A 56713-nucleotide genomic window follows, 5' to 3' on the forward strand; every position below is an offset into this window, starting at 1 on the left:
TGTTGTCAGACAGCGACCAGCCAATCAGTATCAGAACAATGGCCGTCAGAGCCAGAATAACCCAAAGTCTTGTTTTACTCATATCGACAGCCCTTTGGCGTCCTCCAGCTTACCCTGCGCCAGCAGAATCAAATCACACAATTCACGCACTGCGCCGCGTCCACCCGCAATTCGGGTCACATAATCTGCTTTCGGCAACAGGATAGGATGCGCATCCTGAACCGCGACAGAAAGGCCCACTTCGGCCATCACCGGCCAGTCAATCAGGTCATCACCGATGTAAGCCACTTCGCTGGCCTGTAAAGACAGTGTATCTAACAGTTCGCGGAAGGCCAAAAGCTTATCCGATTGCCCCTGATACAAGTGGCGTATGCCGAGGGTTTTGGCGCGATCTTCCAGCAATTTTGCATTGCGGCCTGTAATAATCGCGACCTCAATGTCAGATGTCAGCAGGCAGCGGATACCGTAACCGTCGCGAACGTTAAAACTTTTCAGCTCTTCTCCCTGATTTCCCATATAGATCAGGCCATCAGACATGACGCCGTCCACATCGCAAATCAGCAGGCGGACCGCTTTCGCCCGCTCCAGCACGTCTGTGCTGACCGGGCCGTAGCAGGTGTCCACCAGGGCTGCGCTATTACTCATTCAGGGCATTCCTCAATTAAACTACGCCAGCGCGCAGCATATCGTGCATATGTAACACACCCAGCAACTGGTCACCATCAGCGACCATGACGCAGGTAATGTGTTTTTCCTGCATTAAATTCAGTGCATCCACCGCCAGAAGAGAAGGGCGGACGCGGATACCGCCGGTGGTCATCACATCGGCAATCGATGCCGTGTTGATGTTAACGCCCATATCAAAGATGCGGCGTAAATCCCCGTCGGTAAAGATGCCTTCGATTTTCATCAAATCATTGCAAATCACCGTCATACCAAGGTTTTTGCGGGTGATTTCCAGAAGGGCATCCCGCAGGGAGGCGTCGCGGGTGACATGCGGGATGTCATCGCCGGTGTGCATAATATCGCTGACACGCAGCAACAGCTTGCGACCCAGTGCTCCGCCCGGATGCGACAGCGCGAAATCTTCCGGCGTAAAGCCACGGGCTTCCAGCAGCGCAACCGCCAGTGCATCGCCCATCACCAGTACCGCCGTCGTGCTGCTGGTCGGTGCCAGACCCAGCGGACAGGCTTCTTTCGGCACTTTCACGCAAAGGTGGACATCAGCGGCTTTGCCCATCGTGCTTTCCGGATTGGACGTCATGCAGATGAGCGTGATGTTCAGGCGCTTCAGGACCGGGATCAGCCCCAGAATTTCATGGGCCTCGCCGGAGTTGGAGATCAAAATCACCACATCCTGCTTCGACACCATGCCCAGATCGCCGTGGCTGGCTTCGCCCGGATGGACAAAGAATGCCGGTGTGCCGGTGCTGGCAAAGGTGGCGGCCATTTTGCGGCCGATATGCCCGGATTTGCCCATCCCCATCACCACGACTTTGCCTGTGCAGGCAAAGATTTTTTCGCAGGCGCGGGTGAAATCACCGTTAATGTATTGATCTAACTGCTCAAGTCCTTCACGTTCTGTTTTCAGCACATCGCGACCGACGGCCTGGAAATCAAAGTCGGCGGCGAAGGTAAAGTTAGCCATAGTCAGTTCCTGACAGAGTTCAGAAGGCAATGCTGTCCGGTTGCAGGAACAGCAGCGCCATATAGGCGATAAATCCACACAGCAACAATGCACCGGCTAAATGACCGATACGGTGTTTACGCATCAGACACAGGCCGGAAAGCACCACACTGACCGCCAGCATCACCCAGTAATCGCGATGGAATGCGTCCGGGTTGAACGAACCGGGTGCCACCAGCGCGGGTAATCCCAGCACCAGGCAGGTGTTAAAAATATTGGCACCGATGATATTGCCCAGCGCGATATCATCCTCACCCTTAATCGCCCCGGCGATAAATGTCGCCAGTTCCGGCAAACTGGTGCCGATAGCAATGACTGTCAGACCAATGACCAGTTCACTGACGCCGAAATAGCGGGCAATCACTGTACTGTTGTCGACAATCATCCCGGACGCCAGCGGCATGATGATAAAGCCCAGCGCCAGCCACAGAAACGCCACGGTGTTGCTGCTGTCCTGCGGAAGTTCGGACATCTGCTCGTAGGTCAGCGTATCCAGTCCTTCTTTCTCGGCGGCGCGGGCGATTTTTATCACCAGCATCATAAACACGGCGGCACTGGCCAGCAGCAACACACCATCAATGCGGCTGAGTTCGCCGTCGCTGAGCAGAAAACCGCACAGCGCAGTGACCAGTAACAATAGAGGGAGTTCGCGGCGTAATATATCAGAACGAACGGAAAGTGGATGAATCAGGGCGGCACCGCCCAAAATCAGAAGAATATTAATGATATTCGAACCAATTGCGTTTCCGACGGCCAAATCCATCTGATCGTTGATGGCGGCCGTGGTGGACACCACCAGCTCCGGCAGGGAGATCCCGACGCCGACGACGGTCATGCCAATCACCAGCGGAGGAATGCCCATTGAGCGTGCCAACACTGCGGCTCCGTACACCAGACGATCGGCGGCGTAAACTAACAGTAACAAGCCGACAATCATCAGTACGATAGCGAGAAGCATGAAACATCCTTTATTGGGTATAATGCGAGGTTCGTTGCCTTTGCAGGCAGGCGATTCCTTCGTCAACATGAGCTGAAGCAACATTTTCTCTGAAAACGACGCCGTCAGCAGGTTCCTGTATGTTAGACGATGAAGGCTTTTAATTTAACATGGTAATTCGTCGATTTTGACCGTCTGTGGTGGAAAAGTAAATCGATGGCAAGTTTGGTAACGAAACCGGGGTAAGTTTTTGTAAAAATACCAAAGTTATACGACTCCCGGTGCGGGTCAGACGTATTCTTAGCGAAAGCATTCCGAAGGGATAAACTGAATGAGTCAAAGCGAATCGAATCTGGTAGAGATCAAAGGCATGAGTTTCGTGCGCGGCGATCGTCCCATTTTCGAAGAGATAAACATGACAGTGCCACGGGGCAAGGTTACCGCCATTATGGGGCCTTCGGGGATCGGCAAAACCACCTTGCTGCGCCTGATCGGCGGGCAACTTGCGCCGGACAGCGGCGAAATCTGGTTTGACGGCGATAACATTCCGACGCTGTCGCGCCGCAAACTGTACGAATCGCGCAAAAAAATGAGCATGCTGTTTCAGTCCGGTGCCTTGTTTACCGACCTGACTGTGTTCGAAAATGTGGCATTTCCGCTGCGTGAGCACAGTAAATTGCCAGAAGCGTTATTGCGCAGCACCGTGACCATGAAGCTGGAAGCGGTCGGTCTGCGCGGTGCCGGTGATCTGATGCCTGCCGAATTATCAGGCGGGATGGCGCGTCGTGTGGCGCTGGCGCGGGCTATCGCGCTGGATCCGGAGCTGATCATGTTCGATGAACCTTTCGTCGGACAGGATCCCATCACCATGGGCGTGCTGGTCAAACTTATCGACGAACTGAACCATGCGCTGGGCGTGACCTGTATTGTGGTGTCTCATGATGTGCCTGAAGTGCTGAGCATCGCGGATTACGCCTATATTGTGGCGGCGCAGCGGGTGATTGCAGAAGGAACGCCGGAGGCATTGCAAAACAATCCTGATCCGCGGGTTCGCCAGTTCCTCGACGGTATTGCCGACGGACCGGTGCCTTTCCGATTCCCGGCCGGTGATTACAAAACCGAGTTGCTCGGATGATGGAGTTATCTGCTTATGTTAACTAAGGCACTCGCCTCAGTCGGACGTCGCGGGATAAATACCTGTGCGTCTTTTGGCCGTGCCGGTCTGATGCTCTTCCGGGCATTGATCGGTAAGCCGCAATTTGCCAAACAATGGCCGCTGCTGGTTAAGCAGCTCTACAGTGTTGGCGTGCTTTCCCTGTTAATCATCCTGGTGTCCGGTTTGTTTATCGGCATGGTGCTTGGCTTGCAGGGCTATCTGATTTTAACCACCTACAGTGCGGAAGCCAGTCTGGGCATGATGGTGGCGCTCTCTTTACTGCGCGAACTCGGTCCGGTGGTCACAGCACTGTTGTTTGCCGGTCGCGCGGGATCTGCGCTGACCGCTGAACTGGGGCTGATGAAAGCCACCGAGCAAATCTCAAGTCTGGAAATGATGGCAATCGATCCGCTGCGCCGCGTTGTGGCACCGCGTTTCTGGGCCGGTCTGATTTCCATGCCTCTGCTGACGGCGATTTTTGTCGCCGTCGGGATCTGGGGCGGTTCGCTGGTTGGCGTGGACTGGAAAGGGATCGACAGCGGTTTCTTCTGGTCTGCGATGCAAACTGCCGTAGACTGGCGGACTGACCTGCTTAACTGTCTGATAAAAAGCCTTGTTTTCGCTATCACTGTGACCTGGATTGCGTTGTTCAATGGCTATGATGCGATACCGACGTCCGAAGGGATCAGCCGGGCAACGACACGTACTGTGGTGCATTCGTCACTGGCGGTGCTGGGATTGGATTTTGTGCTGACAGCACTGATGTTTGGAAATTAAACCATGCAAACGAAAAAGAGTGAGATCTGGGTAGGCGCGTTTTTAATCATCGCATTGATCGCGGTGTTATTCCTGTGTCTGAAAGTGGCGGATATCCGTTCCATTGGTTCTGATCCGACTTACCGTATTTCTGCCGACTTCGATAATATCGGCGGCCTGAAAAGTGGTTCTCCGGTGAAAGTCGGCGGCGTAGTGATCGGCCGCGTCAGCAGCATCACGCTGGATAAAAACTATTCCCCACGCGTAGAAATGGACATCGACCAGAAGTATAACCAGATCCCGAGCACCAGTACGCTGGCGATCCGTACCTCGGGTTTATTGGGCGAACAGTTCCTGGCCCTGAACATTGGATTTGAAGACCCTGACATGGGAACGACTATCCTTAAAGAGGGTGGCGTCATTCAGGACACCAAATCAGCGCTGGTTCTTGAAGACCTGATTGGTCAGTTCCTTTACAAGAGTGGCGACGGCAAAGCTGACCCGGATGCGACTGCGGCGCCTGCTGCGCCGGAAGGGAATACCGCGCCTGACGCGAATACGGCACCCCAACCGGCTGCCCATTAAGAATTTGCTATCACGGATTCTCCAAAAAAGAGGAAATGAGTATGTTTAAACGTTTAATGATCGCTGCCCTGCTGGTGGTTATGGCTCCGCTGGCGAATGCCGCGGTGGATAAAACCAATCCTTACAGCGTGATGAATGAAGCGGCGAACAAAACCTTCACCCGCCTCAAAACCGAACAGCCGAAGATTAAGCAGGATCCTAATTATCTGCGTCAGATCGTCCGCGAAGAACTGCTGCCGTACGTGCAAATCAAATACGCCGGTGCGCTGGTGTTAGGTCGCTATTACCAGCAGGCAACGCCGGCACAGCGCGACGCCTATTTCGCCGCGTTCTCTGACTATCTGCAACAGGCTTACGGTCAGGCGCTGGCGATGTACAACGGCCAGAGCTATACCGTACAACCGGAGCAGTCTTATGCCGGTAAAGACATCATTGCGATCCGTGTGACCATTACCGATCCGAATGGCCGTCCGCCGGTTCGTCTGGATTTCCAGTGGCGTAAAAACAGCCGCACCGGTGAGTGGCAGGCGTATGACATGATTGCCGAAGGCGTCAGCATGATTTCCACCAAGCAGAACGAATGGGCGGATATCCTGCGTCAGAAAGGCATTGATGGTCTGACTGCCCGTCTGAAACAAGCGGCGGCTCAGCCGATCACGCTGGATAAACAACAATGAGTGAAGCCCTGCGCTGGGAATCGCAGCCGCCGCGACTGAGGTTGCACGGTGAACTTGATCGCGAAACGCTGGTGGCATTCTGGGATGTGCGTAAAACGCTGATGGCCGGCGTGACCTGTCTGGATGTGTCCGGGCTGGCGCGTGTGGATTCTTCCGGGCTGGCGCTGCTGGTGCATTTGCGCGAAGAAGCCAGCCAGCAGGGAACGTCGCTGACCATCGCGGGGATCACCGACCGTCTGCGTACACTGATTGCATTGTATAACCTTCAGGACATCATTCCGTCTGACACCACGGCCTGCGCTGTTGAGTAAATATGTCAGCAGTTCCCGTGAGTTAGGCCGCGGGAGACGGATCACCGCCTGAATGTCCCCAAAGCCCCTGTGCGAAACTCTTCGTCAGGGGCTTTTTCGTGGTTTAAGAATTGCGCCGATCCCTATAAGATATCGGGCTGTTATGATTCTCAGAAGAATAGATCCCTATGGAAACAAGTGAAATTAAAGACGTGCTGATGAATGCATTGGCACTGGACGAAGCCCACATTACTGGCGATGGCAGTCATTTTCAGGCCATAGTCGTTGGTGCGATGTTTGATGGCATGAGCCGCGTGAAAAAACAGCAGACCGTTTACGCCCCGCTGATGGAATACATCGCCGACAATCGAATCCACGCCCTGTCTATCAAGGCTTATACCCCGGAAGAATGGGCGCGTGACCGTAAACTGAGCGGTTTATAAGACTGCCGGCGTCCCGGCAGCTTCCTCGTATCTGACCTGTCGTTTTAATGAATAGAGAGCAGTCATAATGGATAAATTTCGTGTACAGGGTGGGACTCGCCTGAGCGGTGAAGTCACTATCTCTGGTGCAAAAAATGCAGCACTTCCTATTTTGTTTGCCGCACTGCTTGCTGAAGAACCGGTTGAACTCCAGAACGTTCCTCACCTGAAAGATATCGATACCACCATCAAACTCCTGAGCCAGCTGGGCACCAAAATCGAACGCAACGGTTCTGTGTTCGTGGACGCCAGCGCAGTTAACGAGTTTTGTGCGCCGTATGATCTGGTGAAAACCATGCGTGCTTCCATCTGGGCGCTTGGCCCGCTGGTGGCGCGTTTTGGCCGTGGTGAAGTGTCCCTGCCGGGCGGTTGCGCCATTGGCGCGCGTCCTGTCGACCTGCACATTACCGGTCTGGAACAACTGGGCGCGACCATCGTGCTGGAAGAAGGCTATGTGAAAGCGTCTGTCGATGGCCGTCTGAAAGGCGCGCACATCGTGATGGATAAAGTCAGCGTTGGCGCGACCGTCACCATCATGAGTGCCGCGACACTGGCCGAAGGCACCACCATCATTGAAAACGCCGCGCGTGAGCCGGAAATCGTCGATACCGCGAATTTCCTGAATACGCTGGGTGCGAAAATCACCGGCGCAGGCACCGACAAAATCACCATCGAAGGCGTTGCGCGTCTGGGCGGCGGTGTTTACCGCGTGGTGCCGGACCGTATCGAAACCGGGACTTTCCTGGTGGCGGCGGCGATCTCCGGTGGCAAAATCACCTGTCGCGAAGCCCGTCCTGATACGCTGGATGCCGTGCTGGCAAAACTGCGTGAAGCCGGTGCGGATATCGAAGTGGGCGAAGACTGGATCAGTCTCGACATGCACGGTAACCGCGCGAAAGCCGTCACCTTCCGCACTGCACCACATCCGGGGTTCCCGACCGATATGCAGGCGCAGTTCAGCTTGCTGAACCTGGTGGCGGAAGGGACCGGTGTGATCACCGAAACCATCTTCGAAAACCGTTTCATGCACATTCCTGAACTGATCCGTATGGGCGCACATGCTGAAATCGAAGGCAGCACCCTGATTTGTCACGGCGTTGAAAAACTGTCTGGCGCTCAGGTCATGGCGACGGATTTACGTGCGTCTGCGAGTCTGGTTCTGGCGGGGTGTATTGCGGAAGGCGTGACCGTGGTTGACCGTATTTATCACATCGATCGTGGTTACGAGCGTATCGAAGATAAACTGCGTCAGCTGGGTGCGAAAATCGAGCGCTTCAAAGGCGAGTGATAAACTCAGCCTGATGCCATAAAAAAAGCCGGAAGGGGAAACCTTTCCGGCTTTTTCGTTTCTGGAATCTGCGGCGGTCAGTGCGAAGGGTATTCCTGCACGGTCACCTGCAAGGTCAGCTTCTGGCCGTTGCGCATAATCTCCACCGGGATCACCGTGCCCGGCCGTACCTCTGCCACCTGATCCATGGTTTCGATTGCCGAAATCGCCGGTTTATTGTTGACGTTAACAATCACGTCCCGGACCTGCATACCGGCATTGGCCGCCGGGCCGTTTGGCGTGACTTCGTTAACCACAATCCCCTGAATATGATCCAGCCCGCTGTTTGGCCCGTGCAGAGGCGATACCTCGCGCCCGCCGATGCCGATATAACCCCTGATCACGCGGCCATCACGAATCAGCTTGCCCATGACTTTTGTCGCCAGCGCGGTCGGGATGGCGAAACCAATGCCTTCCGGCGTGGCACCATCGTTGCTCTGGTCAAAGGACAGGGTATTAATCCCCATCAGCTCACCCAATGAGTTCACCAGCGCACCACCGGAGTTGCCCTGGTTAATCGAGGCATCGGTTTGCAGGAAGTTCTGGCGACCTGACGGGCTGAGGCCGATACGGCCTGTCGCGCTGATAATGCCCTGCGTGACGGTCTGACCGAGGTTATACGGGTTACCAATCGCCATCACGACATCACCGACATGCGGCGTGCGGTGTGGATTAATCGGGATCACCGGCAAATTTCCGGCATTGATTTTCAGCACGGCTAAGTCTGTCAGGCTGTCTGAGCCGACCAGCAGGGCTTCGAATACGCGTCCATCCTGCAATGCCACGATGATCTGATCGGCATTATTGATCACGTGTTTATTGGTCAGGATGTAACCGTTGTCGTTCATGATCACACCGGAACCCAGTGTGCGGATGGCCAGTTCGTTTTGCGAACTGTTGCCCATGTTGCGGTTATAAACGTTCACCACCGCCGGTGCGGCATGGCGGACGCCTGAGTTATAGCTGACGGGTTCTTCGCTGTTCTGCACAAAATTACGGTCAAACAACGGTTCTGTGATGTTTTTACGCAACATAGGCACCGCCGCCAGCAAAATGCCGGCAACAATCAGGCCGATAACAGCAGATCTCAATAGCTTAACAAACATGGGTGTATGGGGTGCGAGATGAAAAGTGAGGGAAGAATAGCATGAGTTAATCGGACGCAGCAGCACCTGCGTCCGATTTTCAACGCTTTACGGCATGAATAAATAGATATTTTGGCCTTTACGCTGAATGCTCAGGGCAATCAGGTCCGGTTTGCTTTCCAGAATTTTGCGGAAAGCCGCCAGATTTTCGAGAGGCTCGCGGTTAACGCCGATGATGACATCGTCTTTCTCAAGGCCAATCTGCTCAGCCGGTGATCCTTTTTTCACGTCATCGACATGTACGCCTTTGGCGTTTTTATCCGCCGGATCGCTGAGCGTCACGCCCTGGAGCGCCGGATTCAGCTTCTCGATGCTGACTTCCACTGCCGGACTTTTATCCAGCGTGACATTGACGGTCATCGGTTTGCCGTCGCGCAGCAGACCAATCTGCATGGTGACGCCCGGACCGGCCGTGCCGACTTTCGCGCGTAATTCGGCAAAGCTGCTCAGCGTTTTGCCCTGAAGGGTAATCAGCACGTCGCCGGATTTGATACCTGCTTTGGCGGCGGCGGAATCCGGTAACACTTCATTGACGAACGCACCACGCTGGCTGTCGAGCTTAAATGCCTGCGCCAGTTCCGGCGTCATTTCACTGCCTCTGATCCCCAGCAGGCCGCGTTTTACTTCACCGAACTCAATCAGCTGGTGGCTGAGGTTTTTCGCCATATTCACCGGGATAGCAAAACCGATACCGACGCTGCCACCTTGTGAAGAGATAATGGCGGTATTGATACCGATCAGTTCACCTTTCAGATCGAGCAACGCGCCGCCGGAGTTGCCGCGGTTAATTGAGGCATCGGTCTGAATAAAGTTTTCCAGCCCTTCAAGATTCAGGCCGCTGCGACCAAGTGCTGAGACAATGCCGGACGTCACGGTCTGACCGAGTCCGAACGGATTACCGACGGCAACCGCAAAATCCCCCACGCGCAGGTTATCGGAATCGGCCATCGCAATTTGTGTCAGGTTTTTGGCGTCAATCAGCTGGATCACGGCGATATCAGACTGATCGTCTTTGCCGATCAGCTTGGCTTTATATTCACGACCGTCATTGAGCTGGACGTTAATTTTATCCGCGTTGTTCACCACGTGATTGTTGGTGAGCACGTAGCCTTTGGCGGCATCAATAATCACACCGGAACCCAGACCTTCAAAAGGTTGCGGGCCGGGATTCGGTTCCGGATCTTGCTGGCCGAAGAAGAACTTGTATTCCGGTGGCACATCCGCACTTGGCGGCTGGGTGCCGGACACCTGTACGCCCACCACCGCCGGTAAGACTTTTTCCAGCATCGGAGCCAGGCTGGGTAAAGGTTGTCCCTGAACTTCCGTAGGCAAAGCAGCATTCGCCATAGGCGCAGAAGCGAAAGTTAATCCAAGGCTAACAGCTAACACACTGAGCAAAAATGACTTTTTCTTCATCACGATAACTCTCTCGCTTTCTGTAATGGACGTCAGTTATGGACAATAGAACGGTGATTCACAGCACGGGAAGGATCCGGAGAACGGCACATGCACGGAACATGTGCCGCATATTGACCGGCATGAGGATGTCATACCGGTCAGGCGCGTCAGTTATTTACGGACAGGACGCTCGCCGCGCAGCAGACCAGACGCACCGTCAGAGTAATCGCGTGGCATCTGCACCGGCACCTGATCGTTATCGGCTTCAGAACCGGTCAGACGGTAGTTGAACGGATTATCCTGCTCTGGCATATCAGGCAGCAAATTGTTGGAGCTTTTCGCCATGTGTTGATAAAGCTGGCGGTAATCGGTCGCCATATTATCGAGTAACTCTGCGCTGCGGGCAAAATGGCCCACCAGCTCCTGACGGTATTCGTCGAGTTCGGCTTTACTTTTCTCCAGCTCGTTTTTCATGACTTGTTGATCACGTAATTTACGATTACCAAAGCGCATCGCTACCGCACCAATCGCGATACCGACCACTAATCCAATGAGTGCATACTCCCAGGTCATAATGACTCCTATTTTGACTTCGTTGTCCCGCAGGGCTTTTTCACGTAACTTTTATGACTTAACTTTTTTACACAATGGTTTTAACGTAATTGTCACACGCATGCGTCATGCAATAGCTCCACTATAACCGTTAACCTTGTCAGAGTGGAATCCTGCCGGGAAAATCACTGCGGTCTGTTGGTTTTTTCACACACAGACAGCCGGGAAATGCGGCGAATCCACAGCAAAAAAGCGGCTAAACGACGTGAAAAACATAAAATTTTTTTCTCAGGGACGTTAACGAAGATGCAATCTCAATCACCCCTTTTCCTGTATCAGAACGCTGTTGATGCCGGTGAGTTCCAGGCGGATGCCGTTCAGAAACAGGCTGTCGCGCAGCTTGATGCCATCTATCAGGCGCTGTCCGCCCGGCCTGCCGCATCGCCACCGGCCGCCAGCCGTGGCCTGCTGGGACGCTTATTTGCCAAAAGTCCGCCGAAAACCACGACGCGCCCCGTCCAGGGCTTATATATGTGGGGCGGAGTGGGGCGGGGCAAAACCTGGCTGATGGATCTGTTTTTCCACAGCCTGCCCGGCGAACGTAAGCTTCGTCTGCATTTCCACCGCTTTATGTTGCGCGTCCATGAAGAACTGACGCAGCTGCAGGGGCAGGAAGATCCGCTGGAAGTGATCGCTGACCGGTTCAAGGCAGAAACCGACGTGCTGTGTTTCGATGAGTTTTTTGTTTCGGATATTACCGATGCGATGCTGCTGGCCACATTATTGCAGGCGCTGTTTGCCCGTGGCATCACGCTGATTGCCACCTCAAACATTCCACCGGACTTGCTGTACCGTAACGGTCTGCAACGTGCGCGTTTCCTGCCCGCGATTGATCTGATCAAAGAATATTGCGATGTGCTGAATGTGGATGCCGGGATTGATTACCGTCTGCGTACACTGACACAAGCCAATTTATGGCTGACGCCGGCCGGTCCGGAAACGGCGGATGCGATGCATGCCATGCTGGGGAAACTGACCGGCAATCACAGCGGCGCGGACGCAGGCGGCAAACCGCTGCTGGAAGTGAACCACCGTCCATTGCAGGCGATTGCCGCCGTGGATGGCGTGCTGGCGGTAGAATTCCATACCTTATGCGAAGAGGCGCGCAGCCAGCTCGACTACATTGCGCTGTCAAAAATCTATCACAGCGTGTTGCTGCATAATGTGCCGGTGATGGGCGCAGACAGTGAGAATGCTGCACGCCGTTTTCTGGCGCTGGTGGATGAATTCTATGAGCGCCATGTCAAACTGGTGATTTCCGCTGCCGCGCCGATGTTTGACATCTATCAGGGCGAACGGCTGAAATTCGAATACCAGCGTTGCCTGTCGCGTTTACAGGAGATGCAGAGCGAAGAATACCTCAAGCGCCCGCATCTGCCATGATGATGGGTTGGTTATTCTTTGTTCGTTTTGTGGTATAAAAAGAGTCAGTAAAGCCTGCCTGCCGAACCCTCAGACGATGTTGAGGGAAATCTTCCTTTTTGTCGAAAAAGGGTTCGATCTTTGCAGGAGACTTCTCTATAATCTTGCGACCCCACGTTACTACAAAGTTTTTTTCCCGAAACTTTATAAGTGCCAGCATTGGCTATTCGAAGGGGTAGGTTTGCTGGACGATGGTCGTGTGAACCTCAAATACTTATTTTATAAACAAGTAAGCGTTCGGGTGTTCGCCAACGTGTAACTTTAATTGGGTAAGCTTTTAATGAAAACTTTTACAGCTAAACCGGAAACCGTACAACGTGACTGGTTCGTAGTTGACGCTACCGGCAAGACCTTAGGTCGCCTGGCCACTGAACTGGCTCGCCGTCTGCGTGGCAAACATAAAGCGGAATACACTCCGCACGTTGATACTGGTGATTACATCATCGTTCTGAACGCAGAAAAAGTTGCTGTAACCGGCAACAAGCGTAACGACAAGATTTATTACCATCACACCGGCCACATCGGTGGTATCAAGCAAGCGACCTTTGAAGAGATGATCGCTCGCCGTCCTGAACGCGTGATCGAGCTCGCGGTTAAAGGCATGTTGCCAAAGGGCCCGTTGGGTCGTGCAATGTACCGTAAAATGAAAGTTTACGCGGGTAACGAGCACACTCATGCGGCGCAACAACCGCAAGTTCTTGACATTTAATTCGGGATTATAGGCAATGGCTGAAAATCAATACTACGGCACTGGTCGCCGCAAAAGCTCCGCCGCTCGTGTTTTCATCAAACCGGGTAGTGGTAACATCGTAATTAACCAGCGTAGCCTGGAACAGTACTTTGGTCGTGAAACTGCCCGCATGGTAGTTCGTCAACCACTGGAACTGGTCGACATGGTTGAGAAATTCGACCTGTACATCACTGTTAAAGGTGGTGGTATCTCCGGTCAAGCTGGTGCTATCCGTCACGGTATTACCCGTGCACTGATGGAATATGACGAAAATCTTCGTGGCGAACTGCGTAAAGCTGGCTTCGTTACTCGTGATGCTCGTCAGGTTGAACGTAAGAAAGTCGGTCTGCGTAAAGCACGTCGTCGTCCTCAGTTCTCCAAACGTTAATTTTCTGCTGCTTTGCAGCACAGTGCTTCGGCACGGAAATCAGCGTCAAAAACCCGGTGTTTCACCGGGTTTTTTTATACCTGTTTTTCAGTAATCGCAGGGGAAATGATCTCCTGACACACAATTCCCCATGAAATCGTCTCACCGTCGCCCACAGCCTGCGTAAAATCTGGTAAACTATCACACACTTTTGTGCCTGTTCGCCGAGCAGTTGACGTTGCCGCGCTTCCTGGCTGGGTTCGCCTTGCCGATGGTTGTCTATGAAACTACGGGACAAAAACTGCAGGCTGGCGATAACTCGCTGTAATATTCTAGATAAACTTGGAGGTTTTCATGGCTGTCGCTGCCAACAAACGTTCGGTAATGACGCTGTTTTCCGGCCCGACCGACATTTTTAGCCATCAGGTACGTATCGTACTGGCGGAAAAAGGTGTCAGTGTCGAGATCGAGCAGGTTGAGATGGATCACCTGCCGCAGGATCTTATTGACCTCAACCCTTACCGCACTGTACCGACGCTGGTTGATCGTGAGCTGACCCTGTTCGAATCCCGTATCATCATGGAATATCTTGATGAGCGTTTCCCGCATCCACCGCTGATGCCGGTTTATCCGGTTGCCCGTGGTGAGAGCCGTCTGATGATGCACCGCATCGAAAATGACTGGTATTCGCTGATGCGCCAAATCGAACAAGGTTCTGCGACCGAAGCCGATGCTGCGCGTAAACAACTGCGTGAAGAGCTGCTGGCGATTGCGCCAATCTTCTCTTACATGCCTTACTTCAAAAGCGAAGAGTTCAGCCTGGTCGATTGCTACCTGGCTCCGCTGCTGTGGCGTTTGCCGGAGTTGGGCATTGAGCTGGCGGGTGCCGGTTCTAAAGAGCTGAAAGGCTACATGACCCGCGTCTTCGAACGTGATGCCTTCCTGGCTTCCCTGACCGAAGCAGAGCGCGAAATGCGTTTGCATACCCGAGGTTAAGGTATGGAGATGACCGACATGTCTCCGCGTCGCCCCTATCTGTTGCGGGCTTTTTATGACTGGTTGCTCGACAACCAGTTAACCCCGCATCTGGTGGTTGACGTGACGATGCCTGGCGTGATGGTGCCGATGGAGTTTGCGCGTGACGGACAAATTGTTCTGAACGTCGCGCCGCGTGCTGTCGGCAATCTCGAACTGGGTAACGATGACGTACGCTTCAATGCCCGTTTTGGTGGCGTACCGCGTAACGTATTTGTACCGATTGCTGCCGTACTGGCGATTTATGCCCGTGAAAACGGTGCCGGTACCATGTTCGAACCTGAACCTGCTTATGAAGCGGAAGGCGCCTTTGACGGCGACCTGAGCGTGGATGAGCCGACAGAACCGACCATGTCAGTCATTGACGGCGATTTGCCGGACGTGGCTGAAGAAGATCCGGACGATGAGCCTCCGACCCCGCCACGCGGTGGTCGCCCGGCACTGCGCGTTGTGAAATAACACTCCGCCTCAGACCGGCTTCGCCTCTAAACCCTGCGTAATACTACGCGGGGTTTTTTATGCCCGTATTCCGCCTGCCTCTCCTTTCGCCAGTGCAGATGTGCTGTGTTATCATTCAAAAATTCCTTCGTATCCCATTCATTAAACAGGGTCTGATCCTGAGTTATGAGCACATTCGACGAACAACCGGCAGATATCAACGACACCTTCGGGCATGCAATGCGCCGCCGTCCTCTGGCGCGCAAGAAGCTTTCAGAAATGGTGGAAGAAGAGCTGGAGCAGATGATCCGCAGGCGCGAATTCGCCGAAGGGGAGCAACTGCCGTCAGAACGTGAGCTGATGACATTCTTCAACGTTGGCCGGCCTTCCGTACGCGAAGCACTGGCGGCGCTCAAACGTAAAGGGCTGGTGCAGATCAGTAACGGGGAGCGCGCCCGCGTCTCCCGTCCGTCGGCAGAAACCATCATCAGTGAGTTGTCCGGTGTGGCGACAGACTTTCTCGCCCGGCCTGAAGGGATTGCCCATTTCGAGCAACTGCGGATGTTTTTCGAATCCAGCCTGGTGCGCTACGCCGCCGAATTCGCCACCGACGAGCAGATTGAACGTCTTGGCAAAGCGCTGGAAATGAACAGCCAGTCACTGGACGACAACGATTTGTTCATCCGCTCTGACATCGAATTTCACCGCGAACTGGCAGAAATCCCGGCCAACCCGATCTTCATGGTCGTGCATGTGGCCCTGCTGGACTGGCTGATTGCGGCGCGTCCTTCCGTGCCACAGGAAGAGCTGCACGCCCACAACAACGTCAGTTATCAGCAGCACATCGAAATCTTCAACGCTATCCGGGCGCGTGATCCGGATGCCGCCGATGCGGCGCTGAAAGCGCATCTGAAAAGCGTATTCGCGGCGTATTACGCGGCAAAGCCTGATCGTGGTGCGAAGCTGTAACCCACCCTGAACTGCGATCTTCCCCGCATTCTTTTTGATCGTCTCTGATCACCCATAACTATTTCATATGGTGCAGATCACATCCTGAACCTTCAGGTGTATTGTGTTTGTTTTTTGGTCTGGTATAACAGGTATAAAGGTATATCGAATTGCCTGAAAACCCAACAACCAAGAGGCGTTTATGACACAGAATCTGCGGGGCGTGATGCCGGCATTGCTCACTCCTTTCAATCAGCAACAACAAGTGGATACCGACAGCCTGCGCCGTCTGGTGCGTTTCAATATTGAACAGGGGATCGATGGCCTGTACGTCGGCGGTTCTACCGGCGAAGCCTTCCTTCAAAGTCCGCTGGAGCGCGAACAGGTGCTGGAAATCGTGGCGGAAGAAGCGAAAGGGAAGGTGACGTTAATCGCGCATGTCGGCGCAATCAGCACCCGTGAAAGTCAGACACTCGCCGCGGCGGCAAACCGTTACGGGTTTGATGCCGTCTCTGCGGTGACGCCGTTCTATTACCCTTTCAGCTTTAATGAACATTGCGATCACTACCGTGCTGTCACAGATGCCGCCGAAGGCTTACCGATGGTGGTTTACAACATTCCGGCGCTCAGCGGCGTGAAACTGACGCTGGATCAGATCGACACCCTGATCAAACTGCCGGGCGTGGGCGCGTTGAAACAAACGTCCGGTGACCTGTATGAGATGGAAAAAATCCGCCGCGCGCATCCCGATCTGGTGCTCTACAACGGGTACGACGAAATCTTTGCCTCCGGCCTGCTGGCAGGCGCCGATGGCGGGATCGGCAGTACCTATAACGTCATGGGCTGGCGATACATGGCAATTAAAACTGCCGTGCAGGAAGGAGACGTTCAGCGTGCGATGCATCTGCAAAGCGAGTGCAACAAGGTCATCGATCTGCTGATCAAAACGGGTGTCTTCCGCGGGCTGAAAACGATTTTGCATTACATGGATATCGTCGCCGTACCGCTTTGCCGCAAACCTTTTGCGCCGGTGGATGAGCAATACCTGCCTGAGCTTAAAGCACTGGCCGCGCAATTACAGACAGAACGCAGCGCGTTCTGAATCCGGATGCCGGATTGCCCGGCATCAACAATACTCTATCAGTCCTAACCAAGGGCGGATCCCTACTCATCCGCCCCGGGGGTGATTTATGCGTAACAATGCCCGACAGATCTCATGGTTTCGCCATTTGACTAAACCGCAATGGAAAGCATTTTCGGCCGCCTGGATTGGCTACCTTTTAGATGGTTTTGATTTTGTCCTGATCGCCTTAGTACTGACAGAAATTAAAAGCGAGTTCGACCTGACAGGTGTTCAGGCCGCGAGTCTGATTTCTGCGGCGTTTATCTCCCGCTGGTTTGGCGGCTTGCTGCTCGGCGCCATGGGCGACCGGTATGGCAGAAAGCTGGCGATGATCACCAGTATCGCGCTGTTTTCCGTGGGGACGCTGGCCTGCGGTTTTGCCCCCGGTTTCACGGTGATGTTCTTCGCCCGTCTGATTATCGGCATGGGCATGGCGGGGGAGTACGGCTCGAGTGCGACCTACGTCATTGAAAGCTGGCCAAAGAATTTACGTAACAAGGCCAGCGGATTTTTGATTTCCGGCTTCTCGGTGGGTGCCGTGATTGCCGCTCAGGTTTACAGCGTGGTGGTACCGGTCTGGGGCTGGCGCGCACTGTTTTTCATCGGCATCTTACCGATTATTTTCGCCCTGTGGCTGCGTAAAAATATCCCGGAAGCAGAAGACTGGCAGGCGAAATTTGCCCATAAGAAACCGGTCAAAACCATGGTGGATGTTCTTTATCGGGGCAAACATCGCGTCATCAACGTTGGCATGACCGTCGTGGCCGCCACCGCGCTCTATTTCTGTTTTGCCGGAGATGTGGGCAGCGCCGCCGTCATTGCCATTCTGGGGCTGGTATGTGCGGCGATATTCATCAGTTTTATGGTGCAGGGCAGCGGTAAACGCTGGCCGACCGGCGTCACGCTGATGGTCGTTGTCTTCTTTGCTTTCCTCTACTCGTGGCCTATTCAGGCGTTATTACCGACGTACTTAAAAACGGAACTGGCCTATTCCCCGACACTGGTGGCGCATGTGTTGTTCTTCAGCGGATTTGGTGCGGCGGTCGGCTGCTGCGTGGGCGGTTTCCTCGGCGACTGGCTGGGCACGCGCAAAGCGTACGTGTGCAGTTTACTGGCCTCGCAACTGCTGATTATTCCGGTCTTTGCGATCGGCGGCGGAAATATCTGGGTATTGGGATTACTGTTATTCCTGCAACAAATGTTGGGACAGGGCATCTCCGGCATTCTGCCTAAACTGATTGGCGGTTATTTCGATACCGAACAACGTGCGGCAGGGCTGGGCTTTACCTACAACGTCGGCGCGCTGGGCGGGGCACTGGCTCCGGTCATCGGGGTGGCGATTGCCCAGCGTCTGGATCTCGGTACCGCGCTGGCATCCCTGTCCTTCGGGTTGACGTTCGTGGTGATCTTGCTGATCGGTCTGGATATGCCGTCCCGTATTCAGCGTTGGGTACATCCTGACGCCTTGCGCACGCACGATACGATTGATGGCAAACCTTTCAGCGGTGCATTGAAGAAAGCGAAGCCGGAAAATCCGAAAAACGGATTGATCAGAAACTGAATGTAGCAGGGAGTGTTTATGTCATTGCTTGAAAAACTGGATGCGAAGATTGCACAAGCGGGCGGACTGATTGTGTCCTGCCAGCCGGTACCCGGCAGCCCGCTGGATAAGCCTGAAATCGTGGCCGCAATGGCGCTGGCTGCGGAGCAGGCCGGTGCCGTGGCGCTGCGCATCGAAGGCATTGAGAATCTCAGGGCGACGCATGCGCGGGTGTCGGTACCGGTCATCGGCATTATTAAACGTGACCTTACGGATTCTCCGGTGCGTATCACGCCGTATCTGCAGGATGTGGACGCGCTGGCGCAGGCGGGTGCCAGCATTATTGCTTTCGATGGCACGGACCGGGAACGGCCGGTGCCGGTGGCGGAACTGCTGGCGCGTATCCACCAGCATCATTTGCTGGCCATGGCGGATTGTTCCTCGTTGCAGGACGGGCTGGATTGTCAGCGGCTGGGGGCGGATATTATCGGCACAACGTTATCAGGCTATATCAGCGGGCCGGTGCCGGAAGAACCTGATGTTGCCTTAGTGAAAGCACTCAGTGCTGAAGGATGCCGGGTCATTGCTGAAGGACGCTATAACTCGCCGCACCTGGCGGCGCAGGCGATGCAGCAGGGTGCCTGGGCGGTCACGGTCGGTTCGGCCATTACCCGTCTGGAGCATGTATGTCAGTGGTTCCGGGATGAGATCGTGAAGGTCGCCAAATGACGACGCTGGTCATCGATATCGGCGGCACCAAACTGGCGGCGGCGCTGGCAGACAGCGCCTCAAATCTCACCGGCCGCCGTGAAATCCCGACACCGGCCAGCCGCACGCCACAAGCCTTGCAGGCGGCGCTGGCAACACTCGTCGCGCCGCTGGTCTCACAGGCGCAACGGGTGGCGGTGGCCTCAACCGGCATCATTAAACAGGGCGTTCTGACGGCACTAAATCCGGATAATCTCGGAGGCCTTAGCCATTTTCCATTGGTGGATGTCCTGTCCCGTCTGACGAACCTGCCGTGCATGGCGGTCAATGACGCTCAGGCGGCTGCCTGGGCGGAGTATCACGCACTTTCAGCTGATACGACGGACATGGTGTTTCTCACCGTCTCGACCGGTGTAGGCGGCGGAATGGTCACCGGTGGCAAACTGCTGACCGGGACCGAAGGGCTGGCGGGGCATTTCGGCCATACGCTGGCCGATCCGCACGGTCCGCGCTGCGGTTGTGGCCGGACGGGGTGCGTTGAGGCGATGGCCTCCGGGCGCGGCATTGCCCGCGCCGCAAACGGTGATTTAGCCGGTTGCACAGCGAAACAGATTTTTGCTCATGCGGCGGCGGGGCATCCGCAAGCGGAGGAATTGATCCAGCGTTCAGCCCGTGTGCTGGCACGGTTGATTGCGGATATCAAAGTCGCGACCGATTGTCAGTGCGTGGTATTGGGCGGAAGTGTGGGTCTGGCCGACGGATATTTAGCGCGGGTGAAAGCATGGCTTGAGGAAGAGCCGGAGATTTGTCGCGTGCCGCTTTTCAGGGCGAAACATCAGCATGACGCAGGCTTGCTGGGTGCCGCGTTGCTGGCGCAGAACAGAATGTTGTGACGGTTGCGAAGCATAAAAAAAAGGGTCTGCCATGGCTGGCGGACCCTTTTTTATGAGGCGACGGATCAGACTTCGAGGAAGTTCATGATGCCTTCTGCCGCTTTACGGCCTTCAGCAATCGCGGTCACCACCAGATCGGAACCGCGAACCGCATCGCCACCGGCGAAGATTTTCGGGTTGCTGGTCTGGAAGGCGTTGTCGCTGCCTTCAGGGGCAACGATACGTCCCTGGGTGTCCAGCTCAACGTCATGGGCTGCCAGCCATTCCATTTTGTGAGGGCGGAAACCAAACGCCATCACCACGGCATCGGCTTCCATCACATGTTCGGAACCGGCCACAATCTCGGCACGACGACGCCCGTGAGCATCCGGCGCGCCGAGTTCAGTACGCGCCATACGCACGCCACATACGCGGCCTGAATCGTTCAGTTCGATGCTCAGTGGTTGCAGGTTGAATTTGAAATCCACCCCTTCTTCGCGCGCATTCTTCACTTCACGACGCGAGCCCGGCATGTTTTCCTCATCACGACGGTACGCACAGGTCACGTGAGTCGCGCCCTGACGGATTGACGTACGCACGCAGTCCATCGCGGTATCACCACCGCCCAGCACCACGACACGTTTCTTGTCCATCGTCACGTAAGGCTCTTCCTGACTGTCATCGTAACCCATCAGCTGCTTGGTGTTGGCGATCAGGAACGGCAGGGCATCGTACACGCCCGGTGCATCTTCGTTCGCCAGACCACCGCGCATGGACTGATAAGTGCCGACGCCGAGGAACACAGAATCGTATTCCGCCAGCAGCGCATCAATGGTGATGTCTTTGCCAACTTCAGTGTTGAGCTGGAATTCGATACCCATCTCCGTGAAGATTTCGCGACGTTTGGTCATCACCGATTTTTCCAGCTTGAAGGCCGGAATACCGAAAGTCAGCAGGCCGCCGATTTCCGGATGGCGATCGTAAACCACCGCTTTCACACCGTTACGGGTCAGCACATCGGCACACGCCAGACCTGCCGGACCGGCACCGATGATCGCCACACGTTTGCCGGTTGGCTGCACGTGAGACATATCCGGACGCCAGCCCATTTCGATAGCTTTATCGTTGATATAGCGTTCGATGTTACCGATGGTCACTGCGCCGAACTCATCGTTCAGAGTACAGGAACCTTCGCACAGGCGATCCTGCGGGCAAACGCGCCCGCAGACTTCCGGCAGACTGTTGGTCTGGTGCGCGAGGTCGGCGGCTTCCATGATGCGACCTTCGTTCGCCAGCTTCAGCCAGTTCGGAATGTAGTTATGAACCGGACATTTCCATTCGCAGTAAGGGTTACCACAGGACAGACAGCGGTCTGCCTGCGACGCAGCCTGAGTTGCTGAGAACGGCTCGTAAATTTCCACAAACTCAATTTTACGGATCTTCAGCGCTTTTTTCGGCGGATCAACACGCTGTAAGTCGACAAATTGATAAACGTTTTGACTCATCTTAACCTCTTACTGCGCTTGTACCCGCAGCTCAGCTGCGGAACGACTACGGTGACCCAACAATGCTTTGACATCACTGGACTTCGGTTTTACCAGGGCAAATTTAGGCGCCCATTCCGGCCAGTTCGCCAAAATCTCTTCACCACGGGTCGATGCGGTCAACTGTACGTGTTCGATGATCAAACCGCGCAGATGCTCTTCATGGATCGCCAGATCGGCCACTTCCAGGACTTCAACCAGTTCCGGGTTAACACGTTTGCGGAATTCGCCGTCTTCATCAAGAACGTAAGCGAAGCCGCCGGTCATGCCTGCGCCGAAGTTGACGCCGGTACGGCCCAGCACACACACAATGCCGCCGGTCATATATTCACAACCGTTATCGCCGATACCTTCAACAACGGTGATGGCACCGGAGTTACGCACTGCGAAGCGTTCACCCGCACGACCCGCTGCAAACAACTTGCCGCCGGTTGCGCCGTACAGACAGGTGTTACCGATGATGCTGGCTTCGTGGCTGCGGAACGCTGAACCGATTGGCGGACGGATGGCAATGCGGCCACCGGCCATGCCTTTGCCCACGTAGTCGTTCGCGTCGCCGGTCAGCATTAAATCGACGCCGCCTGCGTTCCAGACGCCGAAGCTCTGGCCCGCGGTACCGTTGAAGTTAATACGCACCGGATCAGCCGCCATGCCTTGATCGCCATGTTTCTCAGCAATTGCACCTGACAACATTGCACCCACAGAGCGGTCAGTGTTGCGGATATCAAAGTAGAACGCTTTGCTCTGCTTAGAATCGATGTGCGGCGCGGCCTGTTCCAGAATGTCTTTGTTAAGCTGACCCTTGTCGAACGCCGGGTTGCTTTCGGTGCAGTACACCGCTTTGCCTTCATGCGGCGTGGCAGTTGCCAGCATCGCAGAAAGGTCGAGATTGTTTTGCTTGGCGGTGAAACCGTCCAGCTCAGTCAGCAAATCGGTGCGACCAATCAGATCCACCAGCTGGCTGACGCCCAGTTCGGCCATGATTTCACGGGTTTCCTGCGTGATGAACCTGAAGTAATTCACTACGCGTTCCGGCAGGCCGTGATAATGGTTGCGACGCAGTTTGTCATCCTGAGTTGCCACGCCCGTTGCGCAGTTGTTCAGGTGGCAAATACGCAGGTATTTACAACCCAGCGCCACCATCGGGCCGGTACCGAAGCCGAAGCTTTCTGCGCCCAGAATCGCCGCCTTGATGATGTCGAGGCCAGTTTTCAGGCCGCCATCCACCTGCAAGCGGATCTTGTGACGCAGGCCGTTGGCCACCAGCGCCTGTTGGGTTTCCACCAGACCCAGTTCCCACGGACAACCGGCGTATTTCACCGAAGACAGCGGGCTTGCGCCGGTGCCGCCGTCGTAGCCAGCGATAGTGATGAGATCTGCATAAGCTTTTGCCACGCCGACCGCGATCGTGCCGACGCCCGGTTCAGACACCAGTTTCACCGAAATCATGGCTTTCGGGTTGACCTGTTTCAGGTCGAAAATCAGCTGCGCCAGATCCTCGATGGAATAAATATCGTGGTGCGGCGGTGGAGAAATCAGGGTCACGCCCGGCACGGAGTAACGCAGTTTCGCGATATACGGCGTCACTTTGTCACCCGGCAACTGGCCGCCTTCGCCTGGTTTTGCACCCTGCGCCACTTTGATCTGAATAACGTCGGCATTCACCAGATACGCCGGTGTGACACCGAAACGACCGGAAGCCACCTGCTTGATACGGGACACTTTATTGGTGCCGTAACGCGCCGGATCTTCGCCGCCTTCGCCGGAGTTCGAACGTCCGCCGATGCTGTTCATCGCTTCTGCCAGCGACTCATGCGCTTCCGGGCTTAACGCACCGATAGACATCGCGGCGGTATCGAAGCGGGTATACAGCCCTTCCGCCGGTTCAACCTGATCAACAGGGATCGGCTGGCCTTTTGGTGTCACTTTCAGCAGGTCACGCAGTGTGGCGACCGGACGCTCATTAACCAGTCGGGCGTACTTTTTATAATCGTCGTAATCACCGCTGTTCACTGCCGCTTGCAGGGTGGTGACCACGTCCGGGTTATAGGAGTGATATTCGCCGCCGTGGACAAATTTCAGCAGACCGCCCTGATCCAGCGTCTTGCGTTTCAGCCACGCGCGTTTGGACAGGTTCAGCAAATCCTGTTCGAAATCGCTGTAACCGGCACCGCCGATGCGGCTGACCACGCCGTTGAAGCAGGTGTTGCACAGATCCTTCGCCAGACCGACCGCTTCAAACAGTTTGGAACAACGGTAAGAGGCGACGGTTGAAATGCCCATTTTGGACATGATCTTGTACAGGCCTTTATTGATGCCGTTACGGTAGTTCAGCATCACTTCACGGTATTTCTTCTCGATAACCTGAGAGTCGACCAGTTTTGCCAGCGTTTCGTAGGCCAGATACGGATACACCGCAGTGGCACCGAAACCAATCAGCACGGCGAAATGGTGCGGGTCACGGGCGCTGGCGGTTTCAACAATGATGTTGGCATCGCAACGCAGGCTTTTTTCCACAAGACGTAATTGCAGTGCGCCGACGGCCATTGGCGCAGGCAGAGGCAGACGGTTCGGGGCAATATTGCGGTCAGACAGCACCAGCAGAACCGCGCCGTTACGCACTTTCTGTTCGCCTTCGTCACAGAGTTTCTGGACGAACTGCTCCATGTTTTGTTCGCTCGGATCGTAGGTCAGATCCAGCGTTTCAGCGCGATAGTGTTTACTGTCGAGCGTGGTGAGCTGTTTAAAGTCAGACCACAGCAGGATTGGCGATTTGAAGCTCAGACGGTGAGCCTGACCTTCTGCTTCACAGAACACGTTCATCTCGCGGCCAATGCTGGTCGCCAGAGACATTACGTGGGCTTCACGCAGCGGATCGATTGGCGGGTTGGTGACCTGCGCAAACTGCTGACGGAAGTAGTCATACACGATACGCGGACGGCTGGAGAGCACGGCAAATGGGGTATCGTCGCCCATGGAACCGACGGCTTCCTGACCGTTTTCACCCAGTACGCGGATGATCTGATCGAGTTCTTCGCTGCTGTAGCCGAACTGCTTCTGGAAGGTTTCCAGCAAGGTGTCTTCCAGCTCGCGGCTGCCGACCTGGTCTTCCGGCAGGTCTTCGAACGGCACCAGACGCTGAACGTTTTTCTCCATCCATTGCTTATAAGGATGGCGGCCTTTCAGGTCGTTGTCGGTTTCCGCGGAGTGGTGGATCTTGCCGCTGCGGGTGTCAATCACCATCAGTTCGCCCGGTCCGACGCGGCCTTTTTCGACCACTTCGTCCGGCTGATAATCCCAGATGCCAACTTCAGACGCACAGGTGATCAGCTTATCTTTGGTGATGACATAACGCGCCGGGCGCAGACCGTTACGGTCGAGGTTACAGGCGGCGTAACGACCGTCTGACATCACGATACCGGCCGGGCCATCCCACGGCTCCATGTGCATGGAGTTAAAGTCGAAGAACGCGCGCAGGTCATCGTCCATGTCCGGGTTTTGCTGCCAGGCAGGCGGCACCAGCAAACGCATGGCGCGCAGCAAATCCATCCCGCCCGCCAGGAACAGTTCCAGCATGTTATCCAGCGAACTGGAGTCCGAACCGGTTTCGTTGACGAAAGGCGACGCGTCCTGCAAATCGGGGATCAGCGGCGTTTTGAATTTATACGCACGGGCACGCGCCCACTGGCGGTTACCGGTGATGGTGTTGATTTCACCGTTGTGCGCCAGATAGCGGAAAGGCTGAGCCAGCTGCCAGCGCGGCACGGTGTTGGTCGAGAAACGCTGGTGGAACAGGCAGATGGCCGATTCCAGACGCAGGTCGGCCAGATCTAAATAGAAGCGTGGCAGATCCGCAGGCATACACAGGCCTTTGTAGATCGTGACCACGTTGGAGAAACTGCACACATAGAAGTCTTTATCCTGAATGCGTTTCTCAATGCGGCGGCGCGCCATATACAGGCGACGCTCCATGTCACGCGGACGCCAGCCGGCAGGCGCGTTGACAAAAATTTGTTCGATACGAGGCAGGGAGGAAAGCGCGATTTCACCGAGTACGTCCGGATTGGTCGGAACGTCACGCCAGCCCACCACGGACAGCGTCTCGTTTTGCAATTCTTCTTCTACAATGCGGCGGCTCGCCTCAGCTTCTTTTTCATCTTTGCTGAGGAACAGCATGCCCACGGCGTAGTTTTTCGCCAGACGCCAGCCACGTTCTTCGGCAATCATGCGGAAGAAGCGGTCAGGTTTCTGTAAATGAAGGCCACAGCCGTCGCCGGTCTTGCCGTCAGCAAGGATCGCGCCACGGTGTTGCATGCGGGCCAGTGCGTGAATTGCAGTACGCACGACCTTATGGCTAGGTTCGCCTTCTATATGGGCGATCAGGCCGAAACCACAGTTGTCCCTCTCTTGGGATTTATCGTACAACATAACGTGAACCTCCCCAGGCTCTGCGAGACTCTCACACCAACCGCGAGCGGTCTTATAGACGGAGGTTTGTCCGCAATTTCGCGCACTCTTGCGGTGCGTTGATTGCCCGGGCATCTCCGTCAAAGGCCTCTCGTGATGGTTCTCACAAGTGGTGGTTGACTTGTTTTAATGAGGGAGTCTTCAATTACTGCATAAATATGACGAGTTGCTCACCCGTCGAGATTGCTTCCAGCGGACTCCCAACTTAGCGAGAAAGCACAGACAGGTCAAATGGCGATTTAAGTTATATTAAAAGTGATATAAAGGACTTTAATTATTTGAAATATATATGAATTATGGCGTTTTTATTGGCATATTTTCGATGGGGTCATGCGCATAAAGTGTGAGCTGACTCACTATGGGGAAAGCGTAAGATCTCCGCACCGTGCTGGCAGGGGCGTAATTACCAGTATTTTATACTGGAAAACACTGTGCACATGCGGTTTGTCACTGTTTTTAACCTGACCGTAATAATGTGTCAGACCGGTGTTTGTAATAAGAATTATTCATACAGGCACGAATGACTTTATTTGCAGTAATAATGAATAGTTATGCCTGCGCGAAATGCGCCGAGAGGGAAGGTATTCGGAGGATAAAAGGAAAAAATGTTAGCCGGACGGCAGTTGGCAACGCGGTCAGCCTGATAAAGCCGGCCGATATTAATAATATCCCCGCCGATAATAGTCAATAACTCTGCCCTTATTTCCTGCATTGCACCATGACAAGCCCCTGCAAGGTGCATCTCACAAACTTCATGGGCAATCTCTACCCCGCCATCACGCCGGGGAGGTTTTGCGGTATGATTCAGATGACTTCGTTTTAAGGGAACCGTTATGAAGCAAATCCGGGTTTTAGCGCAGTATTATGTCGATCTGATGGTCAAGCTGGGGCTGGTGAGATTCTCGCTGCTGCTGGCGTCTGCGCTGGTGGTGCTGGCGATGATTGTCCAGATGGCGGTCACCATGCTCCTGCGCGGGCAGGTGGAAAGTATCGACGTCGTTCGTTCTATCTTCTTTGGTTTGCTGATCACACCCTGGGCGGTTTACTTCCTGTCAGTGGTGGTGGAGCAGTTAGAAGAGTCACGCCAGCGTTTAGCCCGTCTGGTCGATAAACTGGAAGAAATGCGCCACCGCGATCTCGAACTGAATCAGCAACTCAAAGACAACATTACCCAGCTGAATCAGGAAATCGCCGACCGAGTGAAAGCGGAAGAAGCGCGTCTGGCGGTGGTCGATAAGCTGAAACTCGAAATGCAGCACCGCGAGCAGGCGCAGATCGAACTGAGTCAGCAATCTGCATTATTACGCTCTTTCCTCGATGCCTCACCGGACCTGGTGTATTACCGAAACGAAGACAAAGAATTCTCCGGTTGTAACCGGGCGATGGAACTGCTGACCGGCAAAAGCGAAAAGCAGCTGATCGGCCTGACCCCGGACGATGTCTACACTCCGGACATCGCCGAGAAAGTGGTGGAAACCGACGAGAAGGTGTTCCGTCACAACGTGTCCCTGACCTACGAACAATGGCTGGTTTATCCCGACGGGCGTAAAGCCTGCTTCGAATTGCGTAAAGTGCCGTTCTACGACCGTATCGGTAAACGACACGGACTGATGGGCTTCGGACGCGATATTACCGAGCGTAAGCGTTATCAGGACGCGTTAGAGAACGCCAGCCGTGAGAAGACCACGTTTATTTCTACGATCAGCCACGAGTTGCGTACGCCGCTTAACGGCATTGTCGGCCTGAGCCGCATTCTGCTCGATACCGAGCTGGACAAAGAACAGCACAGCTATCTGAAAACGATTCACGTCAGCGCCATCACCCTCGGCAATATCTTCAACGACATTATTGAAATGGATAAAATTGAGCGCCGTAAAGTGCAGCTCGATAACCAGCCTGTCGATTTCACCGAATTCCTGACCGACCTTGAAAACCTCTCCGGCCTGCTGGCGCAGCCGAAAGGGCTGAAATTTATCATGGAGCCGGATCTGCCGTTGCCACGCAGCATTACGACAGACGGCACGCGCCTGCGGCAGATTCTATGGAACCTGATCGGCAACGCCGTCAAATTCACCCGCGAAGGGGAAATTGTGCTGAGCGTGCATTATGAGCCGAACGATATGCTGCGGTTTGTGGTGCGCGACTCTGGTCTGGGCATTCCGCAGGATGAGCAGGACAAAATCTTTGCCATGTATTATCAGGTGAAAGATCAGAACGGCGGCAAACCGGCGACCGGTACGGGCATCGGGCTGGCGGTGTCAAAACGTCTGGCGCAGGCGATGGGCGGCGATATTTCCGTCAGCAGCGTGCCGGGTCAGGGTTCCTGCTTTACGCTTACTGTACGGGCGCCAACGCTGGATGCGCCGGCTGCACTGACTGATGACGACGATGATATGCCGTTACCGGCGCTGCACGTGCTGCTGGTGGAAGATATCGAGCTGAACGTCATTGTGGCGCGTTCGGTGCTGGAGAAGTTGGGTAACAGCGTGGAGGTGGCAATGAACGGCCATGATGCGCTGGAGATGTTTGATCCGGACGAATTCGATCTGGTCCTGCTGGATATCCAGTTGCCGGACATGACCGGGCTGGATATCGCCCGTAAGCTGCGCACCGATTACGCCGGACAGCATCTGCCGCCACTGATTGCCCTGACGGCCAACGTGCTGAAAGACAAAAAAGAGTATCTCGATGCCGGAATGGACGATGTGCTGAGCAAGCCGCTGTCTGTTTCTGCGCTGACCGCGATGATCCAACAATTCTGGGATCATCAGCCAGACGTTCGTGAACCGGAACTGGAGCCCGTAGTGATGAAAGACAGTGAATCGTTGCTTGATACCGCCATGCTTGAGCAGTACATCGACCTGGTTGGCGCGAAACTGATTTATCAGAGTGCAGATATGTTTGAAAAAATGATGCCGGGCTATCTGGCCGTTCTCGATTCCAACATGACGGCGCGCGATCAGAAAGGCATTGCCGAAGAAGGTCACAAAATCAAAGGGGCAGCGGGTTCGGTTGGCCTGAAACATTTGCAGCAACTGGCCCAGCAGATCCAGACGCCGACATTGCCAGCCTGGTGGGATAACGTGCAGGAATGGATTGATGAGCTGAAGGCAGAATGGCGCAATGACATTCAGGTGTTACGCGACTGGACGGCAAACGCTGAAAAAAAATAACCCCAGCCGAGGCCGGGGTGCGCGAATACTGCGCCAACACCAGGGAAAGAGGTAACCCACGATAGTTTTTAGGGTTCGGTTTTCGCAGGTCTTGGAATTCAGTCTTAAAGTCTAATACATCCTGTAGCAATCAACATAACAAATATAAGCAGAACTGTTACAACATTCATTAAAAACTGTGATGTAGATTAGTCTTTGTCTATACAAAACATCAAGCCTTTATCGCAGGATTTTTGACAGAATACAAATGAAGCATGCTGATGTTGTATTGGTCACATGCAATTTTACTTATGGAAGTGAACAATCACAGGCTGTTTTACCGCTGATTTTGCGACATATCCGGCTATGAAACCGGTTGTATAAAACCCAAAATCACTGGCAAGTCTCTGTAATGCATCGTATAAGTCTTTTTTTTGACGACGGGAGAATACCGGAGCCAAAAAAGAGGTGAATTTTATTTCAAATGAAAAAATTTCACTTAGGGTGGTGTGTTTTTTGTCCGACAAAAAGACGTACACCCTGCTGATTTTTTACGGTTTACAGGTAGCAGATTTGACTTAGTCAGGTCGCTCATTGCGGAATAACCGGCGAGAATTTATTCATTTCCGCAGTAACGAAGCATAAGCGTGGCTAATGTATTTTTTGTTGATTTGTTCACAAGGATTTTACTTTTTTGGCGAAAAAAGCATCTTATTGAAAAAAATGATAATTTTAGGCTGAGTGTTGGAACCCGTTGATGGAAATGATCAAATCAGAATTTTCTTTCCCAAATGTAAGTAAAAGTTTCATCATTATTGCCTGATTGTTAGCAATCTTGCGAAGCATTTCGCTAGCCTGATTTTACAGGTTCTTCATGAGAATGATTAGATGGTCAGATGTGTTGTGGAAAGAGGCAAATGAATAAAATTACCCGAAAAGGGCTGCTGCGTACGCCGCTGTTATGGATCAAACGCGCATTAATACTGTTACTCTGCTTATGGGTAGGAGGCATTCTTCTTTTTTCTTTTTTACCCGTGCCTTTCTCTGCGGTGATGGTGGAACGCCAGGTTTCAGCATGGCTGACCGGCGATTTTGGCTACGTGGCTCATTCAGACTGGGTGCCGATGAGTGAGATTTCCTCACCGATGGCGCTGGCGGTGATGGCGGCAGAAGATCAGAAATTCCCTGAGCACTGGGGATTTGACGTTGCAGCCATTCAGTCTGTATTGGATAAAGACGGCGGAAAAATGCGCGGAGCGTCAACGCTGTCTCAGCAAACGGCTAAAAACCTGTTCCTGTGGGACGGGCGCAGCTGGGTGAGAAAAGGGCTGGAAGCCGGGCTGACCGTGGGGATTGAAACCGTCTGGACGAAACGTCGCATCCTGACGGTGTACCTGAACATCGTGGAATTTGGTGACGGCGTGTTTGGCGTCGAGCAGGCTGCGCAGCATTTCTTCCATAAACCGGCCAGCCGCCTGACTGCGTCTCAGGCCGCGTTACTGGCCGCAGTGTTGCCGAATCCGCATCTGTTCAAAGTGAACGCCCCTTCGGCGTATGTGTTGCGTCGGCAGCAATGGATCCTGCGTCAGATGAGCCAGCTCGGCGGCGAATCCTTCCTGCGCGAGCATAAACTGCATTAGAGCGGGTGATGTTTACAGTAAAAAAAAGGACAGCCTGATGGCTGTCCTTTTTCGTGATGACCGGCGGATTATTTAACGTAAGTAAACGCCGTGGTGACGTGTTTCACACCGCTCACGCCTGCCGCAATCCCTGCCGCTGATTTACCTTCTTCCTGCGTGACCAGACCCAGCAGGAACACTTCGCCGTTTTCGGTGGTGACTTTCACGTTAGACGATTTGACCGAGTCGCTGGTCAGCAACTGCGAACGGACTTTGGTGGTGATCCAGGTGTCCATTGACGCGGTGCCCATGCTCACCGGCTTACCGGTGCGGATTTCGTTATACACTTCCGTTGCGCCGTCGACACCCAATGCGATTTGTTTCGCGCGGGCGGCCATATCCGCAGTCGGTGCCTGGCCGGTTAACAGGACTTTGCCCTGATACGCGGTAGCCACGATACGGGCTTCATCTTTCAGTTGTTTATCTTTGCTTACCGCGTTGGAAACACGGGCTTCCAGCGTGCTGTCATCAACCTGAGTACCGACCGTACGCGGGTCAGTCGTTGTTTTTGTGGCAACGCCAGCTGCACCAACAACTGCAGCGGCGACACAGCCTTGTAACAGAAGGGCGCTTAACAATACAGCAAAGAGAGGACTCGCCTTCATTGGATCTCCTTAATCGTCCTGGTGTGGGAACAGCGTATTATCTATCAGGTCACAGAGACAGTTGACTGTGAGCATATGCATTTCCTGAATGCGGGCGCTGCGATGGGAAGGGATACGGATCTCCACATCATGTGGCCCCAGTAAACCCGCCAGCTCGCCGCCGTCATAACCTGTTAATGCCACAATGGTCATATCACGGGTTACCGCTGCTTCAACGGCTTTGACAATATCACGGCTGTTGCCGCGGGTAGAAATGGCCAGCAGAACGTCGCCCGCCTGACCTAAGGCGCGCACCTGTTTGGCATAAATTTCTTCATGCAGACGATCGTTAGCAATCGCCGTCAGCACAATGTTATCTGCACATAATGAGATTGCAGGAAGGCTCGGACGTTCAGTTTCAAAACGATTAATCAGACTGGCGGAAAAATGCTGAGCATTTGCCGCAGAGGTGCCGTTGCCGCAGCACAGAATTTTATTGCCGTTGAGCAGCGATTGCACCAGCGTCATCGCGGCGCGGGAAATCGCGTCTGGCAAGGCTTCTGCCGCCGCAATCTGAGTTTGGATACTTTCTGTAAAGCAGACTTTGATTCTATCCAGCACGGGTTTTCGTCCAGTCAGTCGTCGTAATATTTATTCCGCATTGAAGGCATCACGCAGCCATTCTATCTGGCTGCCGGTGATGGCAAAAACATCAAAACGGCAAGATGATGTGTCAAAGCTTGCGTTGTGTCCTGCAAGCCAGAAGGACGCAGCGCGTAACAGGCGCTGCTGTTTTTGAACCGTTACGCTGGCCGCCGCGCCACCAAAACTGTCGTTGCGCCGGTAACGGACTTCAACAAACACCCAGGTTTGCTGGTCACGCATGATCAGGTCAATTTCACCGGTACGGCAGGCCACATTGGCCGCCACAAAGGTTAACCCGGCTTTTTCGAGATAACGTCGTGCAAACGTTTCATACTTATCGCCGCATGCCCGCGTTTTTGACAAAAAAGACTTCATCAGTACGTCCTTGTACCTGTAATGGCTGAGAATTCCGATCCCGGCGCGGCTGTTTCAGTTTTCTCTTAGGAAGAAACCGGCACCAGCGAACCCTGACGGTATTGCAGCCACGGCAATTTACGGTGGATCACACAGTTGCTATTGGCGCTCAGATCGCCGGTGCTGCCGGATACCTGGAAGCCAGGCAATGTGCGCATCTGGGAGAAATGATTCGCCAGACTCCAGGCATCAATCCCCATCGCGTAAAGGCGAACCAGCGAGTAGTCGTTACCAAATTTCGCAGTGGCTTGCTGCATCAGTGCCGGATTGCCGCCCGCCAGCAACGGAATATCGCTGAACTGCACGCCTTCCATTTCAAGACGATAATCCGGGCCTGCACCTGCCTGATAGCTGCGGGAGCTGGCGTAGACAGCCGGATGCGCGCGGCCATTCACGGCCAGATCCAGCATCGGTTTAATCAGCGTCAGTTCACTTTGCGTCGCCACCACGTAAACGGAATCCACGCTGCCACCGGTGCTGCCTTGTGTAATCTGGGCATCTGTCGGCGGAGCCGGGATGGTAATGCCACCAATCGTCACGCCCTGTGCTTGTGCCGGCGCGGCGGCATCAGTGGCGATGACCGGTGTACCGGTCAGACGGATACCGCTGCCGATAGAAGAACGCAATTCGCTGCCTGAACCGAGACCTTGTTTCAGAACGGTGCCGCCGCCCAGTTTCTGCCATTCGTTAGCAAAAGCCTGCGCGATACGGTCGCCGAAGTTGCCACGCGGAACCAGTAACAGCGGCATACGTTTCTGCTCAGACCACATGTGGCGCGCAGCATCCTGTGCCTCGTCTTCCGGCGAGAGCGCAAAGTAACAGATATTCGGGCTGTTTTTCTCAGTTTCTGGCTGATTGAGCGCTAAAACATTCAGCGGGGTCTGGTCAGAAGAGAGTTCGTTGACCTGATCTTTCAGCAGCGGACCGACAACCAGCGTCGCGCCATCCTGCTGCGCCTGCGTCAGCAGCGCGGCCAGAGGCTGACCGTTGGTGTCATACACTTTCACCTGCGCGTTGCTGCTGGCTACGGGCGCAGCGGCAGGGGTTGCCGCAGGCTGAGCCTGAGCAGGATCGGTTTGTGGCTGCGTGTCCTGCGCTGCGGCTTCTGGCGCAGATGTGCTGACCGCCGCGTTCGGGTCGGTCTGATCCTGCGGTTGGGCGTTAGGATCAACCGCTGCCGCCTGTGGTGCTGGCTGGCTGACCTGACCGTTCATGGCAGCGGTAAAGCCCTGCTGAATGGCGTTACCGTAAACCTGTGCCGGACCGCTCATCGGCAGGAACAGCGCAATTTTACCGGTCGAGGCAGGCTGGAAGCTCAGCACATTATTGAGCTGCGTCGGCAGGGTTTTCGCTGCCGGGTTCACCGGATAACGGCGCTGCCAGTCTTTGATACCGGCTTTCAGCAGATCAGGATCCTGCTTGTTGCTTTGCCAGACGCTGAGTAAATCCAGCCATCCCTGCAAGGTATTTTCATCGGCATTGATCACGATGCTGTTGACATCCTGCGCGGACATCTGGGTCAGCGCCATCCACGTTTGATCAATGTTGTCCTGATGGGGTTTGCCCTGCAACAGCGGTTCCTGCGCGATATAAGCGCGGATCAGGCCGAGGCTGGTGCGGCCCTGACTGGCATCGATTTGCGCCTGATAGTAACGCGCTTTCTGATCGTTGGTCAGGTTTGACGGGTCTATCTGGCTGAGTGTGGTTGCGGCGGCCTGCGCATTTTTCTGCGCCACCTGCACTTCTGCGCTGGTCAGTTTCTGCTCAACGCTTTGTGCGTCCGTCAGATTTTGCGGCACTTTCGCCAGTTGCTCAGCCGCCTGAGGCACTTTGCCTTCACGTATCAGGGCACGCACCGCAAGCAATTGCCAGTCAGCCTTGTTATCATCACCGCTTTGCTGCGCCTGCTGCAGATAATAGTCAGAGCTGCCGGATGCTGCACCCTGGACACTTTCAGTCGGTGCCTGTGGCGCCTGACCGGTACAGCTGGCAAGAAGCATCGCCACGATAATGGCAGGGAGTAAACGTCCCGAACGGGTACGAAAGGTCATTGAGGAAGGCATTCAGTTTCCAGTGATGTTTTTTCAAGATGCTCAATATTAAATCGGCAATCCGGATGAAACAATGAATCAAGACGATCAAGCAGATATTTCTGCGTCAACGCTGTACATCGTACCCACGCCAATTGGCAATTTAAGGGATATTACCCAACGCGCGCTGGCCGTTCTGAACAGTGTCGATTTGATTGCCGCAGAAGATACCCGCCATACCGGATTGCTGCTGCAACATTTCGCCATCAGCGCAAAAATGTATCCGCTGCATGACCACAACGAACAGCAGAAAGCCGAGCATTTACTGGCAAAATTGCAGGAAGGCCAGACCATTGCGCTGGTGTCGGATGCCGGTACACCGCTGATCAATGACCCCGGCTATCACCTTGTGCGTCGCTGCCGCGAAGCCGGGATCCGCGTGGTGCCGTTGCCCGGTGCCTGTGCGGCGATCACCGCGTTGTGTGCCGCCGGTTTACCTTCGGACCGTTTCTGTTACGAAGGGTTTCTGCCCGCCAAAACCAAATCCCGCAAGGATACGTTGCAGGCACTGATCGAAGAACCGCGCACGCTGATTTTCTACGAATCTACCCACCGCCTGTTGGACAGTTTGCAGGACATGGTGGAGGTCTGGGGGCCTGAGCGTTATGTGGTGCTGGCGCGGGAACTGACCAAAACCTGGGAAAATATTCACGGCGCGCCGGTGGGCGAACTGCTGGCGTGGGTGCAGGAAGTCGAAACGCGCCGTCGCGGCGAAATGGTGCTGATCGTTGAAGGCCATAAGGTGGATACCGAAGCCTTACCGGCGGAAGCCCTGCGCACGCTGGCGTTGCTGCAAAAAGAACTGCCGCTGAAAAAAGCCGCCGCGCTGGCCGCCGAAATCCACGGCGTGAAAAAGAATGCGTTGTATAAATATGCGCTTGATGAGCAAGAGGGTGACAAATAGGGCGTAATACCCTATTATCCGCCGCGGAGTTGACCAGACAGTCGCCGCTTCTTTGCCGTCCCTTTCGGGGGAGACAGAAGGAGGGGAGGAAAGTCCGGGCTCCATAGGGCAGGGTGCCAGGTAACGCCTGGGAAGCGCGAGCTTACGACAAGTGCAACAGAGAGCAAACCGCCGATGGCCCGCGCAAGCGGGATCAGGTAAGGGTGAAAGGGTGCGGTAAGAGCGCACCGCGCGGCTGGCAACAGTTCGTGGCAAGGTAAACTCCACCCGGAGCAAGGCCAAATAGGGGTTCACATGGTACGGCCCGTACTGAACCCGGGTAGGCTGCTTGAGCCAGTGAGCGATTGCTGGCCTAGACGAATGACTGTCCACGACAGAACCCGGCTTAACGGTCAACTCCCTCGTCAAAAAGAAAGCCCGCGCAGAGCAATCTGCGCGGGCTTTCGTCTTTTTCCCGTCACCCTTCAAACTGCTGGTGCGCTGGCTGCCCTTACTCACCCGAATCACTGACTTCAGTAAGTTCATCGGGATTCATTCGTTTGCCGCCTTCCTGCAATTTGAATGATTTAGGGGACGTTCTACACCGGCATATCAATCAGCAGCGCCCGTAATGGCGTGCTGGCAGAAACGGTCAGGCTGTTTTCCTGATGGATAAACGCGCCGTCGCCGCAGGCCAGTTTTTGTGATTCGTGGCTGACCGAACCCTGCGCGTTAATCTGCCCGTGAATGGACTGCAAATAGGCGCGGGGTCCGCGAACGGGCAAGGTTATCTCTTCCCCCGCCGCCAGTGTCAGCTGGTGGATCCAGACATTTTGCCGCAATTGCAGGCTGCCCGTTTCGCCGTCCGGCGAGGCCAGCAGGAAATGCGCGGCTTCCGGCAGCACCATTTTCTGGGTTAACGGATTCTCATGTTCCGGGCAGGCATCCAGCCACAATTGCATGCGCGTCAGCGGCTGGCTGGCGCTGGTATTGAGTTCGCTGTACGTGACATTCGCCTGTGTCGACAGCAACGCCGCTTCACCGGCGCTGACCCGGATACTGTTCCCTTCGCTGTCGCGGTATTCCGCCGACCCCTGTAACACCAGATTCAGCACATCCACACGCGGATAGGTGCGTGGCTGGAAACTGGCACCGGGCGCCAGCACTTCCTGATTCAGGACGCGCAGGGACGCATAGCCCATCAGTTTGGGATCAAAGTAATGGCCGAAGGAAAATGTATACCGCGCCTGGAGCCAGCCAAAGTCAGCGGTACCGCACTCTTTTGCCGTTCTGCTGGTAATCATGGCGGTCGCCTCTCTTAAAAATTTCGATGTATAAATGGTAAGCGTCTGGACGTGTGATTGTTAGCCAGTTAATCTGGTCGCTATATTCAAATTTCCTGAAAGAGAAGAGAATGGCTAAGGATCGCGCACTCACACTGGAAGCCTTAAGGGTCATGGATGCGATTGACCGCAGAGGGAGTTTTGCCGCCGCCGCTGATGAGCTGGGCCGCGTCCCGTCTGCACTGAGCTACACCATGCAGAAACTGGAAGAAGAGCTGGACGTGGTGTTGTTTGACCGTTCAGGTCATCGGACAAAATTCACCAATGTTGGCCGGATGCTGCTCGAACGCGGGCGTGTGTTGCTGGAAGCCGCTGACAAACTGACGGTGGATGCCGAAGCGTTAGCTCGCGGCTGGGAAACGCACATCACCATCGTTTGTGAAGCCTTATCGCCTGCCGCGCAGCTGTTCCCGCTGATTGAAAAACTGGCGCTGAAAGCCAATACGCAGGTTTCGCTGATCACCGAAGTGCTGGCCGGTGCGTGGGAGCGCCTCGAGCAGGGCCGCGCGGATATCGTGATCGCGCCGGATATGCATTTCCGTTCCTCGACTGAAATCAACAGCCGCAAACTGTATAAGCTGGTCAGCGTGTATGTGGCCGCGCCGGATCATCCGATCCATCTCGAAGCCGAGCCGTTGTCTGAAGTCAGCCGGGTGAAATACCGCGGGATTGCGGTGGCGGATACTGCCCGTGAGCGTCCGGTCTTAACCGTGCAGTTGCTGGATAAACAGCAGCGTCTGACCGTCAGTACCATTGAAGAGAAGCGCAAAGCCTTGCTGGCGGGATTAGGCGTGGCGACGATGCCTTATCCGATGGTGGAAAAAGACATCGAGGAAGGGCGTCTGCGGGTGGTGAGTGCGGAATATAACCGCGAAACTGACATTATCATGGCGTGGCGTCGTGACAGCATGGGCGAGGCAAAAGCCTGGTTCCTGCGGGAAATTCCCCGGTTACTGGCGACGCGGGAAGCGAAGTCATAGAGCAAGCCCCTACCCACGCCTTCCCCCTGTGAAAGGGGAAGGCGAGGTACGAAATCAGAAACGGGTATCGCGGCCGTGCTCAGAGTCTAAATCCTGCGCCGGTCCGGTGGAAATGATGCCGTACGGATTGATGGTGGCGTGACTGCGGAAATAGTGATGACGGATGTGCGCGAAGTTCACCGTGTCGCGGATCCCCGGCATCTGGTAGATATCCCGCAGGAAACCGTACAGATTCGGGTAATCGCTGATGCGGTAGCGGTCGCATTTAAAGTGCGTGACGTACACCGGATCAAACCGTACCAGCGTGGTCCATAAACGCAGATCGGCTTCGGTCAGATGATTGCCGGTCAGATAGCGGTGCTTGCCCAGTAACTCCTCGGCGCGTTCCAGCGCTGCAAACACGCCATCAACCGCCTCATCATAGGCTTCCTGAGACGTCGCAAACCCTGCCTTGTACACGCCGTTGTTGATCTGCGGATACACCCATTCATTAATTGCATCAATCTCTGAGCGCAACGCCTGCGGATAATAATCCCCGGCTTTGGCACCCGTGGCATCAAATGCACTGTTGAACATGCGGATGATATCGGCGGATTCATTGCTGACAATGGTCTGCTGTTTTTTATCCCAAAGGATCGGCACAGTGACGCGGCCGGTGTAATCGTTCTGCGCCCGCAGATAGATTTCATAGGCGTAATTCAGATGATACAAATCATCACCAGTGGCAGCCGGGAAGTCGGTACCAAATGTCCAGCCGTGTTCCAGCATCAGTGGATGTACCACAGACACCGGAATAATGTCTTCCAGACCTTTCAGGGTACGCATCAGTAAAGTGCGGTGCGCCCACGGACAGGCCAGCGAAACATACAAATGATAACGGTCGCGTTCAGCGGCAAAGCCCCCGACGCCATGCTCGCCCGGCGCGCCATCCGGTGTGATCCAGTTGCGGAACTGCGCTGCTGAACGTTTGAAATGACCGCCGGTCGATTTGGTGTCGTACCAGGTGTCCTGCCAAACGCCATTCACGAGTTGTCCCATGTTTCCTCCTTTCCCATCCTCCTTTGAGCCGCTTTGATGCAACCCGAATGATTCAGGGGAGATGTGCAGATACGTCATAAAAAAGGGCGAGGTGATAAATCACATCGCCCTGCAGGTATTCTTGTCTTATTTCATTATAGTCTGGTTACTGCGCCCTGGTGTCGGAGCAATTACCAGTTTTTCTTGATCAGGCGGTCGATGCTGAATGCGCCAGGACCGGAAGCAAACAGGACGAAGAAACCACCCGCGATGGACAGGTTTTTCATGAACATCATCTGGTTCACGCCCTGTGCAAAATCAGTGTGGAAGATCAGGGCGGTCAGGATAGTAAAGATGGCCGTGATCAGCGCAGTAGTACGGGTAAAGAAACCAAACAGAATCGCCAGACCGCCGCCGAATTCAAGCAGGATAGTCAGTGGCAGGAAGAAGCTTGGCACGCCCATGGATGTCATGTAACCCGCCGTTGCGGTGTAACCGTTAATTTTTCCCCAGCCTGCAACAATAAACAGAATTGGCATCAAAATACGGGCAACCAGTAAAGCTGTGTCGTTTAACTTGTTCATCATCATTCCTGTAGCCCAAATCAGGCTCAATTATTTAAGTATTACCGGTACGGTCGGAAAATGTTTCCTGCCGTTACCGCATCAGTTGATGACGAGATAATAAGTCGGATGAATAAGTTATGTTAGCAAGTAAATCTGTCTGAATGATTCAAATAAATTGAACAGCCACCAGATTGTTATTCAAAAAGAAAAGGGCTGCCTGTTTCCAGTCAGCCCTTTTTACAGGAAGGAGGTTGCGCTATTTGTTGCCGATGGTTTTACGGAACAATTTGACCGTACCCCAGATGCCGAAAGCACGCCGGGACCAGCGGATAACGGCACTGGGATGACGGATACCGTAAACCGCCAGCAGGCTTGAGCCTACGACCAGATATTTACGCATATCCACCAGTTTTACCCAGTAGTGATCCACTTTGGCAGTGGCCTCCAGCCAGTCTGAACCGGCCTGAGAAAGCTCGCCGCGCTGACGTTCAATCTTGCGCAGCAACCTGACTTTTTCGACAGCACGGTTCGGAATACTCATTGCTCGTCATCCTTTTCCAGCAGGGCACGATCGACGTCCAGTTGCTTACGGGTGAGGCTCAGCAGGGTTGAACGTTTGGCTTTCGCCAGCGTCATCGCGCCGAGGATCACGGCCAGAAGCAGTAAAACGCCGGTTGTCGTGGCTATCGCCGTCAGACGATAGGCCGGGTCAATGGCCCAGAATAAAACAACCAGCAGACTCATAAGACCAAAGGCAGTAAAGATCAGGGTAATGCCAGCCATGAGCAGCAATTGGAAAATATTGGCCTTTTCCTCTTCCAGCTCAACCACGGCCAGACGGACACGCGTTTCAACAATGCTCACCACCACGGTGGCGATGCGGGAAACGATGTCAAACAGCCCTTTACCCGGACCTTGCGGTGAAGGTTTGATCGGTTCAGGCATAATCAGCGACGGGCTAACAGAACGCCAATCACAACACCGACCGCGGCACCAATACCGACGCCCGTCCAGGGTTTTTCATGCACGTAATCGTCAGCTTTGCCGGCAATTTCTTTAGTCTGATAGGCAATTTTATCGCCTGTATCGCTCAGACGTTCGCGGGTATCTTTCAGCAGGGATTCTGCTTTGCCACGCAGTTTGTCGAGTTCAGCTTTCGGCTTGTCGGTAGAGGTCTGGAGAACTTCTTCCAGGGTGTCCGCCAATGACTTGAGTTCAGCGCGCAGTTGTTCTGATGTATTACTAGCCATGTGTAAGTCACTCCATACGTTAACTGATTCGAACTTTTAACATAGCGGATATTCAGGTGATCGCAAATGCGAATTGTCTGTTTCAAAAGGCAAGTTCACTGAAAAATCCGCTATGGCGTGAGACAAAATCTGTCAGGCTGACAAGCGATTAACGGCTTTCAGCCTCTTTCAGTTCAGACCTGGCTTCTTCCAGTTTTTGCTGTTTCTTGCTGATTTTCTCGTGATCACCGTTCGCCTGAGCTTCTTTCAGCTCCTGCTCACGTTCGGCAACTTTTTCACGTTTCTCTTCAACACGTTTCTGGTTTTCCGCTTTCAGACCCGCATCGGTGCAATGCGCCTGATTTTCGCGCAAGGCTTTCTCCAGACCGTCAACGCGGTTCTGGTTTTTATGCGCACGGGCTTCGTCGATCTGTTTCTGGATTTCCTGTTGCTTGGTGACGCAGCTTTCATGCTGAGGTGCGGCCAGAGCAGCGGTGGTGAACAGTAAGGCAGGGACAAGCGTGAGGGCAGATAAAGTGAATTTCATCGTCGGGCTTCCTTTTGACCATTAAGTGAGTGTGGCACTTAATTCCATTTGTTGATGTGTTTTTTGAATAACTAGCCGCTCAATCATATCACCACTGAATATATGGTGATATGAGACAAATCCTGAGCGCTGGCTTATCCGAACTTGAGGCGGTCACGATCCAGTTTCGCCACCCAGGCTTTGGCGTGCGGCGGTTCGCAGTACTGGATCACGAACCCGGCAGGTAAAATATCCTGCAACACGGTTTCGGCCATTTTGCGTTGTGAGGCGGAATCCAGCTGTACCACCAGACCGTCGTTAAGCGGGGTGATGCTTTTGATATGAATGCCGCGCTGACTCAGGCCCTGATAGACATAAAAACCGTCGGGTAGCGCGACGCCTGCTCTGGCAGGACGGATTTGCAGGGCGCTGGCCGGCGCCGGAAGACGGGACACCGCCAGCCCGAGCACCGCGGCCGTGGCCAGCAGCATCAGCACCACAGGCCAGATAAATGAACGTTTGAGAAATCTGCGGCTCATTATGCGTTTTTGCCTTTGTTCTGGCGGTCAGCGTGTTTTTTACGCCACAGCACCACAATCGAACCGACCAGTCCGCCGATCAACAACAGCACCGGCAGCAGCATCAGGCAGTTCATCACCTGATCTTCATATTTCAGGAACAGCGGCGTTTTTCCGAGGAAATAGCCCAGCGACGTCAGGATCAGGATCCACAGCAATCCGCTGACCCAGTTGAAAAACTGAAAGCGGCTGTTGCTCAGGCCAGACAGACCGGCAATCGTGGGCAGCAGGGTGCGCACAAAGGCCAGAAAACGGCCCACTAACAGCGCGGAAAGCCCGTGTTTATGGAAAAGCGCATGGGCGCGTTCGTGATAATGCACCGGTAAATGTGCCAGCCAGCTCTGAACCAGCCTGGTGTTGCCGAGCCATTTCCCCTGTGCGTAACTCAGCCAGCAGCCCAGACTGGCGGCGCTGGTGAGCAGGAAAATCGTCAGCGGGAAATTCATCGCGTCTTTGGCAATCAGTACGCCAACCAAAATCAGCAGGCTGTCGCCCGGCAAAAACGCAGCGGGCAGCAAACCATTTTCCAGGAAAATAATCATGAATAAAATCAGGTACAACGCCCAGACCAACTGCGGATTAGCCAGGGTTTTATAATCTTGTTGCCACAAGGCATCGATAAGCGAACTGATAATTTCCATCTGTGTCGTAAAACTCCATCATTTGCAGTGGGTCAGCGAAAAAAACATCAGCGGAGAATGTGTCTCGACGCAGCCTGTTTTGCTGATAAGGTCGCCTCTTCCCTGGCGGGCTTTCTGGTCAAACGCGGTTCGGGGGTTTACACGTTTTACGGCGTGTTACACACGGCCTGAACGGGTAAAAAAAGTGGTCTAACTGTAACAAAATAACAATACCTCAGACAGGTAAATATAGCGCGTTGCGACGGATCATTTAAGTCCGCAGCACGTTATGGAAAAGGGTTTTACATTGACTGACACTACCCGACAGTATCTGACAGGTGAGGGGGAGAAGGGCACAGAGGGAGAAAAAAGGCAGGTTGGGGAAGAAAACCTGCCTTAAGTGGAATTTATTTGCTGTTCAGCAAAGGCGGATCGAGATGAACGACCGGGTTTTCTGAATAAAGATAACGGTCTACGTTAAACTCGAAATCATCACTGGTGGCGCGGAAAAGCATTTGTTTGGTGTTTTCCAGATGCTGCCACATCGCCAGCTTGGCGGCGTGCGGATCACGACGGATCAACGCCTTGAGGATCAGATCGTGTTCCTCACACCAGCTTTCGATCGACTTCTCGTCGATGTGTTCATGCAGCTTGCGCCAGTAAGGGTTATGCAAACGCTGACTCCACATCTTCTCGACGATGGTGGCCAGTGCGTTGTTTTGCGTAGCCTGCGCGACCTGCACATGGAATTTCAAATCCCACTCAGAATCACGGAAGCGGTCTTCCTGCCGGGCGTGCTCCTGAATTTCCATCAGACGCATGATGTCCTGCTTGGTCACCTGCGTGGCGGCGAATTCAGCGATATTACTTTCGATTAACTGGCGTGCCTGCAACAACTCAAACGGACCGGCGGTGCCAAACTCGCTGCCGCAATCGGGCACGACAAGATGACGCTGCTGGTTTGACATCACATGAATTCCCGACCCTTTACGCACTTCTACATAACCTTCCACTTCCAGCATGATGATCGCTTCGCGCACCACGGTGCGGCTGACATCCATTTCATCCGAAATCAGACGTTCGGCAGGCAGCTTCTCGCCAACCGGATATAAACCTGTTTCGATGCGTTCCTTGAGCGTGGCAGCCAGTTGTTGATATAGGCGTCTGGTGTCTGTGGATTCCATATGAGTGCTCTTTAAAGTAGTGAAACCTGTAAGAAGTGAGTGTCGGACAGACCTGTGAACTTATTATACAAGTACCAGTATACGTTTTACGAAAGGTTGATGCACCGTGCATTAGCCAGAAAGGAGTGGGAGAAATGTCAGAAAAAAGCAAAGCCCGGTAAAGGATCTTACCGGGCTGATAACCGTGGATCAGGCTTTCGCAGCGTGCAGCGTAGCCGGTTGAGGTTCGACGGCTGAGCGGTTTTGCAACACAGTCCAGATGATGATGGCACCGAGCAGGTCGAAGACCGCAAGGGCTGCAAACAGCGGGCTGAAGCCGATGGTATCGGCCAGCGCACCCACCACCAGAGCGAACATGGTACTGGCCATCCAGGCCGCCATACCGGTCAGACCGTTGGCAGTCGCCACTTCGTTACGTCCGAACACGTCAGAGGAAAGCGTGATCAGCGCGCCGGACAGTGACTGGTGAGCAAAACCACCGACACACAGTAAAGCGATAGCGGCGTACGGGCTGGTGAACAGGCCGATCATGCCAGGGCCGATCATCAGTACCGCACCCAGCGTCACCACCATTTTACGGGAGACGATCAGGTTCACTTTGAAGTATTTCTGGAACAAGGGTGGCATATAACCGCCGAGGATACAGCCGAGGTCAGCAAACAGCATCGGCATCCAGGCAAACATCGCGATTTCTTTCAGGTTAAAGCCATACACCTTGAACATGAACAGCGGGATCCAGGCGTTGAATGTCCCCCAGGCTGGTTCAGCCAGAAAACGTGGCAGCGCAATGCCCCAGAACTGACGGTTACGCAGGATCTGCCAGGCAGACATTTTCTTGCCGTTGTCGGTCTGATGCTGTGCTTCCTGACCTTCCAGAATGTATTCACGCTCTTCAGGGCTGAGTTTCTTTTGATCTTTAGGATGCTTGTAGAAGACCAGCCAGCTCAGTGCCCAGATCAGGCTCAGCGCACCGGTAATGATGAAGGCTAACTGCCAGCTGTGCATCACGATACACCAGACGACCAGCGGCGGCGCAATCATCCCGCCGATAGAGGAACCGACGTTGAAGTAGCCGACGGCAATAGAACGTTCTTTTGCCGGGAACCATTCGCTGCTGGCTTTCAGACCGGCAGGGATCATTGCGGCTTCCGCCATACCGACCGCACCGCGGGCGATGGCCAGGCCACCCCAGCTGCTTGCCAGCGCGGTCGCCATACAGAAGACGGCCCACATCACGGCGAACATGGCGTAACCGACTTTGGTGCCCATGACGTCAAGGACATAACCGGCCACCGGCTGCATCAGGGTATAGCAGGCGGAATAGGCGGCTATAATATAAGAATATTGCTGTGTGGTGATGTTCAGCTGGCTCATCAGCGTTGGCGCTGCGGCGGCAATGGCGTTACGTGTTAAATAACCTAATACAGTGCCGCATGTGACCAGTGCGATCATGTACCAGCGTAACCCTTTAATCTTACCCATTTAACTCTCTCCCAGTAAATAATCCGGCGATGACAGCGTCAGGCTGTCAGGGCGTATTTCTCACCACCTGTACAAGCATGGGGTTCTGGCTTTCCTTAACGTGTTTTCCGGGAATGTCGCCGCCAGATGATTTCACTGGGAGCTGCCCGTGCTATTACGCACTGCGTTATTGTTATCTGTGCGTAAGTGTCCGATGAACGTCCTGAACACCAGAATTACTGCTTCGCCATGGGCGGAGTGCGCCAGGGAAGTGTTTTGCCCGGGCAACAGCGAAAGGACGTGGCAGGTAATCTCTGACGCTCTTGTCCGGGCGATGCAAAGATAACTTGTCATACAGATTTAAAATTTGAATGACATCACAAAACCACATTTAAATTGTGTGGTTACTTAACTTTTTTAACTACAGACTTATTTACTTGATTTTACAATGAAAAGTGCCTTTCGTTTGATCGGCTTCACACTTTTTCGCCCATGAGTAACAATGACAACCTGATTATCGAAACGTAATTGGTGTAACAACTTTACGAAACGATCACATTTAAAACGAACAGTTAATGAACGACCTTATTTGTTCGCTTATGAGAAAGAGGCTGTACAACGAATGAACGAACCGATCGCCTGCGCCTTGCTGTGCGGCGATCTGCCCTGGCAGGGAAGACGGCGGGACGGGGCGAAAGGCGCTATAAAGCCGAAATAAAGCGACAACGGGGCTTTTGTCACATTTGGTACGAATTAACTTGTCATACAGATTTAAAGTTTGAGTAACATCACAAAATGACACTCTAATTGTGAGGATAATACGCACCAGTACCGGATGGTGATAAAGCCATTATTTTACAGCGAATTAGTTTGGGTTTTTGGAATGAAATCAGGCGTTTTAGCGGCTTTGCTGCGTTAAAAAGTACTGGACGATAGCTTAAATTGGTGTGATAACTTCGCACCATTGAGTGACAACTCTACAGAATTGATGATGAGGAACTTAAGATGGCGCAGTTTTTAACGGAAGACTTCCTTCTTGACACTGAATTCGCACGTCGCCTGTATCACGACTATGCGAAAGATGAGCCCATTTTTGACTACCACTGCCATTTGCCACCTGAGCTGATTGCGCAGGACTACAAATTCAAAAACCTGTATGACATCTGGCTGAAAGGCGATCACTACAAATGGCGCGCGATGCGTACCAACGGTGTGCCTGAGCGTATGTGTACCGGCGATGCCAGTGACCGTGAAAAATTTGATGCCTGGGCTGCAACGGTTCCTCACACGATCGGTAACCCGCTGTACCACTGGACGCACTTAGAACTGCGCCGTCCGTTCGGTATCACCGGAAAACTGCTTTCTCCGTCTACGGCGGGCGAAATCTGGGAACGCGGTAATGAACTGCTGGCGCAGGATGACTTCTCTGCCCGCGGCATCATGAAACAGATGAACGTGAAAATGGTCGGCACCACCGATGACCCGATCGATTCTCTGGAACATCATAAAGCTGTCGCACAAGATGCCAGTTTTGACATTAAAGTGCTGCCAAGCTGGCGTCCGGATAAAGCCTTCAACATTGAAGCGGCCACGTTCGTGGATTACATGAAGAAACTGGAAGCGGCGGCTGACGTCTCTATTACCCGTTTCAGCGATCTGCGTGATGCCCTGAAAAAACGTATGGATCACTTCGCGGCGCACGGTTGCAAAGTGTCTGACCACGCGCTGGATGTGGTGGTGTACGGCGAAGCGGATGACGCCACGCTGGACGGCATTCTGGCCCGTCGTCTGAACGGCGAAACGCCAACTGCGCAGGAAATTGCCCAGTTCAAAACCGGCGTGCTGTTGTATCTGGCTTCTGAATATCAACGTCGTGAATGGGTACAGCAATACCACATTGGCGCGCTGCGCAATAACAACACCCGTATGTTCCAGCTGATTGGTGCAGACGTCGGTTTCGACTCCATTAACGACCAGCCGCTGGCAGAACCGCTGTCCAAACTGCTGGGCGCGCAGGGTCTGGCCGGTGGCCTGCCAAAAACTATCCTGTATTGCCTGAACCCGCGTGATAACGAAGTGATCGGCACCATGGTCGGTAACTTCCAGGGCGAAGGGATGCCGGGCAAAATGCAGTTCGGTTCCGGCTGGTGGTTTAACGATCAGAAAGACGGCATGCAACGTCAGATGACCCAGCTTGCCAATCTGGGCTTACTGAGCCGTTTCGTCGGCATGCTGACTGACAGCCGCAGCTTCTTGTCCTATACGCGTCATGAATATTTCCGTCGCATCCTGTGCCAGATGATCGGCCGCTGGGTGGAAGATGGCGAAGCACCGGCAGATATCGAACTGCTGGGCAGCATGGTGAAAAATATCTGCTTCGATAATGCCAAACAGTATTTCCAGATTGAACTGAACTGATCTGCAAAAACTGAGCTTCATAGATTAAGTAGTTCGACGGAGCGCAGGTCCCTGCGCTCCTGAAATAAACACTGTAATAACAACTAACTATCCCAACAGAGAACGACGGCCACGGGGCATTTTTCCCGCCCTCAAAGACCGGAGTCTGAGCAAATTAAGGTGAATGTGAGATGCAAAGGTTAAATCGCCGTGACTTCCCTGGCCGTCAACATCCGGACAAAATTATCCAGTTTGGTGAAGGTAACTTTTTGCGGGCGTTTGTTGACTGGCAAATCGACCTGCTGAATGAACACACCGATCTGGACGCCGGGATCGTGGTCATTCGCCCGATTGATACCGACTTCCCACCTTCACTCAGCACGCAGGATGGTCTGTATACCACCATCATCAGCGGCCTGAACGAACAGGGTGAAACGGTGCGTGATACCCGCATCATCCGTTCCGTTAACCGCGAAATTAATATTTATCATCAGTTTGATGAGTATCTGGCGCTGGCCCGCGACCCGAATATCCGCTTCGTGTTCTCCAACACCACCGAAGCCGGTATCAGTTATGTAGAAAGCGATCGCCTTGAAGATGCGCCTCCGGCCAGTTTCCCGGCCAAACTGACCCGTTTGCTGTTTGAACGTTTCACGCATTTCTCCGGTGCGGCCGATAAAGGCTGGGTGCTGCTGCCTTGCGAACTGATCGACTATAACGGTGAAGCATTGCAGGAACTGGTGCTGCGTTACGCGCAACAATGGGCGTTGCCTGCGGCCTTCACGCAGTGGCTGGAAAACAGTAATACATTCTGTTCGACGCTGGTTGACCGCATCGTGACCGGTTATCCGCGCAGCGAAATTGACAGCCTGCAGGAAGAACTGGGCTATCAGGACAGCTTCTTTGACAGCGCCGAGCACTTCTACCTGTTCGTCATTCAGGGGCCAAAAAGTCTGGCTCAGGAACTGCGTCTGGACAAACTGCCGCTGAATATCCGTCTGGTTGACGACATCAAACCGTACAAAGAACGCAAAGTGGCGATCCTCAACGGCGCGCACACCGCGCTGGTGCCGGTGGCCTTCCTGTCAGGGCTGAATACCGTGGGCGAATCCATGAATGATCCGCAGATCAGCCGCTTTGTGGAACTGGCCATTGCCGAGGAAATCTCGCCGGTGCTGGATCTGCCGCAGGATGAACTGACGTCCTTTGCCCAGGCGGTACTCAGCCGTTTCCGCAACCCGTTCATTCAGCATCAGCTGCTGTCGATTGCCCTGAACGGCATGACCAAATACCGCACCCGTATTCTGCCGCAACTGCTGGCGAGTCAGGAAAAGAACCAGATGCTGCCTCCGCGTCTGACCTTTGCACTGGCGGCGCTGCTGGCGTTTTATCGTGGCGAGCGTCACGGTGAAATCTATCCGTTGCAGGACGATGCACACTGGCTGAGCCGTTTCTCCGAACTCTGGGGCGATGTGCGCAGTGGCAGTCTGCCGCTGATCGGGCTGGTGGAAACCGTGCTGGCCGATGAAGAACACTGGGGACGTGACCTGAACACCGTGCCGGGTCTGACTGCCAAAGTCACCGAACAACTGCAGGCGATTGAAGACCGTGGCATGCGCGATGCGCTGGCGGCTTACAGCTAAGAGAGCGATCTATGCAAAGTATCATTCAAATTCATACCGCTGATAACGTTGCTGTCGCGCTGCGCGACATCGAAGCAGGCGAGCAGGTTGAAGCAGGCGGTTACACCGTCGTCCTGCCGCAGCCTGTGGCCCGAGGTCATAAATTCGCCCTCCGCCCGATTGCGGCGGGGGAGAACATTGTTAAGTACGGTTTGCCGATCGGGCATGCGCTGGCGGCCATTGAGCCGGGTGTGCATATCCACTCACAAAACGGCAAAACCAATCTCAGCGATCTGGACGAATACCAGTATCAGCCGGATTTCGCCAGCCTGCCGGAACAGATGGCAGATCGCGATGTACAGATCTTCCGTCGTAAAAACGGACAGGTGGGGATCCGCAATGAATTGTGGCTGATCCCGACGGTGGGGTGCGTCAACGGGATCGCCCGTCAGATCCAGTCACGTTTCCTGAAAGAAACCAATGACGCGGAAGGCATCGATGGCGTTTTCCTGTTCACCCATCCGTTCGGTTGTTCACAGCTGGGCGACGACCATGTGAACACCCGCACCATGCTGCAAAACATGGTTCGTCATCCGAACGCGGGCGCGGTGCTGGTGATCGGCCTCGGTTGTGAAAACAATCAGGTGGACGTGTTCCGCGACACGCTGGGCGACGTTGACGAAGAGCGCGTGCGTTTCATGACGCTGCAAAAATTCGACGACGAAGTGGAAGCCGGTCTGGAACGTCTGCGCGAGCTGTATGCCGTGATGCGTGACGATAAACGCGTGCCGGGCAAACTCAGCGAACTGAAATTCGGTCTGGAATGTGGGGGTTCTGACGGCTTGTCCGGGATCACCGCCAACCCGCTGCTCGGCCGCTTCTCCGATTATGTGATCGCTAACGGCGGTACCTCCGTACTGACCGAAGTGCCGGAAATGTTTGGCGCGGAACGCATTCTGATGAGCCGCTGCCGTGATGAAGGCACGTTTGAAAAAACCGTTCACATGGTGAATGATTTCAAACAGTACTTTATCGAACATAACCAGCCGATTTATGAGAATCCGTCTCCGGGTAACAAAGCCGGTGGCATCACCACGCTGGAAGAAAAATCCCTCGGCTGTACGCAGAAAGCCGGTCAAAGCCCGGTGATGGACGTGCTGAAATACGGCGAACGTCTGACCACGCCGGGTCTGAACCTGCTGAGTGCGCCGGGTAACGACGCCGTCGCCACCAGTGCGCTGGCCGGTGCCGGATGCCATATGGTGCTGTTCAGTACCGGCCGCGGTACGCCATACGGTGGTTTTGTGCCGACGGTGAAACTGGCGACTAACAGTGAACTGGCGACCAAAAAACCGCACTGGATCGATTTTGATGCCGGACGCCTGATCCACGATGTCAGCATGGATCAACTGCTGGGTGAATTTGTGGATCTGATCGTGGCGATCGCCGATGGGCGCAAAGCCAAAAACGAACTCAATGATTTCCGCGAATTAGCCATCTTTAAAAGCGGTGTCACATTGTAACCGGTCAGGTTTATCGTTAGGATGAAACGGCGTTTCAGTTATGAAGCGCCGTTTGCTTTTGCAGCGCAAGAACTCCACGTATGAGACTCCTGACAAATGACGTATTACTGGTTTGCCCAGTCAGTTGGTGTTGTGGCCTTCATGGTCGGCATCACGATGTTTTTCAACCGCAGCGACCGCCGCTTTAAACAACAACTTTCTGCTTACAGCGCCATTATCGGCGTGCATTTCCTGATGATGGGTGCTGCGCCTGCGGGCATGAGCGCCTTACTCAACTCCCTGCGCACACTGATTTCCCTGCGTACCCGTAACCAGTGGATCATGGTAATTTTCATCGTCCTGACGCTGGGATTAGGGCTAAGCCGCGCCCATCACTGGGTGGAGCTTTTGCCGGTCGGCGCCACGGTAGTCAGCACCTGGGCGCTGTTCCGCACCAGCGGGCTGACCACGCGATGCATAATGTGGTGCTCAACCTGCTGCTGGGTGGCGCACAACATCTGGCTCGGTTCGATTGGCGGATCGCTTATCGAAGGCAGTTTTCTGGTCATGAACGGCTTTAACATCATCCGCTTCCGCCGCCTGCAACTGCGCGGTATCGACCCGTTCGAGGTCGAGAAGAAGATAGTTCAGAAGATGGATGAAAATAAAGCAGCGGAGTGAGATATCACTCCGCCAGAAGCGGATTTACTCGTCTAATTTCAGCGGCGGTAACTGACCAAAAATGCTCAGCAAACCCTCGCCCCAGCCTTTGCGGATCATGTCGAAATACGGGTGCGTTTCGGTGATCCGATGTTGCTGCGCGGCGCTGAAACTGTCGGTCGGATAGGTCATGACATCCAGCGGCAGGCCGACGGAAAGGTTGCTGCGCAGCGTCGAATCCATCGAAATCAGCGCACATTGCATCGCCTGATCCAGCGCGGTGTCGTAGTTCAGCACCCGGTCGATGATCGGTTTGCCGTACTTACTTTCGCCAATCTGGAAATACGGCGTGTCATGCGTGGCTTCGATGAAATTCCCCTGCGGATAAATATGAAACAGCCGCAGACCCTCGCCTTTGATCTGGCCGCCGAGCAACAGGTTACAGCTGAAATCGGTGTTGCCGCCCTGATTGGCACCGCTGTCCCGCGCAATCACTTCACGCACCGTTTCCCCCAGCAGGCTGGCGGCATCGTACAGCGATTTCACGTTCAGCAGGTTTTCCCGTTCATCATCCAGACAGCGGCGGTGCAGCAGACTGATAATGCTCTGTGTGGTCGCCAGATTACCGGCGCTCTGGATCACCAGCACCCTCTCATCGCTTTGATGAAAGACATGCAGCTTGCGGAAAGTGGAAATATGGTCCACTCCGGCATTGGTGCGTGAATCTGAAACGAACACCAGGCCAGAGGATAAGCGCATGGCCACACAGTAAGTCATAAAAAAGTTTCCTCAGGCATTCAGGATCATTGCGGAACGTCGAGCATGGCGACGGCCGCGACAGTGCGCATATCTTCGCTTCCTCCGCCCAGCCGGACGCCGCGAACCGGGCATGCATCAAGATAATCTATGCCGATAGCCAGTTTCAAATGCTGATTCGGTTTGCAGGTGTTGTTGGTGACGTCAAAGCTCTGCCAGCGGTCATCCAGCCAGGCTTCCGCCCAGGCGTGCATGGCGACATGAGTGGAATCCTCCGAGTAAAGATAGCCGCTGACGTAGCGTGCCGGAATGCCCAGACTGCGGCAGCAGGCGAGGAAAACGTGAGTGTGATCCTGACAGACACCGGTCTGTGCCGAAAACGCCTGCGAGGCGCTGTCTTTCACCGTGGTACTGCCGGGGTTATACGGCATTTTCAGCAGCAATTCGCCCATCAGATTGCACAGACTTTCATGTTGCGCCTGTGGCCGGTAATAGCGGCTGGCGAAATCGCGGATGGCACCGTCGGCCAGCGTCAGCGGGCTGGTGCGTAAAAACACCAGCGGCGAGAGGTGTCCGCAACTGTCATCTTCCGTGTTGTCTTCAATTTCTACCACGCCATTGGCTTCAATGGTGATGGCCTGATGAGGCTGATCGAGCGTCAGAACATGCAGCACATTGCCGTAGGCATCCAGCGTGCGGGTGGCGTATTCCGGCAGGGTCAGATCCCAGGATAAAATTTTCTGATGGCTGGAATCCTGCGGGGTCAGGCGCAGGTATTGCGTGCTGTGTTTAACCTGTTGCGCATAGGTGTAATGCGTCTGATGTGTGACATTCAGTTTCATTATTGAGCCTCCAGATAGGTTTGATGAATGCTCTCAGCGATGGCGTTGGTCTGATCCAGAAACTGCATCAGCCAGGGGCTGAGACCCATCTCAACGATCTCGTCCATTTCGGTAAAACGAAGTTGTGCATGAAGGGTATGGACGCGGCGGCGTGGCAAATTGCCCGCGCTGCCGCCGATTTCCTCCAGCTGTTCGGCCATGATTTCGACACAGGAAAGCAGGGAGCGCGGTAACTCGCGGCGCAGCACCAGCAGCTCCGCAATACGTTTCTGGCTGAGTTGCTGTTTGTAGAGGGTGTGGAACGCCTCGCGGGCGCTGACGGCGCGCAGCAAGGTATCCATCCGGTAGTATTCGCGCACCGGATCTTCATCGGCATTCAGTAACTGGTTTTTGGCATCCAGCAGGCGCGCGGTGCTGTCTGCGCGTTCCAGCATGGTGCCGAGGCGGATAAAATTCTGTGCATCGCTGCGCAGCAACGTGCCGAACATCGCGCCGCGAAACAGATGTGAACGTTCTTTCACCCAGTCGAAGAAGGAATCCGCTCCGGCAGAACCGACGCCCTGACGGCGGATCAGTTTCATCTCAATCCAGGTGGCATTGATGCTTTCCCAGACCTCAGACGACAGGCTGCCGCGCACGGCATGGGCATTGTTCCACGCCATCTGCAAACAGCTGAAAATGCTGCTGTGGTTGACACTGTCCAGCGCAAAAAAGTTGAGCAGATTGCTCATGGTTTCCTGCGGATAATGCTCACTGAATAAGGTGCGCGTACCGGTCATGGTCAGCGGCACCAGCAGGTCGTTATTTTCATCACGGGCGCTGACATCGCGGATCGACATCATCGACAGTTTGTTGGTCACGTCCAGCAGGCGTGCGATATTCTCGGCGCGTTCCAGATAACGCGCCATCCAGTACAGTTCGCTGGCTGTTCTGCTTAGCATGCGTCATCCTCCGTCGGATTTTCTTCCAGCACCCAGGTGTCTTTGGTTCCGCCGCCCTGAGATGAATTGACCACCAGCGAACCTTCCGCCAGCGCCACACGGGTTAACCCGCCCGGCACCAGACGGATTTCCGCACCGGTCAGGGCAAAAGGCCGCAGGTCGATATGGCGCGGTGCCAGCCCGTTGCCGACAAAGGTCGGGCAGGTGGACAGCGCCAGCGTTTCCTGGGCGATGTAGTTTTCCGGGCGGGTACGCAGCAATTCGCGGAAGCGGTCGATTTCCGCCTTACTGGCTGTCGGGCCAATCAGCATGCCGTAACCGCCTGCGCCATGAACCTCCTTCACCACCATTTTTTCCAGATTCGCCAGCACGAAAGAGAGATCGCTTTCCTTGCGGCATTGCCAGGTCGGCACGTTATTGAGGATCGGATCTTCCGCCAGATAGTAGCGGATCATTTCCGGCACATACGGGTAGATCGATTTGTCATCCGCCACGCCGGTGCCGATGGCATTCGCCAGCACCACGCCACCGGATCGATACACCGACAGCAGGCCGGGCACGCCGAGCATCGAATCGGCGCGGAACGCCAGCGGATCGAGGAATGCATCGTCGATACGCCGGTAAATCACGTCAATTTTGCAGGGCCCGGCGGTGGTACGCATAAACACCGCGCCGTCTTTCACAAACAGATCGACGCTTTCTACCAGCTCAACGCCCATTTGCTGCGCGAGGAAACTGTGCTCGAAATAGGCACTGTTAAAGCGGCCCGGCGTCAGTACCACCACGGTCGGATCATTGACCGTGGTGCTTTCGCGCAGGGTTTGCAGTAAGTGGGAAGGGTAGCGGGACACCGGCGCGATACGCTGCTCGGCAAACAGTTCGGGGTATAACCGCATCATCATTTTGCGGTTTTCCATCATGTACGACACGCCGGACGGCGTACGCAGGTTGTCTTCCAGCACGTAATATTCGCCATCGCCGCCGCGCACCATGTCGGTACCGGCAATGTGCGCGTAGGTATCGCGATGCAGATCAATGCCCTGCATACAGGGCTGATACTGATCATTGGCCAGCACCTGTTCGGCAGGCACGATCCCTGCTTTGAGGATCTTCTGGTCGTGGTAAATATCATGCAGGAAAGCATTCAGCGCCTGCACCCGCTGGCGGATCCCGCGATCGAGCATCTGCCATTCGCTGGCCGGAATAATGCGCGGCACGCTGTCGAACGGGATCAGCCGTTCTGCGCCATCATCTTCACCGTAAACATTAAAGGTAATCCCCACCCGGTGGAACAGCAGCGCGGCTTCCTCTTTTTTGCGCTGAACTGCCTGTTGGTCGGCTTGCTGCAACCACTGCCAGTAGGCCTGATAATGGCTGCGGTGTTTCCCTTCAGCCATTAACATCTCATCAAAAAAGGGTGAATCGGAAAGGTCAATCTTGATCATCATCACCTCACAAACTGGACAGGCCGCAATTGAATCGTTCAATAACAATGAAGATCAGGCATAAAGTGTGCCAGCGTGCAAAACGCAGAGAAAATCAGGGGAAATGAGGCAGGTCTGCTTAATTATAGGGCGATAAAAGGATCCTTTGCCTGAAAACAGGGCAAAAAAAACCAGCCCGCAGGCTGGTCTGGTGCATCACTGGCGCGGATTAACGGCGGACGGCGATGGCTTCGATTTCGATTTTCACGTCTTTTGGCAGACGGGCCACTTCAACGCAAGAACGGGCCGGGAAGGGCGCGTTGTGCTCGGTGAAGAAGGCTTCATACGTGGCGTTAACGGTGGCGAAGTCATTCAGATCTTTCACGAAAACGGTGGTTTTCACGATGTCTGAAACTTTCAGGCCAGCGGCTTCCACGATCGCCTGCACGTTGTCCAGTGACTGACGCGCCTGCGCAGAAATATCGTCAGCGACAGCGCCGGTTTTAGGATCCACAGGGATCTGGCCGGAAGTGATGATCATGCTGCCCAGATCCACGCCCTGAACGTAAGGACCGATAGCGGCAGGGGCGTTTTCAGTGCTGATTTCGCGGGACATAATGTCTCCTGATTTGAGTTAAGGTGAATAAAAAATTATCCCTCAGTATAAAGGGTTAATCGTTGTTCAGCACGACCTGATGCTCAAACTCTTTCTCGCAATATTTGCATTTCAGATGCACACCGTTCGCACGCTGCCTGACCGCAAAGCTGGAATCCACCGGTTCAAAACGGCTGATGCAGTTGCCGTTCGGGCAGCGCAGCACGCCGACAATCCGCTCCGGCAGGGTCGGCATCAGCTTTTTCACCACGTCGTAATTGTCGATGCGGTTCACCGTCGCACGCGGGGCATACACCGCCAGCTGATTAACCTGTTCGTCGGTGAGGAAGGTGTTCTCGATTTTGATGATGTCTTTGCGGCCCAGTTCGCCGGAAGGCAGGTTCAGGCCGACGGTCACGCGCTGTTCGGTCTGGGTAAACTTGAACAGGGACAGTAATTTAAAGCCGACCTGCGCCGGAATATGGTCAATTACCGTGCCGCATTTGATGGCTTCAACCTGAAGTTTATTGTCGTGTGTCATGATCGTGTTCTCCTCAAGTTTACTGTGCAGTGTCTGCGTTCAGGACCAGCGCCAGCAACGCCTGACGCGCAAAAATGCCGTTACCGGCCTGCTGGAAATACCAGGCGTAAGGCGTTTTATCGACATCCGGCGTGATCTCGTCGATACGTGGCAGCGGATGCAGCACTTTCAGGTGCGGCTGGGCATTCGTCAGGTCGGCCGCGCGCAGGATAAACTGCGCTTTCACGTTGGCGTAT

56 protein-coding genes and 1 other RNA gene (2 of these 57 running past the window's edge) are annotated in these 56713 nt (G+C 54.3%); 26 read left to right on the plus strand and 31 right to left on the minus strand.

Translation table 11 applies throughout. The features are described 5' to 3' along the window. The 4 genes in view from lptC to EYY67_RS14710 are tightly spaced (at most 19 nt apart) and all read right to left on the minus strand, a layout consistent with a single transcriptional unit that may run on beyond the window. Nucleotides 1-82 carry the beginning of an LPS export ABC transporter periplasmic protein LptC gene (lptC, locus tag EYY67_RS14695; RefSeq protein ID WP_095924416.1) on the minus strand. It extends 488 nt beyond the left edge of the window, so only the first 82 of its 570 coding nucleotides appear in the window; the start codon lies at nucleotides 80-82; its stop codon lies beyond the left edge, outside the window. Continuing rightward, entirely contained in the window at nucleotides 79-645 is a 567-nt protein-coding gene (gene kdsC / locus EYY67_RS14700; protein ID WP_095924417.1) for a 3-deoxy-manno-octulosonate-8-phosphatase KdsC, read from the minus strand. Before kdsC ends, lptC begins: the two co-directional genes overlap by 4 nt. Before the next feature lie 16 nt (nucleotides 646-661). Further along, nucleotides 662-1648, minus strand: a complete 987-nt coding sequence (kdsD, locus tag EYY67_RS14705; protein ID WP_095924418.1) for an arabinose-5-phosphate isomerase KdsD — start codon at nucleotides 1646-1648, stop codon at nucleotides 662-664. A 19-nt stretch (nucleotides 1649-1667) separates the two neighbouring features. Then, the gene (locus EYY67_RS14710) at nucleotides 1668-2645 is read right to left on the minus strand and encodes a calcium/sodium antiporter (RefSeq protein WP_095924419.1); all 978 of its coding nucleotides are present in this window, start codon (nucleotides 2643-2645) and stop codon (nucleotides 1668-1670) included. A 310-nt stretch (nucleotides 2646-2955) separates the two neighbouring features. On the opposite strand from EYY67_RS14710, the gene mlaF reads away from it, so the two are divergent. The 7 genes from mlaF to murA all read left to right on the plus strand — a co-directional run bounded on the left by mlaF (nucleotide 2956) and on the right by murA (nucleotide 7858). After that, complete coding sequence (mlaF, locus tag EYY67_RS14715; protein WP_095924420.1) at nucleotides 2956-3759, plus strand: phospholipid ABC transporter ATP-binding protein MlaF; 804 nt, start codon at nucleotides 2956-2958, stop codon at nucleotides 3757-3759. A 15-nt stretch (nucleotides 3760-3774) separates the two neighbouring features. Beyond that, nucleotides 3775-4557 (plus strand): lipid asymmetry maintenance ABC transporter permease subunit MlaE, encoded by a 783-nt coding sequence (gene mlaE / locus EYY67_RS14720; protein WP_095924421.1) that lies wholly within the window; start codon nucleotides 3775-3777, stop codon nucleotides 4555-4557. Nucleotides 4558-4560: 3 nt separating this feature from the next. Next, complete coding sequence (gene mlaD, locus EYY67_RS14725; protein ID WP_095924422.1) at nucleotides 4561-5121, plus strand: outer membrane lipid asymmetry maintenance protein MlaD; 561 nt, start codon at nucleotides 4561-4563, stop codon at nucleotides 5119-5121. Between the two features lie 41 nt (nucleotides 5122-5162). After that, entirely contained in the window at nucleotides 5163-5798 is a 636-nt protein-coding gene (gene mlaC, locus EYY67_RS14730) for a phospholipid-binding protein MlaC (RefSeq protein WP_095924423.1), read from the plus strand. Beyond that, nucleotides 5795-6109, plus strand: a complete 315-nt coding sequence (gene mlaB, locus EYY67_RS14735; protein ID WP_095924424.1) for a lipid asymmetry maintenance protein MlaB — start codon at nucleotides 5795-5797, stop codon at nucleotides 6107-6109. The genes mlaC and mlaB overlap by 4 nt, the downstream gene beginning before the upstream one ends. 167 nt (nucleotides 6110-6276) lie before the next feature. Next, entirely contained in the window at nucleotides 6277-6531 is a 255-nt protein-coding gene (ibaG, locus tag EYY67_RS14740; RefSeq protein WP_013577246.1) for a BolA family iron metabolism protein IbaG, read from the plus strand. Between the two features lie 67 nt (nucleotides 6532-6598). Beyond that, nucleotides 6599-7858, plus strand: a complete 1260-nt coding sequence (gene murA, locus EYY67_RS14745) for a UDP-N-acetylglucosamine 1-carboxyvinyltransferase (RefSeq protein WP_095924425.1) — start codon at nucleotides 6599-6601, stop codon at nucleotides 7856-7858. A gap of 77 nt (nucleotides 7859-7935) precedes the next feature. On the opposite strand, the gene degS is transcribed toward murA, so the two are convergent. The 3 genes from degS to zapG all read right to left on the minus strand — a co-directional run bounded on the left by degS (nucleotide 7936) and on the right by zapG (nucleotide 11013). Further along, nucleotides 7936-9003: an outer membrane-stress sensor serine endopeptidase DegS gene (gene degS, locus EYY67_RS14750; protein ID WP_095924426.1), complete on the minus strand. Its 1068-nt coding sequence runs from the start codon at nucleotides 9001-9003 to the stop codon at nucleotides 7936-7938. A gap of 87 nt (nucleotides 9004-9090) precedes the next feature. Next, nucleotides 9091-10458, minus strand: a complete 1368-nt coding sequence (gene degQ, locus EYY67_RS14755) for a serine endoprotease DegQ (protein WP_095924427.1) — start codon at nucleotides 10456-10458, stop codon at nucleotides 9091-9093. Between the two features lie 153 nt (nucleotides 10459-10611). Then, entirely contained in the window at nucleotides 10612-11013 is a 402-nt protein-coding gene (gene zapG, locus EYY67_RS14760) for a Z-ring associated protein ZapG (protein WP_013577242.1), read from the minus strand. Between the two features lie 285 nt (nucleotides 11014-11298). Here zapG and zapE point away from each other — a divergent pair, with 285 nt between their 5' ends. From zapE to nanK, 10 genes are all read left to right on the plus strand, one after another. Further along, the gene (gene zapE, locus EYY67_RS14765) at nucleotides 11299-12435 is read left to right on the plus strand and encodes a cell division protein ZapE (protein ID WP_095925265.1); all 1137 of its coding nucleotides are present in this window, start codon (nucleotides 11299-11301) and stop codon (nucleotides 12433-12435) included. 319 nt (nucleotides 12436-12754) lie between these two features. Then, nucleotides 12755-13183, plus strand: coding sequence for a 50S ribosomal protein L13 (gene rplM / locus EYY67_RS14775; protein ID WP_013577239.1), 429 nt, complete (start codon nucleotides 12755-12757; stop codon nucleotides 13181-13183). 16 nt (nucleotides 13184-13199) lie between these two features. After that, a complete protein-coding gene (rpsI, locus tag EYY67_RS14780; RefSeq protein ID WP_013577238.1) occupies nucleotides 13200-13592 on the plus strand; it encodes a 30S ribosomal protein S9 in 393 nt (130 codons plus the stop codon). A 333-nt stretch (nucleotides 13593-13925) separates the two neighbouring features. Next, nucleotides 13926-14567, plus strand: coding sequence for a stringent starvation protein SspA (sspA, locus tag EYY67_RS14785; RefSeq protein WP_095924428.1), 642 nt, complete (start codon nucleotides 13926-13928; stop codon nucleotides 14565-14567). 3 nt (nucleotides 14568-14570) lie between these two features. Then, nucleotides 14571-15065 (plus strand): ClpXP protease specificity-enhancing factor, encoded by a 495-nt coding sequence (sspB, locus tag EYY67_RS14790; protein ID WP_095924429.1) that lies wholly within the window; start codon nucleotides 14571-14573, stop codon nucleotides 15063-15065. A gap of 165 nt (nucleotides 15066-15230) precedes the next feature. Beyond that, the gene (locus EYY67_RS14795; RefSeq protein WP_119822420.1) at nucleotides 15231-16013 is read left to right on the plus strand and encodes a transcriptional regulator NanR; all 783 of its coding nucleotides are present in this window, start codon (nucleotides 15231-15233) and stop codon (nucleotides 16011-16013) included. A gap of 181 nt (nucleotides 16014-16194) precedes the next feature. Continuing rightward, entirely contained in the window at nucleotides 16195-17094 is a 900-nt protein-coding gene (nanA, locus tag EYY67_RS14800; RefSeq protein WP_131693794.1) for an N-acetylneuraminate lyase, read from the plus strand. 88 nt (nucleotides 17095-17182) lie between these two features. Continuing rightward, nucleotides 17183-18676 carry an MFS transporter gene (locus EYY67_RS14805; RefSeq protein ID WP_131693795.1) on the plus strand — a complete coding sequence of 498 codons (1494 nt, stop codon included), beginning with the start codon at nucleotides 17183-17185 and terminating at the stop codon, nucleotides 18674-18676. 18 nt (nucleotides 18677-18694) lie between these two features. Then, a complete protein-coding gene (locus EYY67_RS14810; protein ID WP_131693796.1) occupies nucleotides 18695-19384 on the plus strand; it encodes an N-acetylmannosamine-6-phosphate 2-epimerase in 690 nt (229 codons plus the stop codon). Further along, nucleotides 19381-20256, plus strand: a complete 876-nt coding sequence (nanK, locus tag EYY67_RS14815) for an N-acetylmannosamine kinase (protein ID WP_119822422.1) — start codon at nucleotides 19381-19383, stop codon at nucleotides 20254-20256. Before EYY67_RS14810 ends, nanK begins: the two co-directional genes overlap by 4 nt. Before the next feature lie 65 nt (nucleotides 20257-20321). Here nanK and EYY67_RS14820 read toward each other — a convergent pair whose 3' ends face one another. Both EYY67_RS14820 and gltB read right to left on the minus strand, forming a co-directional pair. Further along, nucleotides 20322-21740 (minus strand): glutamate synthase small subunit, encoded by a 1419-nt coding sequence (locus EYY67_RS14820; protein WP_095924435.1) that lies wholly within the window; start codon nucleotides 21738-21740, stop codon nucleotides 20322-20324. Between the two features lie 9 nt (nucleotides 21741-21749). Continuing rightward, nucleotides 21750-26207: a glutamate synthase large subunit gene (gene gltB / locus EYY67_RS14825; RefSeq protein ID WP_119822424.1), complete on the minus strand. Its 4458-nt coding sequence runs from the start codon at nucleotides 26205-26207 to the stop codon at nucleotides 21750-21752. 872 nt (nucleotides 26208-27079) lie between these two features. Here gltB and arcB point away from each other — a divergent pair. Together arcB and mtgA are read left to right on the plus strand one after the other, a co-directional pair. Further along, nucleotides 27080-29419 carry an aerobic respiration two-component sensor histidine kinase ArcB gene (gene arcB, locus EYY67_RS14830; protein ID WP_095924437.1) on the plus strand — a complete coding sequence of 780 codons (2340 nt, stop codon included), beginning with the start codon at nucleotides 27080-27082 and terminating at the stop codon, nucleotides 29417-29419. Between the two features lie 896 nt (nucleotides 29420-30315). Continuing rightward, nucleotides 30316-31038 carry a monofunctional biosynthetic peptidoglycan transglycosylase gene (mtgA, locus tag EYY67_RS14835; RefSeq protein WP_095924438.1) on the plus strand — a complete coding sequence of 241 codons (723 nt, stop codon included), beginning with the start codon at nucleotides 30316-30318 and terminating at the stop codon, nucleotides 31036-31038. A 68-nt stretch (nucleotides 31039-31106) separates the two neighbouring features. Here the strand turns inward: mtgA and dolP are convergent, their stop codons facing one another. From dolP to EYY67_RS14855, 4 genes are all read right to left on the minus strand, one after another. Next, on the minus strand, nucleotides 31107-31682 hold the full coding sequence (gene dolP / locus EYY67_RS14840) for a division/outer membrane stress-associated lipid-binding lipoprotein (RefSeq protein WP_119822427.1): 576 nt from the start codon (nucleotides 31680-31682) through the stop codon (nucleotides 31107-31109). A 9-nt stretch (nucleotides 31683-31691) separates the two neighbouring features. Then, on the minus strand, nucleotides 31692-32282 hold the full coding sequence (gene diaA / locus EYY67_RS14845; RefSeq protein ID WP_013577230.1) for a DnaA initiator-associating protein DiaA: 591 nt from the start codon (nucleotides 32280-32282) through the stop codon (nucleotides 31692-31694). Nucleotides 32283-32312: 30 nt separating this feature from the next. Further along, nucleotides 32313-32681 (minus strand): YraN family protein, encoded by a 369-nt coding sequence (locus EYY67_RS14850; RefSeq protein WP_095924440.1) that lies wholly within the window; start codon nucleotides 32679-32681, stop codon nucleotides 32313-32315. 65 nt (nucleotides 32682-32746) lie between these two features. Further along, a complete protein-coding gene (locus EYY67_RS14855) occupies nucleotides 32747-34783 on the minus strand; it encodes a penicillin-binding protein activator (RefSeq protein WP_131693797.1) in 2037 nt (678 codons plus the stop codon). 61 nt (nucleotides 34784-34844) lie between these two features. Here EYY67_RS14855 and rsmI point away from each other — a divergent pair, with 61 nt between their 5' ends. Continuing rightward, entirely contained in the window at nucleotides 34845-35714 is an 870-nt protein-coding gene (rsmI, locus tag EYY67_RS14860; protein WP_131693798.1) for a 16S rRNA (cytidine(1402)-2'-O)-methyltransferase, read from the plus strand. Nucleotides 35715-35739: 25 nt separating this feature from the next. Beyond that, nucleotides 35740-36118, plus strand: an RNA gene (gene rnpB, locus EYY67_RS14865) — RNase P RNA component class A. Nucleotides 36119-36292: 174 nt separating this feature from the next. Here rnpB and EYY67_RS14870 read toward each other — a convergent pair. Further along, a complete protein-coding gene (locus EYY67_RS14870; protein ID WP_095924443.1) occupies nucleotides 36293-36997 on the minus strand; it encodes a pirin family protein in 705 nt (234 codons plus the stop codon). Nucleotides 36998-37107: 110 nt separating this feature from the next. Between EYY67_RS14870 and EYY67_RS14880 the strand changes: the two genes are divergently transcribed. Continuing rightward, nucleotides 37108-38016: a LysR family transcriptional regulator gene (locus tag EYY67_RS14880; RefSeq protein WP_095924445.1), complete on the plus strand. Its 909-nt coding sequence runs from the start codon at nucleotides 37108-37110 to the stop codon at nucleotides 38014-38016. Nucleotides 38017-38070: 54 nt separating this feature from the next. Here EYY67_RS14880 and EYY67_RS14885 read toward each other — a convergent pair whose 3' ends face one another. The 10 genes from EYY67_RS14885 to EYY67_RS14930 form a co-directional block, all read right to left on the minus strand. Continuing rightward, on the minus strand, nucleotides 38071-39054 hold the full coding sequence (locus EYY67_RS14885; protein ID WP_119822430.1) for a glutathione S-transferase family protein: 984 nt from the start codon (nucleotides 39052-39054) through the stop codon (nucleotides 38071-38073). Nucleotides 39055-39224: 170 nt separating this feature from the next. Continuing rightward, nucleotides 39225-39617, minus strand: coding sequence for a DoxX family protein (locus EYY67_RS14890; protein ID WP_095924447.1), 393 nt, complete (start codon nucleotides 39615-39617; stop codon nucleotides 39225-39227). 238 nt (nucleotides 39618-39855) lie between these two features. Beyond that, entirely contained in the window at nucleotides 39856-40140 is a 285-nt protein-coding gene (locus tag EYY67_RS14895) for a YqjK-like family protein (RefSeq protein WP_095924448.1), read from the minus strand. Further along, the gene (locus EYY67_RS14900; RefSeq protein ID WP_131693799.1) at nucleotides 40137-40544 is read right to left on the minus strand and encodes a phage holin family protein; all 408 of its coding nucleotides are present in this window, start codon (nucleotides 40542-40544) and stop codon (nucleotides 40137-40139) included. The genes EYY67_RS14895 and EYY67_RS14900 overlap by 4 nt, the downstream gene beginning before the upstream one ends. Nucleotides 40545-40546: 2 nt before the next feature. After that, the gene (locus EYY67_RS14905; protein ID WP_013577208.1) at nucleotides 40547-40849 is read right to left on the minus strand and encodes an ElaB/YgaM/YqjD family protein; all 303 of its coding nucleotides are present in this window, start codon (nucleotides 40847-40849) and stop codon (nucleotides 40547-40549) included. A 148-nt stretch (nucleotides 40850-40997) separates the two neighbouring features. Then, nucleotides 40998-41375, minus strand: coding sequence for a DUF1090 domain-containing protein (locus tag EYY67_RS14910; RefSeq protein WP_131693800.1), 378 nt, complete (start codon nucleotides 41373-41375; stop codon nucleotides 40998-41000). A gap of 134 nt (nucleotides 41376-41509) precedes the next feature. After that, nucleotides 41510-41893 (minus strand): EnvZ/OmpR regulon moderator MzrA, encoded by a 384-nt coding sequence (gene mzrA / locus EYY67_RS14915; RefSeq protein WP_095924451.1) that lies wholly within the window; start codon nucleotides 41891-41893, stop codon nucleotides 41510-41512. After that, nucleotides 41893-42573, minus strand: coding sequence for a DedA family protein (locus EYY67_RS14920; RefSeq protein ID WP_095924452.1), 681 nt, complete (start codon nucleotides 42571-42573; stop codon nucleotides 41893-41895). The genes mzrA and EYY67_RS14920 overlap by 1 nt, the downstream gene beginning before the upstream one ends. A gap of 386 nt (nucleotides 42574-42959) precedes the next feature. Further along, nucleotides 42960-43736: a transcriptional regulator ExuR gene (gene exuR, locus EYY67_RS14925; protein ID WP_095924453.1), complete on the minus strand. Its 777-nt coding sequence runs from the start codon at nucleotides 43734-43736 to the stop codon at nucleotides 42960-42962. Between the two features lie 189 nt (nucleotides 43737-43925). Further along, nucleotides 43926-45218, minus strand: coding sequence for an MFS transporter (locus EYY67_RS14930; RefSeq protein ID WP_095924454.1), 1293 nt, complete (start codon nucleotides 45216-45218; stop codon nucleotides 43926-43928). A gap of 984 nt (nucleotides 45219-46202) precedes the next feature. On the opposite strand from EYY67_RS14930, the gene uxaC reads away from it, so the two are divergent. The 4 genes from uxaC (at nucleotide 46203) to EYY67_RS14950 (ending at nucleotide 51399) form a co-directional block, all read left to right on the plus strand. Then, the gene (gene uxaC, locus EYY67_RS14935) at nucleotides 46203-47615 is read left to right on the plus strand and encodes a glucuronate isomerase (RefSeq protein ID WP_131693801.1); all 1413 of its coding nucleotides are present in this window, start codon (nucleotides 46203-46205) and stop codon (nucleotides 47613-47615) included. A 170-nt stretch (nucleotides 47616-47785) separates the two neighbouring features. Next, nucleotides 47786-49237, plus strand: a complete 1452-nt coding sequence (locus EYY67_RS14940) for a tagaturonate reductase (protein ID WP_095924456.1) — start codon at nucleotides 47786-47788, stop codon at nucleotides 49235-49237. Between the two features lie 11 nt (nucleotides 49238-49248). Beyond that, nucleotides 49249-50739 (plus strand): UxaA family hydrolase, encoded by a 1491-nt coding sequence (locus tag EYY67_RS14945; protein WP_095924457.1) that lies wholly within the window; start codon nucleotides 49249-49251, stop codon nucleotides 50737-50739. A gap of 96 nt (nucleotides 50740-50835) precedes the next feature. Next, nucleotides 50836-51399 (plus strand): YgjV family protein, encoded by a 564-nt coding sequence (locus EYY67_RS14950; RefSeq protein WP_119822432.1) that lies wholly within the window; start codon nucleotides 50836-50838, stop codon nucleotides 51397-51399. A gap of 24 nt (nucleotides 51400-51423) precedes the next feature. Here the strand turns inward: EYY67_RS14950 and EYY67_RS14955 are convergent, their stop codons facing one another. The 7 genes from EYY67_RS14955 to pyrB all read right to left on the minus strand — a co-directional run. Continuing rightward, nucleotides 51424-52155 (minus strand): proteasome-type protease, encoded by a 732-nt coding sequence (locus EYY67_RS14955; RefSeq protein ID WP_119822433.1) that lies wholly within the window; start codon nucleotides 52153-52155, stop codon nucleotides 51424-51426. A 26-nt stretch (nucleotides 52156-52181) separates the two neighbouring features. Beyond that, a complete protein-coding gene (locus EYY67_RS14960; RefSeq protein WP_119822434.1) occupies nucleotides 52182-52976 on the minus strand; it encodes a transglutaminase family protein in 795 nt (264 codons plus the stop codon). Then, nucleotides 52976-53917 carry an alpha-E domain-containing protein gene (locus EYY67_RS14965; protein ID WP_095924472.1) on the minus strand — a complete coding sequence of 314 codons (942 nt, stop codon included), beginning with the start codon at nucleotides 53915-53917 and terminating at the stop codon, nucleotides 52976-52978. Before EYY67_RS14965 ends, EYY67_RS14960 begins: the two co-directional genes overlap by 1 nt. After that, a complete protein-coding gene (locus EYY67_RS14970; protein WP_119822435.1) occupies nucleotides 53911-55362 on the minus strand; it encodes a circularly permuted type 2 ATP-grasp protein in 1452 nt (483 codons plus the stop codon). The genes EYY67_RS14965 and EYY67_RS14970 overlap by 7 nt, the downstream gene beginning before the upstream one ends. Nucleotides 55363-55570: 208 nt before the next feature. After that, the gene (gene ridA, locus EYY67_RS14975) at nucleotides 55571-55957 is read right to left on the minus strand and encodes a 2-iminobutanoate/2-iminopropanoate deaminase (RefSeq protein WP_095924478.1); all 387 of its coding nucleotides are present in this window, start codon (nucleotides 55955-55957) and stop codon (nucleotides 55571-55573) included. Nucleotides 55958-56012: 55 nt separating this feature from the next. Next, on the minus strand, nucleotides 56013-56477 hold the full coding sequence (pyrI, locus tag EYY67_RS14980) for an aspartate carbamoyltransferase regulatory subunit (RefSeq protein ID WP_131693802.1): 465 nt from the start codon (nucleotides 56475-56477) through the stop codon (nucleotides 56013-56015). A 19-nt stretch (nucleotides 56478-56496) separates the two neighbouring features. Continuing rightward, nucleotides 56497-56713 carry the 3' portion of an aspartate carbamoyltransferase gene (gene pyrB, locus EYY67_RS14985; RefSeq protein ID WP_095924480.1) on the minus strand. It continues 719 nt past the right edge of the window, so only the last 217 of its 936 coding nucleotides appear in the window; the start codon falls outside the window, past its right edge; the stop codon is at nucleotides 56497-56499.

The organism is Rahnella victoriana (assembly GCF_004330295.1).
In the GTDB taxonomy this organism is placed as follows: domain Bacteria; phylum Pseudomonadota; class Gammaproteobacteria; order Enterobacterales; family Enterobacteriaceae; genus Rahnella; species Rahnella victoriana.

What these genes read in the sequence shown, in the direction of transcription:
- kdsC (WP_095924417.1), bottom strand. Translation starts at nt 645, where the DNA reads ATGAGTAATAGCGCAGCCCTGGTGGACACCTGCTACGGCCCGGTCAGC.
- kdsD (WP_095924418.1), bottom strand. Translation starts at nt 1,648, where the DNA reads ATGGCTAACTTTACCTTCGCCGCCGACTTTGATTTCCAGGCCGTCGGT.
- EYY67_RS14710 (WP_095924419.1), bottom strand. Translation starts at nt 2,645, where the DNA reads ATGCTTCTCGCTATCGTACTGATGATTGTCGGCTTGTTACTGTTAGTT.
- mlaF (WP_095924420.1), top strand. Translation starts at nt 2,956, where the DNA reads ATGAGTCAAAGCGAATCGAATCTGGTAGAGATCAAAGGCATGAGTTTC.
- mlaE (WP_095924421.1), top strand. Translation starts at nt 3,775, where the DNA reads ATGTTAACTAAGGCACTCGCCTCAGTCGGACGTCGCGGGATAAATACC.
- mlaD (WP_095924422.1), top strand. Translation starts at nt 4,561, where the DNA reads ATGCAAACGAAAAAGAGTGAGATCTGGGTAGGCGCGTTTTTAATCATC.
- mlaC (WP_095924423.1), top strand. Translation starts at nt 5,163, where the DNA reads ATGTTTAAACGTTTAATGATCGCTGCCCTGCTGGTGGTTATGGCTCCG.
- mlaB (WP_095924424.1), top strand. Translation starts at nt 5,795, where the DNA reads ATGAGTGAAGCCCTGCGCTGGGAATCGCAGCCGCCGCGACTGAGGTTG.
- ibaG (WP_013577246.1), top strand. Translation starts at nt 6,277, where the DNA reads ATGGAAACAAGTGAAATTAAAGACGTGCTGATGAATGCATTGGCACTG.
- murA (WP_095924425.1), top strand. Translation starts at nt 6,599, where the DNA reads ATGGATAAATTTCGTGTACAGGGTGGGACTCGCCTGAGCGGTGAAGTC.
- degS (WP_095924426.1), bottom strand. Translation starts at nt 9,003, where the DNA reads ATGTTTGTTAAGCTATTGAGATCTGCTGTTATCGGCCTGATTGTTGCC.
- degQ (WP_095924427.1), bottom strand. Translation starts at nt 10,458, where the DNA reads ATGAAGAAAAAGTCATTTTTGCTCAGTGTGTTAGCTGTTAGCCTTGGA.
- zapG (WP_013577242.1), bottom strand. Translation starts at nt 11,013, where the DNA reads ATGACCTGGGAGTATGCACTCATTGGATTAGTGGTCGGTATCGCGATT.
- zapE (WP_095925265.1), top strand. Translation starts at nt 11,299, where the DNA reads ATGCAATCTCAATCACCCCTTTTCCTGTATCAGAACGCTGTTGATGCC.
- rplM (WP_013577239.1), top strand. Translation starts at nt 12,755, where the DNA reads ATGAAAACTTTTACAGCTAAACCGGAAACCGTACAACGTGACTGGTTC.
- rpsI (WP_013577238.1), top strand. Translation starts at nt 13,200, where the DNA reads ATGGCTGAAAATCAATACTACGGCACTGGTCGCCGCAAAAGCTCCGCC.
- sspA (WP_095924428.1), top strand. Translation starts at nt 13,926, where the DNA reads ATGGCTGTCGCTGCCAACAAACGTTCGGTAATGACGCTGTTTTCCGGC.
- sspB (WP_095924429.1), top strand. Translation starts at nt 14,571, where the DNA reads ATGGAGATGACCGACATGTCTCCGCGTCGCCCCTATCTGTTGCGGGCT.
- EYY67_RS14795 (WP_119822420.1), top strand. Translation starts at nt 15,231, where the DNA reads ATGAGCACATTCGACGAACAACCGGCAGATATCAACGACACCTTCGGG.
- nanA (WP_131693794.1), top strand. Translation starts at nt 16,195, where the DNA reads ATGACACAGAATCTGCGGGGCGTGATGCCGGCATTGCTCACTCCTTTC.
- EYY67_RS14805 (WP_131693795.1), top strand. Translation starts at nt 17,183, where the DNA reads ATGCGTAACAATGCCCGACAGATCTCATGGTTTCGCCATTTGACTAAA.
- EYY67_RS14810 (WP_131693796.1), top strand. Translation starts at nt 18,695, where the DNA reads ATGTCATTGCTTGAAAAACTGGATGCGAAGATTGCACAAGCGGGCGGA.
- nanK (WP_119822422.1), top strand. Translation starts at nt 19,381, where the DNA reads ATGACGACGCTGGTCATCGATATCGGCGGCACCAAACTGGCGGCGGCG.
- EYY67_RS14820 (WP_095924435.1), bottom strand. Translation starts at nt 21,740, where the DNA reads ATGAGTCAAAACGTTTATCAATTTGTCGACTTACAGCGTGTTGATCCG.
- gltB (WP_119822424.1), bottom strand. Translation starts at nt 26,207, where the DNA reads ATGTTGTACGATAAATCCCAAGAGAGGGACAACTGTGGTTTCGGCCTG.
- arcB (WP_095924437.1), top strand. Translation starts at nt 27,080, where the DNA reads ATGAAGCAAATCCGGGTTTTAGCGCAGTATTATGTCGATCTGATGGTC.
- mtgA (WP_095924438.1), top strand. Translation starts at nt 30,316, where the DNA reads ATGAATAAAATTACCCGAAAAGGGCTGCTGCGTACGCCGCTGTTATGG.
- dolP (WP_119822427.1), bottom strand. Translation starts at nt 31,682, where the DNA reads ATGAAGGCGAGTCCTCTCTTTGCTGTATTGTTAAGCGCCCTTCTGTTA.
- EYY67_RS14850 (WP_095924440.1), bottom strand. Translation starts at nt 32,681, where the DNA reads ATGAAGTCTTTTTTGTCAAAAACGCGGGCATGCGGCGATAAGTATGAA.
- EYY67_RS14855 (WP_131693797.1), bottom strand. Translation starts at nt 34,783, where the DNA reads ATGCCTTCCTCAATGACCTTTCGTACCCGTTCGGGACGTTTACTCCCT.
- rsmI (WP_131693798.1), top strand. Translation starts at nt 34,845, where the DNA reads ATGAATCAAGACGATCAAGCAGATATTTCTGCGTCAACGCTGTACATC.
- EYY67_RS14870 (WP_095924443.1), bottom strand. Translation starts at nt 36,997, where the DNA reads ATGATTACCAGCAGAACGGCAAAAGAGTGCGGTACCGCTGACTTTGGC.
- EYY67_RS14880 (WP_095924445.1), top strand. Translation starts at nt 37,108, where the DNA reads ATGGCTAAGGATCGCGCACTCACACTGGAAGCCTTAAGGGTCATGGAT.
- EYY67_RS14885 (WP_119822430.1), bottom strand. Translation starts at nt 39,054, where the DNA reads ATGGGACAACTCGTGAATGGCGTTTGGCAGGACACCTGGTACGACACC.
- EYY67_RS14890 (WP_095924447.1), bottom strand. Translation starts at nt 39,617, where the DNA reads ATGAACAAGTTAAACGACACAGCTTTACTGGTTGCCCGTATTTTGATG.
- EYY67_RS14895 (WP_095924448.1), bottom strand. Translation starts at nt 40,140, where the DNA reads ATGAGTATTCCGAACCGTGCTGTCGAAAAAGTCAGGTTGCTGCGCAAG.
- EYY67_RS14900 (WP_131693799.1), bottom strand. Translation starts at nt 40,544, where the DNA reads ATGCCTGAACCGATCAAACCTTCACCGCAAGGTCCGGGTAAAGGGCTG.
- EYY67_RS14905 (WP_013577208.1), bottom strand. Translation starts at nt 40,849, where the DNA reads ATGGCTAGTAATACATCAGAACAACTGCGCGCTGAACTCAAGTCATTG.
- EYY67_RS14910 (WP_131693800.1), bottom strand. Translation starts at nt 41,375, where the DNA reads ATGAAATTCACTTTATCTGCCCTCACGCTTGTCCCTGCCTTACTGTTC.
- mzrA (WP_095924451.1), bottom strand. Translation starts at nt 41,893, where the DNA reads ATGAGCCGCAGATTTCTCAAACGTTCATTTATCTGGCCTGTGGTGCTG.
- EYY67_RS14920 (WP_095924452.1), bottom strand. Translation starts at nt 42,573, where the DNA reads ATGGAAATTATCAGTTCGCTTATCGATGCCTTGTGGCAACAAGATTAT.
- exuR (WP_095924453.1), bottom strand. Translation starts at nt 43,736, where the DNA reads ATGGAATCCACAGACACCAGACGCCTATATCAACAACTGGCTGCCACG.
- EYY67_RS14930 (WP_095924454.1), bottom strand. Translation starts at nt 45,218, where the DNA reads ATGGGTAAGATTAAAGGGTTACGCTGGTACATGATCGCACTGGTCACA.
- uxaC (WP_131693801.1), top strand. Translation starts at nt 46,203, where the DNA reads ATGGCGCAGTTTTTAACGGAAGACTTCCTTCTTGACACTGAATTCGCA.
- EYY67_RS14940 (WP_095924456.1), top strand. Translation starts at nt 47,786, where the DNA reads ATGCAAAGGTTAAATCGCCGTGACTTCCCTGGCCGTCAACATCCGGAC.
- EYY67_RS14945 (WP_095924457.1), top strand. Translation starts at nt 49,249, where the DNA reads ATGCAAAGTATCATTCAAATTCATACCGCTGATAACGTTGCTGTCGCG.
- EYY67_RS14950 (WP_119822432.1), top strand. Translation starts at nt 50,836, where the DNA reads ATGACGTATTACTGGTTTGCCCAGTCAGTTGGTGTTGTGGCCTTCATG.
- EYY67_RS14955 (WP_119822433.1), bottom strand. Translation starts at nt 52,155, where the DNA reads ATGACTTACTGTGTGGCCATGCGCTTATCCTCTGGCCTGGTGTTCGTT.
- EYY67_RS14960 (WP_119822434.1), bottom strand. Translation starts at nt 52,976, where the DNA reads ATGAAACTGAATGTCACACATCAGACGCATTACACCTATGCGCAACAG.
- EYY67_RS14965 (WP_095924472.1), bottom strand. Translation starts at nt 53,917, where the DNA reads ATGCTAAGCAGAACAGCCAGCGAACTGTACTGGATGGCGCGTTATCTG.
- EYY67_RS14970 (WP_119822435.1), bottom strand. Translation starts at nt 55,362, where the DNA reads ATGATCAAGATTGACCTTTCCGATTCACCCTTTTTTGATGAGATGTTA.
- ridA (WP_095924478.1), bottom strand. Translation starts at nt 55,957, where the DNA reads ATGTCCCGCGAAATCAGCACTGAAAACGCCCCTGCCGCTATCGGTCCT.
- pyrI (WP_131693802.1), bottom strand. Translation starts at nt 56,477, where the DNA reads ATGACACACGACAATAAACTTCAGGTTGAAGCCATCAAATGCGGCACG.